This window comes from Parasutterella muris, assembly GCF_943193095.1.
Taxonomy (GTDB): domain Bacteria; phylum Pseudomonadota; class Gammaproteobacteria; order Burkholderiales; family Burkholderiaceae_F; genus Parasutterella; species Parasutterella muris.
This window is the reverse complement of sequence record NZ_CALPCV010000005.1, coordinates 1-57,671: the sequence shown is the minus strand read 5'-3', so window position 1 is coordinate 57,671 and position 57,671 is coordinate 1. Positions and strand designations below refer to the sequence as shown.

Genomic DNA, 57,671 nt, shown 5'->3' with positions numbered 1-57,671 from the left:
GAAGTTCGGGTCATGATGACCAAGGTCGCCGAGCAGTTCGTTGGAAAAACCACCTTTGAAGCGCTCAGCGGCCATCCGGTCGAAACCGATCAGTTCAATCCGTCGGTACCGCTTGCGCATATTGCACTTCGTGACGGATGCGACTTAATGGTGATCGCACCCGCGACCGCCAATATCATCGCCAAAACCGCCTGCGGCATTGCCGACGACTTGGTCAGTACGACAATTCTCGCGCGCGCCTGCCCACTTCTTATCGCGCCGGCGATGAATGTCCGGATGTGGAATAACGTCGTAACACAGAGAAATGTATGTCAGCTTCAGTGTGACGGAGTTTTTTTCAGCGGGCCGGATAGTGGAGAACTCGCCTGCGGAGAGAACGGCAGCGGCAGAATGAGCGAGCCTCAGCACCTTCTTGAAGACATTGAAGCGGTTTTTACGCCCAAAGTTCTTGAAGGCAAACGTGTTCTCATAACGGGCGGTCCGACATTTGAAGCGATTGATCCGGTGCGCGGAATTACTAACCTTTCCTCAGGCAAGCAGGCGGCCGCCATTGCTAAGGCGGCCCGCAACGCGGGTGCGGAAGTCACGCTCGTCTCCGGTGCAGTTTCCGCCCGGATACCGCACGGCGTGCGGCTCATCAGTGTGACAGGCGCTCAGGATATGAAGAGCGCCGTCCTTCAGGAAGCCGCGCATCAGCATCCGGATATTTTTATTTCGGTTGCCGCAGTATGTGATTTCCGCGTCGAAAATCCTTCTGCGAAAAAAATCAAAAAAGAGGACAGCACTGAGACGCTCACACTAACGCTCGTTAAAAATCCGGACATTCTGCAGGAAACTGCCAAAAGCGGTTTATGTCGAGTCTGCGTCGGCTTTGCCGCCGAATCCGAGGATCTCGTCGAAAACGGCATGAAAAAGCTTCAGAAAAAAGGCGCCGATCTCATTGTCGCCAATCACTCCTCAGCAATCGGACAGGACAGCAACCGGGCTTATTTCATCACCAAGGCAGGCGCCGAAGCGCTTGAAGAAATGAGCAAGGAAGAACTTGCTCAGCGCATTATTCTTGAGGCATCCAACATTCTTTCTCAAAAAACGCATGAAAGCACAAATCAAAATTCTAGATAAACGCATCAGCGGCAATATGCCCTCATACGCATCTGCGGGCTCCGCCGGCTTGGATCTCAGAGCCGCCATTGACGAGCCGCTGACGATTGAAAGCGGAAAGTGCGAGCTGATTAAAACCGGCTTTGCGCTCTTCTTAAACGATCCGTCTTACGCAGCAATGCTTCTTCCCCGCTCCGGTCTTGGCCACAAACACGGAATCGTGCTCGGCAACTTGGTCGGACTGATTGATTCGGATTATCAGGGCGAACTGATGGTTTCCTGCTGGAACCGCTCTGATAAACCGTACACCATTGAGCCGATGGAACGCATCGCGCAGCTGGTTATCGTTCCGGTGCTTCAGCCTGAATTTGAAATCGTAGAAGAATTCCAGGCGAGTGAACGCGGAAGCAGCGGCTTCGGCTCTTCAGGCCGATCCTAAGCCGCGCTTATTCGTGTTCATACACAAAGCGAATTTGATCTTTTTCATCAGCGTCAATCGTGACGCTGTTTTTTTTCTGCAGGCGTCCGAAGAGCATCTCATTGGCGAGCTCGCGCTTGATCGAGCGCTGAATATACGAAATCATCGGGCGGGCGCCGAGAAGCGGATCAAAACCGTGCGCGATAAGATGCGCTTTCAGCGCCTCGGTGTATGTCATGGAAATATTCTTTTCCGCAAGCTGACGGCTGAGTTCCTTGAGGAGTTTATCCGCCACAAGCGCGACCTGTTCTCGACCCAAACGATTAAAGTGCAGGACTTCGTCAAGTCGGTTTCTAAATTCAGGCGCAAACGCGGCACTGATGCCCCGAGCGCCGTTGACCGCGCCCTGAGTGCTGTCAAATCCGATGGTTCGCTTTTCGTAGTCAGCTGCACCCGCATTGGTCGTCATCAGCAGGAGGATATTTCTGAAATCCACGGTCTTGCCGCTTGAGTCGGTCAGCATCCCGTAGTCCATGACCTGAAGCAGAACGTTATAGATTGCCGGATGTGCCTTCTCGATTTCGTCGAGCAGGAGCACCGCATGGGGCGTGCGGCTGACTGCTTCCGTCAGCCGGCCTCCCTCCTGATAGCCCACGTAGCCGGGCGCGGAGCCAAGAAGTTTGGAAACTGAATACTCTTCCGAATATTCGCTCATATCAAAACGGATAAATTCCATCCCCATCTGCTTGGCGACCTGCTTAGCCAATTCGGTCTTACCTACGCCGGTCGGTCCGGCAAGAAGGAAGGAGCCGATCAGCTTTTCCTTATCAGCCAAACCGCTCTTTGAGAGTTTGATCGCATTCACAACCGCATCAATCGCATGGTCCTGGCCGAAGATTACTTTTTTCAGATTATCGGACAGATTACGAAGCGACTCCCCGCCGCTTTCCGAGACCTTCTGCTCAGGAATACGCGCGAGTTTAGCGATCACTCGTTCAACTTCGTCTGTCGTCACCAGCGGATCCGCGCTTTTGCTCAGATAGTGAATCGCGCCCGCCTCGTCCATGATGTCCACGGCTTTATCGGGCAGTTTTCCGTTAGAGACATACTCCGAAAGTTTGACGATCTTCGAGAGTATTTCGTCGCTGTATTTCACGTGATGGAATAATTCAAAGTATTTTCTCTTTTGGGAGAGAATTTTGAGCGAATCTTCTGCCGACAGCTCCCGCAAGTCAATTTTTTGGAAATACGATATCAGGGAAGAGATATTTTTTTCCGCTGTGCGCAGACCGCGGTGCGTAGAAGCGCCAAGCACATGAATTTTGGGGTGCGCGAGCATCATCGCGAGCAAATCAGCGAACTCGTCAGCACTGCTGCCGTTAAGAATCTTATGCATATCGTCAAGAAAGACGATAGCGCTGCTGTCTCTCGTGACTGAGTCGATAAAGTCTCGAAAACGTTTAGTTAAATCTCCATAGAAGAGGCATCCGCTCTTGAGAGCGCTGAAATTGAGCGCGCAGAACTTCATCCCTTTCAGCCTGTCGGGCATAAGATCCTGCGCGATGAGGCGCGCAATGCCCTGAGCAAGCGTCGTCTTTCCGACGCCGCGTTCGCCCACGATCAAAGCGCTGCTCTTTATTTTTCTGGAGAATGCCAGAATCAGCCGATCGATTTCCTCCTGTCGGCCGACAAGCGGATCAAATGCGTCATTGGCGGCCCAAATATCACAGCGGGCATACACGGCTCCGCCTTCATCTTCGGGCTGCTCCTGCGAGATTTCCCGATCATCGGTTTGCGTCAGCTCACTCGGTCTGATGCCGAACTGCTTCAGAAAGAAAGCCGCGTCGGAATCTTCATCTTCTTCGATCGCGACAAGAACATCCAGACAGTTAAGCGGTCTGAGCGAATTGCTTTTAACCAATGTGTCCGCAGCCCGATTAATCACTCTCTCGACACCAATCGTCGGTCTCGGATCGGTTTTTTCGCCCAGACGATTAAAGCCCGTCTGATCCCGAAGAAAACGATCGAGTCCTGCTTCAAGCCGGCGCTCTCTCAAACCCTCTTTTCTTAGTGCGTCTTTTACCTCGGGCTCCTGAATAAGCGCCCAAAGCAAATATTCGAGCGAAATAAATTCCGCCTTGTCGGCGCTTGCTCTGTCAGCTGCGGCGCCGATAGCGTGCGTCAGATCTTTTGAAAACTTAGCCATGCTTAACTGTTTTTATTTTTCCATTTTCATGCGAAGCGGATAACCATTTTCTTCAGCGAGCTCCGTCACTTCAAAGATTTTAGTTTCAGCAACGTCTTTAGAATAAGTACCGACCTGAGCCTGCCCGGTTTTATGCGCTTCATACATCAGCTCCAGCGCCTCGTCATGCTCCTTTCCGAAAATTGAGACAAGGACCTCGACAACAAAGTCCATCGGCGTGACATCATCATTCAGAATAAAAACTTTCCATAGGGAGGGCATGCGGAATTCCGGCTCCGCATAGACGACTCGGACCTGTTCTTTTTCAGTATCACTGTTCATATGATCGGCTTTTGTTTTGTGGTTATTGTGCAACGCAGAAACGATTTGATTATCCGCTTCTTTTTTACCGTCGAGAAGGGAATTGTTTTTTATTTCAATTAATCAAATAATTACTTGATTTGTTATTTTCATACAATTTCTGAAAGTTATTCTGCACGTAAAACACTAATTGACATTTTGAAACACTCCATTAACAATTTACATAGACTGCTCGTCTTGACTCACAGGGCAGTCAAATTCGTTATATGCAGGGCGCGTGAGATTTTGGGACATCGCCGTTATTTTTTGGAGAAGTTTAAATATGGCAACAGGAACCGTAAAATGGTTTAACGACGCAAAAGGATTCGGATTCATCACTCCCGATGACGGCGGCGAAGATCTTTTCGCGCATTTCTCTGCGATCAAAATGGACGGATTTAAGACTCTGAAACAGGGTCAGCGCGTCACTTTCGATCTGAAGGAAGGTGAAAAGGGCAAACAGGCTGACAACATCAAACCGGCCTCGTAATCCTCTTTCTCACTGCATCCAAGCTCGAAAAGCCCCGCAAGGCTTTTCGAGTTTTCATTATGAAAAAAACATCTATCGCTCTGCTCTCAGCGCTTTGGTTCTCCGGCCTCTGTCAGGCCGCTGACTTTGTCACGCTTCAGTTCGGCAATAAGACCATTAAGGCGGAAGTAGCCATATCGGCAGCTGAGCGTCAGAAAGGCCTGATGTTCCGTACCTCCATGGCTAAAGACCACGGAATGCTGTTCATTATGGACGGCGAAGAAAGCGCCTGCATGTGGATGAAAAACACCAAAATTCCGCTTTCTGTCGCTTTTATTGACGCCTTTGGAAAAATTATCAATATCGAGGATATGGAACCCGAAACGACCGATATCCATTGCAGTCGAGCACCCGCAAAATACGCCCTCGAAATGAACAAAGGCTGGTTCGGAGCGTTAGATCCGGCAAAACAGTATGAGGTCAAGGGGCTCCCTCTAAAGTCTGTCCTCACGTATTGATCGAATTTTCCGACGAAAACTGCCGCGCAAAAACAAAGCCGCAGCCTAGATCAGCTACGGCCTTATTTTTTAGACTTCTCTAATTAGTCAGAGAAATTTTTTGCTGCAAAGTCCCAATTTGCGAGATTTGCCAGGAAAACCTTCACATACTGCAGACGGACGTTGTAGTAATCCAGATAGTAGGCATGTTCCCAAACGTCAACCACCAGAAGCGGTGTGGCGGTACCGGTAACCGGAGTGCCGGCGTTGCTGGTATTTACGATGTCGAGCGTGCTGTCTTCTTTCTGAACAAGCCATGTCCAGCCAGAGCCAAAGTTTCCGGCCGCGCTGTTGGCAAACGCTTCAGCAAAGGCATCGAAGCTGCCCCACTTTGCGTTGATCGCGTCAGCAAGCGCACCGTCGGGCTGGCCGCCGCCGTTCGGCTTCATGCTGTTCCAGAAGAAAGTGTGGTTAAAGCACTGAGCCGCGTTATTAAAGATCGGACCGGACTGAGTGGTGCGGATGATCTCTTCAAGAGGCATCTTTTCGTATTCGGTTCCTGCGATCAGCTTGTTCAGTGTGTCGTTGTAAGCCTGATTATGTTTGCCGTAGTGGTATGAAAGTGTTTTAGCGCTCATGTACGGTTCAAGCGCGTTTTGTTCATAGGGGAGGGGCGGAACTGTAAAAGCCATCTTCTTTATCTCCTTATCAATACTCGGATATTATCGGTTGTTTACCCGAAGCGGACTCTTATGAGGCCCCAACACGAGCAACCAATTTCCCATCCTTCATTTCAATTTCTATCAAGTCTCCGAACCTGAGTTCGCTTGCGCGTTTCACCGGCTGACCGTTCTTAAAAATGTAGCCGGCACCTTCAGGCAGTCTGAGTTTCGGATCGAGTACTTTAATTAATTTATCCAGTCCCGACAAATGAGTTTTTCCGGTCGAGAGTTTTTGGCTGAGCACCATTCGCATAGACTGAGCCGCGGCATCCGCTTTCGCAGCGCTGAGATTCGGTCGGAAACTGCGTATCCAGGCATAGCTTCGTCCCACATCGTCCTTTCGGCCGTTCATCCTCTCGGTACAGCTGTTCCTCAGACTGTAAAAGGCCGTTTGAATACGATTCGTCTGCAAATCCATCGGCCACTGAAAGCCATATCGAACCGATTTAAGCGAGTGAATAAAGGGGCGAAGCAGCATTTCCGCCTTTTCAAAGGGACGGCCGCTGTAGTTCACGCTCATTGATGCGGCACGAACGGTTTCGGTAAGGCTTTGCTGCGCCTGTCGGTACGAGGACCGCGTACGAGACTTCTCCTGCTCCAAGAGCGAGGACAATCCCTGAGCCAGAACACCCAAACTTGAAGACGTCTCTTTATGCAGGCGGGCAAAATCCACACGCACTAAACGGGAAGCAAGGTTTACGTGACGGGCAAAGGGTTCAAGAAACGTCCGGCCGTTTTCAAAGCGTGCTGAAAAATGCTCCAGATCAAAATACCGCTGATCTCCGTCTTTGCGGAACGTAAGCTCGGTGCGGTCCCAGAAGGTATTGATTTCCGATCGAAGCACGTCCAGTTTCTCGGCGGCCGCTTCAGCTGCCCCGGTCGGAGTCGGAGCTCTTCGGTCCGCAGCTAAGTCCGAGATCGTCGTATCTGTCTCATGACCAATTCCGGATATGATCGGAATACGACTCTGCACAATTGCCTCGGCCACAACCCTTTCATTAAAGTTCCAAAGATCCTCGATGCTTCCTCCGCCTCGAATCAGCAGCAGTACATCATCATTGCCGTAAAGATTAGCATATCGGATCGCCCGAGCGATCTTGAGTTCATTGCGAACGCCCTGTACCGGTGTGTCATAAACAGTTATGGACGCGTACGGTGCCCGCTCTCTCAGCCGATGGATCGCATCTCTAACCGCGGCGCCCTGTCGGCTTGTGATGATGCCGATGCGGTGAGGCACTCTTGGAATCGCCTTCTTTCTGTGATGATCGAACCAGCCGAGATCTGAAAGCTCTTTTTTCAGGCGCAGAAATTTTTCATAGAGCTCGCCTTCTCCGGCGTAACTTAATTCTGAGGCAACGAATGACAGGTTGCCGCTCTTCTCCCAAACGTTAGCTGATCCCTTTAATCGGACCTTATCTCCAAGCTTAGGAGGCCTAATTCCATAACTGCGGCTTTTCCACAAAACGCAGGACAAGGCTGCGTCGCTGTCCTTAATCGTGAAATACCAATGACTAGAGCTGTATTGCTTAAAGGCAGAAACCTCACCTTCTACACAAATGAACCCTAGGTTGGCAAGCGCATTGTTCAGCAAACGAACCGCTTCATACACAGAAAGGAACTTAACCGACATCTTTGCGTTATCCATATGAAAAATCAGCCGATTTTCAGGCGATTTAATAGTTATCCCAAAAGTTACTCACAATTTTATTCACAATCCGACTCGGCTGCTGTGGAGGAAGATAATTTAATTGTCAATCTTGTTTTTGGTTTATATCTATTTGTTTTTATGTAATTTTTATAAAAAGACTCGTATCTAAAATTCGAGTAAGGCACAAAAATCATTTGTCATTTTTCCATTAGGTTATTCACTTATTCACAAAGTTATCCACAATGTGGAGGACAAGTTTAATAACTATCCTATTGACTTAAAAGTAATTGTTTTTTTGCATCTGAAGAATGAAAAATCTTGACTTTTTCAAAAATCCTCTTAGGACATTCGTCAACAAAAAGTCGACAGTACAGATACCCGCTGTTCAAAAATTGCTTTTCTCGAGTGATTATTTCAGAACGTTTAGAATTTAGAATAGAACTTTATTTTTTCTTCTTGTCTAATGAACGTACAACTAGAAACACTCCTGCATAAACAGTGGGATAAGCGCGGAATAATTTCCTGGCTCCTGCTTCCCGCTTCTGCGGTTTTTATGTGGGCTTCGAGCCGTCGGCGCAAAAACGCTAAAGTCACGAATGTCGGCGTCCCGGTTGTTGTGGTTGGGAATATTTATGTCGGCGGAACCGGCAAAACACCCGTAACCATATCTCTTGTTCGCGCTCTTCGGGAAAGAGGATGGAATCCCGGCGTCATTTCACGCGGCTACAAAGGGGCCGCCGACGCTCCTGTCGAAGTTGAGGAAAACAGTAATCCCGACATCGTCGGCGATGAACCGCTGCTCATCAAAAAATCCACCGGAGCTCCGACCTTCGTATGCAAAAAGCGTGTTGATGCCGCCAAATCCCTGTTGGCAAAATACCCGCTTGTCAACGTACTCATCAGTGACGACGGTCTGCAGCATTATGAACTTGGCAGAGATGTCGAGCTCGCTGTCATCGGCGCTCGCGGTTTAGGCAACGGCTGGGTGCTTCCTGCCGGACCGCTTCGCGAAAGACCTGCTCGGCTTGACGAAGTTGACGCCATTGTGCTTAACGCCACCGAAGATGTTGTGACTTCATCTACGCCTCGCTACGCCGCAACAAGCGGCTTTTCCGACGCGATCAATTATGCGAGCGGGGAAAAGATTACTTTGGATACGCTTGCGCGCATGCAGGCAAAAAAACAGCTGAAAGCGGACGCGATGGCGGGTATTGCCGTTCCGGACAGGTTCTTCTCAATGCTTCGCGCGCACGACCTTGAAATCAACCCGATTCCTCTGCCCGATCATTACAGCTTCACAAAAAATCCTTTTGCTGAAAGCAAGGCTGATCTCATTTTTATTACTGAGAAAGATGCTGTGAAGTGCAGAAAGCATCCGGAAATCAAAAATGATGAACGAATTTATGTCGTTCCTTTAGAAACGCAGCTGGATAAATTCCTCGTTGATTTTATTGAAAAGAAAATCACGGCTGCTTCCGAACGTTACAAAACAAATAACCACTAACCGGTAGATTCAAATGGATCCGAAAATTACAGAAATTTTGGTCTGTCCGATTTGCAAAGGACCTCTTCGCTGGAACAAAGACAAAAAAGAGTTCTACTGCAAAAGCGACTTAAAGGCGTTTCCCGTTGTCGACGACATCCCTGCGATGGTTCCGAGCGAAGCGCGCGATATGACTGAGGAAGAAGTTGAAAAACTGGAGAAGAAATGAGTTTTACCGTCATTATTCCCGCGCGCTTAAAAAGCACTCGGCTTCCGAATAAACCGCTCGCAGACCTCTGCGGCGTACCCATGATCGTGCGCGTTGCCAGACAAGCGCTCAAAAGCGGAGCTTCCCGCGTGATCTGCGCTGTGGACGATGAAAGCATCCTTCAGTGCTGTCAAAAATTCGGTGTTCAGGCAGTCCTCACACGCAAGGATCATGCCTGCGGAACCGACCGCATCTGCGAAGCCGCAGAGAAAAGCGGTATTCCGGACAATGAAATCATTGTGAACGTTCAGGGCGATGAACCGCTCATCCCGCCCAATATCATTTCTGCGGCTGCCGACCTCTTGGTTAATGACGCGCAGAGCGTCATGGGAACGGCCGCGATCCGCATCAAAAGTTCCGAGGAATTCTTTAATCCGAACGTCGTCAAGCTGATTCTCGATAAGAACAACCGGGCGATTTACTTCAGCAGAGCGCCGATTCCGTGGGCACGCGATGAATTCGCAAAAAAACAAGAAGTTCTGCCCCAAGACCTCGGTTTGAGACATGTCGGCATCTACAGTTACCGATGCGGATTCCTGAAGAGCTACCCGACACTTCCGAAGTCTCCTCTGGAGGCCTTTGAAAGTCTCGAGCAGCTTCGCGCGATTTGGAATGACTACAAGATCGCGGTGTCTGTATTCAATGATGAAATTCCTCCGGGCGTTGATACCGCTGAGGACCTCGAAAGGGTCCGAGCTTTCTGCGCCGCTAAGGAAATTAACAGCTGACACCGATTGCTTTTAACCCAAGTCTCTTGAAATCTTAAGGACATCAGTCCAAAATGGCATTTTTAGACCCAACCACACTATATATATTCGGAGGCACATATGCGTTTGATTCTTCTCGGAGCCCCGGGAGCCGGTAAAGGGACACAGGCAGCCCTCATTAAAGAACACTATGGAATTCCCCAGATTTCGACCGGGGATATGCTCCGCGCCGCGGTAAAAGCCGGTACTCCTCTTGGCCTGGCTGCTAAGAAGATTATGGACGCCGGAGAACTCGTCAGCGACGATATCATCATCGGTCTTGTCAAAGAAAGACTGCTGGAGCCCGACTGCAAGAACGGCTTCCTTTTTGACGGCTTCCCCCGCACTATTCCGCAGGCCGAAGCTCTGGTTAAAGCCGGAATTCCGATCGATTATGTTGTCGAAATCGCAGTTCCCGATGAAGTCATTCTTGAACGCATGAGCGGCAGACGCGTCCACATCGCTTCCGGCCGTACCTATCACGTTGTCTACAATCCGCCGAAAGTTCCCGGAAAAGACGACGTCACCGGTGAAGATTTAGTTCAGCGTCCTGATGACAGCGAAGAAACCGTTAAAAAACGCCTTCGCGTTTATCACAATCAGACTGAAGCGCTTGTGGGCTTCTATAAGAAAGCCGCCGAAGAAGGCAAAGACAACACCAAATATGTCCGCATTGACGGCGTCGGTGATGTCAAAGAAATCAGCCGCCGTATTTTCGACGCCCTCGATAAATAATCCTTCCTAAACCGAGAGACCACTTCGGTGGTCTTTCTCTTTTTCTGAGCATATGAGCTATATCCTAGTTACAGGCGGAACCGGCTACATCGGATCCCACATGGTCGTCAAACTGATTGAGGCGGGGTATTCGCCCGTGATTTTTGACAACTTCAGCAATTCGAAGCGTACTGTTCTCGATCGAATCGAAAAAATCACCGGCAAGCGTCCTCCGCTTGTTGTCGGAGACATTCGTGACGAGAAAGCCCTTGAAGATCTTTTCACCCAATACAAGATTGACTCCGTCATCAATTTCGCTGGGCGAAAGGCAGTCGGAGAATCTGAGAGCGACCCCCTGCTCTACTTCTCATATAACGTCGAAGGCACCATTGTTCTGCTTCGCGTCATGAAGAAGTTCAACGTGAAAGAATTCATCTTTTCTTCTTCCGCGACTGTATACGGCGATCCGGGGTACGATGAATTTGACGAATCCACGCCGCTTGCTCCGATCAACAACTACGGTCTGAGCAAATGGATGATTGAAGAAGTGCTCAGAAAGCTCTTCAGAGCAGAGCCGGATTGGTCGATCGCGATTCTTCGGTACTTCAATCCGGTAGGTGCGCACGAATCCGGTCTGATCGGAGAAGATCCGAACGGCATCCCTAACAATCTGATGCCCTTTATTTCTCAGGTCGCAGTCGGCCGCAGACCCTGTCTGAAGGTTTTCGGCAATGATTACGAGACCCGAGACGGTACCGGCGCCCGCGATTATATTCACGTGGAAGACCTTGCGGACGGTCACCTCGATGCGCTCAGAGTTCTGAATCACAAGCCTCAGCTAATTACGGTAAATCTCGGCACCGGCAGCAATACAACGGTTTTAGAGCTCGTCAAAGCGTTTGAAAAAATGAGCGGACGCAATATCCCTTATGAAATCTGTCCGAGACGCCCTGGAGACAAAGCAGCCTATTGGACGAATCCGACCTTAGCGCACGAACTTCTCGGCTGGACGGCCAAACGCGGCATTGAAAAGATGTGCGAAGACACCTGGCGCTGGCAGATGATGAATCCGAACGGTTATCCGGACGAATAATCAGCTCTCCCGTATGTAAAGCCCGCTTCTCGGCGGGCTTTCTCTTTACTGAATCCCTGAAAAACCGACCATAAATAGGCCGTATACAGTGCCCCAAACGCCCGCAAATCGGGCATTGAACATTATCTTTGTCTATTTAACCGATTATGATCATTTAATCCAAGTGGAGGGTTTCATATGCTTCCGCAGGCAATTGAGCATGTCATCAAGGTAAATATCAAGGGCAAAGACTATCTGTATCAATTTCAGAATGCATGGGAGCCGGTTAAACGTCGTTCTTTTAGCAAGCACCGAATTACCCTTGGCTGTCTGATCGACGGCAAGGTGGAATTAGGGAGGAAATTTCTTCGAGACAATCCTCAATACAAGGATATCGAACTAACTTTTGCCGATAACAAGCTCTGCCCGGTTGGCATGCCGGAAGTCAGTCTGTCGACGGCTCAAATGGTTTTAAATCGAACAAAAACACTAAACGCCGGAGCCAGCTATGTATTAGAGCAAATTGCCATACAAACTGGAATAACTCAAACCTTAAAAACCGTCTTTCCAAAGCATTGGCAGGAGCTGCTTTCCTTAGCGATATTCTTTGTTATCCACCCGGACACCTCTTTGTCTAACTACGACGTAATTGCTCAAAGCTCACTCTATCCGGCTGCCGTTATACCTTCGCAGAGAATCTCCGAATTATTTGAATCTATCAATTACCAACCCTCAGTCGAACAATACCTGCAGCTTCGTCTTGCCTCTAATAAAGAATCGGGCAAAAACAATTACTGGGTATTCGATGCCACTTCGGTATCCTCGTTCTCGCAAACAGTTCATAACGCAGCCCACGGACTCAACAACGAAGAGGCCCTGCTAAAGCTAGCGCTGCTGATCGACGAGAAGACAGCCGAGCCTCTTTACTACAAGGTGCCGGACAGTTCTATCACAGATATTGTTTTACTGAAGAACCTGTTTGCGCGCTCGGCCAAAATTGATGAGGAAGATATCAGCCTGGTGTCGGATAGAGAGTTTTGCTCTGATCAAAATTTGCAGATGATGTTCCGCAATCACGTCGGCTTTGTCTGCGGGCTTCGTTCTGACTTGAAAGTTGCTGAGCAAACCTTTGAGGCAGAAGCCGGCTCCCTCAAACTATGTTTGCCCGCAGCCTTTAAGAGCAGTGTTAACTGCTTTTGTGCAATGCGTGAAATTCTGCGGCATTCCGGTGTCGAGCAGGATAAGTTGTTTCTCCATGTCTATTACAGCAAAGAAAGAGAAGCCGACTGCGTCATGAACATGACTCAATTGATCGAAGATTTTAAGCGGCGTTTAACAGATGGAGAAGTTCCGAACTCTCCGTATTTCAGACAATTTTTCAACCCTGAGGAAGGAGCTGACGGCAAGATCAGATACGTATTTAATGTTCCAGCTTGGACTCAGTTCTGCCAGAGCTGCGGCTTCTTCTTACTTGGTTCCGACAGGATTGCGCATCCGGACAAAGCTCTAAATATTTACCGACAAAAGGGCATTGTTGAAAAATCGTTTAATAACTACAAAGACAGATGCAGCGGCAGAAGACTGGGGTATTCTGAAAGAGCTCTTGAAGGAAAAGTCTTTATCACGTATTTAGGTCTGACTCTAAGCCTGATACTGCATAAACGTCTTCAGGACGCCGACATTGATCCGGAGCGAGCACCTCGTCTGATAAGTGAACTCAATGCATTAACCATCAATAAGTTCGTCACTGAGGGACATGTCACATACCTCTGGCACAAGATACCAAAACGTTACGAGGACCTTATGAAGAAGTTGAAAATTAAAATTCCCTGCCCGATTTGTACAATCTAGGAAAGGAAAGTTGGGGTTGGGCCTCGAAGCGCACTATCTCATCGCACCTGCTGCGTTTACCCCAAAACTATGATACAAAAAACAAAGAAGAAACAGGGCGTAAGTTCAACCTCAAATAGCCTCAGGCTACTCAGCCGGCCCTAATGCCTGAACACGCGAAGCCGTAAATGTAGGAAGATCACCGAGATCGCACCGACAGAGCCAAGGTTTCGAAACGTTAAACAGAAGCTGAAAATAAAAATTCCCGCCCTGTTTTTACATGAACGGGAATTCAGATCCTTTACTGCTGTTTGCCGCTTTCTTCGAGTTTTGCGGGATCAGCGTACTTCGCCTCGAGCTTCTTCAGGAAGGTCAGAACGTCCGGATCCTCCCAGGGAAGATAGCCTCTCAGCACACCGACCATATTTCCGTCTCCGTCCAGAATGTAGTTCGTAGGTACAACTGTCAGAGGAATGACATTATCAACCGTCTTCCTCGGGTCAACCAGTGTCATGAAATCAGAAACCTTATTACGCTTTAAAAAACGCGGAAGACCGGTTACGGAATCATCCACAGAGACTCCGATGATCTTTATCTTCGAATTCTTCAGCTCCTGCTGAAGCTTTGTGATCGCGGGAATCTCTCTGATGCAGGGCGCGCACCAGCTCGCCCAAATATTCAGGATCACAACGTTGCCGCGATAGTTCCTGAGATCAACTGGCTCGCCGCTAAGCGTGTATAAATCAAGCGCCGGAATTTTGCGGGCATTTTGAAATTCGGTAAAAGGCGTCATCACCATCGGCTTTTTAAGCGCGTCTCCGGTGTTGTAGACCTTTTCCTGAAGCATCGCCTGTGACCAGGCTGCCGCGGAAACTGCCAGACAAACCGCAGCGACAAGTGCTTTTGCAATTTTCATTTGTATATCCTTTCTATTGGTGACGATCTGTCACAGGCTCCTTCTTCCGAAACTAATTCGATCGGCCAAAAATAAGGCCACCGCGCAGAGCAGCAAATATAACCCAAGATAAGCGGGGGCAATATACGTCGTTACGATACCTAACGATTCCTGATTGAGCAATCGGAAAGCACTGGCAGGATTCAAAACCATAAAGAAGTTCAGCGCCCCTTGCGTCAGAGAATCATCCGCAATCGCAAGAATCAGCAGAGCTAAATCGTAAAAAATCACAAGCGCGAGCCAGATCACCAGAAGAATGCCCAGCGCAAACGCTTTGAACGGACTGAGAATGCTGATTAAATAAGAGAGCAGAATCGAGATGACGCCAAGCATCCAGCCGCTTAATGCCAACAAGACCAAGTGCCTCAGCAGTGCGCTGAAGTCATAGGGAAGTACTCCGGCAGCCGTCAGAATCAAAAGCACAGAGAACCCCAAAAAGATGCACAAAAAAAGCGCAGCGCTGTGACCGATCAGTTTTCCAAGCAAAATAGATGTTCGACTGATCGGATAGGTTAGGAGCAAAAGCAGCGTCCCCTGCTCGGCTTCTCCGACGAAAGCGTCGTAACTGATCAGAATGGCGATCAAAGGAATCAGAAAGACCGATAGAGAGACAAGGGAATTTAAAACCGCCGTCATCGGCCTGAAAGAAAAATCTCCTCCGATCGCAGCGGTTCCGAACACAATGCCGAGCGAGAGAAGGGCAAAAAGAAGCGTTCCGGTAATCAGCCAAAGATTACGCCGACAGTCTCTAAATTCTTTTGCAGCAACCAGAAGCGCTGAACTCAGTACTTTCATAAAACCTCTTTACCGTTCTCTTTGTCCAGCACTCGGCAGTAAATATCCAAAAGCGACATTTCAGCAGTCTCTTCAGACAAGCCGCTCTGCCGGATCATTTCTCTGCACGTACCTTCAGCGGCTTTTTTACCGCCGCAAATCATTAAAGCCCGATCCATATAGGCTTGCGCGAGCAGAAGCTCATGCGTGCAGACAAGAACCGCGCATCCAGCCTCTTTAAGACGATGCAGCTCCTGATACATAAAGGCGGACGCCTGCGGATCCAACCCAACCGTCGGCTCATCCAAAAGCAGCAGACCGGGCTTGGAGAGAATCGCCTGTGCAAGGCCGAGACGCTGCTTCTGACCTTTTGAGCTTCGATTCAGTGTCTGCTTCCTGACACATTCCAGGCCTAAGACGCTGATCAGTTCCTCTACCCTGTCTCTGCCGACGCCTTTCAGTGACGCAAAATATGAGAGGTGCTCTTCAAATGTCATTCCGCTGTAAAAACTGACATTCTCAGGAAGATAGCCGACGTTGAGCGGATCAGAACCGGCTTCCTTTTCAAAAATTCGAACCGATCCAGAAGCCGGTTTTAGAAGGCCTAAAAGCAGCTTGATCAATGTCGACTTGCCGGCGCCGTTCGGGCCGATCAGCGCGACCAGCTCACCCGGCGCAATCTGCAGGGATATGCCCTTGAGCACCGATCGTTTGCCCCGGTTAAAAAATAAATCTCTGCATTCAACTGCGTTCATTTGACACCCTTTCAGCTGATACGGAATCGGGATCGACGATCAGGGGATATGAGTCTGTGACGCCTTTGTCTTTATCAAAGTCGAATTTTGCGGTCATGAACTTTAACAGCACAATCAGCGGACTTTCCATGAGAAAGCGGATTTGCGGATAGAGCCAAAAAAGGCGATCTAAAGAATCGTTCGGCTGATACGGCACATCTCCGATGCCGTCCCTATTCAAATCCCAGCCCTGATAACCGCTCCAATAATTGCCTATTTTGCCGCTGCTCCATTCCAAGCGAGACGAGCCAACATAACGCACCTGAAGCCGATTATTAATAATTCGATTTCGGGTCAGTGTATTTTCTTCTCCGCCGAGTGCGATGCCGATTCCAACGTCATTGCCTTCAAACGTGTTGTTTTCGACAATATTGGCGCCGGCTCCATATATGAATAGACCTTTGCCCTCTGTATCGAGTTCTCTCCTGCCCCGTCGGTTATGCGTTTTCACCGCCTTATTGCCCCGAACAATGCTGTCCTTGGTTTCATTAAGCAGAACTCCGAACTCTACCGCGCCCTGAGATTCGGAATTTTCCAGACGAATTCGTTCCGAACTCATCAGCGCATAGCCGCCGATCACGGCTCTTGCCTTATTGTCCTGAGCGCGGTCTCCGTGCGTAAACATATAATGAATACCGTACTGAAGCCCGGCGAAACTATTGCCGCGGCTGTCCGTATTGTCGGTATTTTCAAAATAGAAACCGTCACGGGTATAGAGAACTTTATTGCCGCTGAGAGAAGCATTTTTGACATAATTGAAATAAACGCCGTCACCTCTGTCCAGAACATGCATTTTTCTCTCCCCGCGAATCTCACAGTTTTCAACCGTGACATTCTCAGTGCGATCGGCTCTGACCCCAAAGCCGGGGCCTGTAATATTTAATTGATGAAGCCGGACATTTTTAAAGCCTTCATCGATGCGCACTCCAGCGTCTCGCTCATAAAGGTCTGAACCGAAATTTTTTATCCCCAGATCTGAGACTTCAGCATCTGAAGAGCGAATTAAAAGTGCAGTACCCTTCCCCTTAGCGTCTATAAAGGCCCCGGGGCTGCCCTTGAGTTTTATTTTTTTGGAAATAACAAAGTTTCCGGCGTATTCGCCGGGTCGCAGAACAATCCTATCTCCGTCGGCTGCGGCTGCAAGCGCCTGAGAAAGCTCCGGCGCGGAAGAAACATAAAAATCGGCCGCAGCTGCCGAGAACGACAGCATGATGACCGCAGCGCAGAGGACCAACCGCTTCATTAATGACCTTTCAGCGCCTTGATTTCCTCAAGGGTTACCTGCGTATAAGAGAGAAGTTTTCCGCCGTGTTCGCGCATAAAGGCCTGCGCCTGATCCTTCGTTTTAAAGGGGAGGATCGATTTACCCATAGCGCCGTGGACATCGGATCCTGCGACATAGAAGGCGTCTTTGGCGGAAAGCATTTTTTCATGAAGCTGTGCTTCTGTTGAATTTCCGAAGTCACTGACAAAGAAAGCCGCGGCGCGTCGTGCATTTTCCGGCTGGAGGATAAAGGTAAATCCGTCTTTTACGGAGCAGAATTTCAGAGGCTCTTTTTCGTTTTTGATAAAGATTTGAGCCTTTGCGCCAGGATAGTTAAGGATAACCATGCCGCAGATATGGCAGCGGTCATGTTTTGAAAAAGGAAGCGGTTTCAATTCCGGAGCCGGCGACTGTTTAGAGCATCCCGATAAAACTGCTGAGGTAACGGTGAGTAAGAAAAAGCGTCGGTACATATAAATCCTGTGTTCTCAGTGAATCTTAACCGCAATTGAGAATTTGAGATAGAAAAGCTTCGGGTTCCCGAAGAAACCCGAAGCAGAGTTAAAACATTAGATCGAATTGATCTGGCCTGCGTAGATGATGAACAAGCGAAGGCACATCATGCCGCAGATTGCCGCCAAACCGCTGGTGTAGAACACGGCAGCACTGTCTCGGAAATTCCGGCTTCCGAAGAAGCTGAGAACCAACGGGACGATGAAGCCGATACCCACAGCACCGATCCAGAAGACCTGTGCCCAAAGGCCGAAGCAGAATGCCGAAGCGGCAGCCTTAGCGGCCTCGTTACCGCTTACCAGAGCGATGATGATCATGAGCAGACACATTGCTTCAACAGCCATAATCGGCCATTCAGCTGCGTGGAGCGCATGAAGATCTTCACCGTGACGATCAGCACCGAAGAGCCAAGCGGCAAGCACTTTGGTCGCAGCGCAGCCGGCAGAGAAGCCGGAAGCGACGAAGAGCGCGGGCAGAACGGCGGTGTTGATCAGCGGGAAGCGGATCAGAGCGGAGATCAGGAAGCCTGTGTATGCGCAGATTGCGATCGCAAGAATCAGAACGATCCAGTCGAGCGCGACACGGAACTTAGCCAGAAAACCGATGGTCGGGTCAAGCCATTTCAGACATCCGATGGAGGTTATCTCCTGACGCAGTGAAACAAGCATCAGGACGAATACCAGCGGAATGTAAAACAGCAGAGCCATGACACCGATACTCATGACGGAAGTCGGGTTGTAGTAGACCAGAATTCGCCAGAAAAACAGCGGATTGGTAAGGTCCAGAACCAGACAGATCATGCCGAGGACGATCGTGACGAAGCCGATTAAACTCGCTGCTTTCATGATCGGGGTATCCTGATGGACACCTCGGAACAGATTCATACAGATCGCGACTGCGACGGCACCGCCTGAAATACCGGCGAGGAAAAGGTACACCGCAATCGGCCAAGGCCATGCGACACCTTCTGTCAAACCGATTGTAAAGTCCATAACTAGACTCCTTCTTTAGTTACAGGGATGTAGCGCAGACTCGGTTCGGTACCAAGATGCGGACGAATGCGGACGGTATCCTTCACTCGCAGCAGACGACTGATAATGGACTGAGGATCATTTAAGTCGCCGAAGTACAAAGCTCCGTGACGACATGCCTGAACACAGGCCGGTTCCTCACCGTTAGCCAGTTTGGTCTTAAGACAAAAGTCGCAGTTTTCCGCTGTTTTTGTCTTTTCATTGATGAAGCGAACGTTGTAAGGGCAAGCCGCAATACAGTACTTGCAGCCGACACAGCGATCCGGGTCCATCGTAACGATTCCGGTCTTGCTATCCACATGTGCGGCACCGGTCGGACAGACGCGTACGCAGGGCGCATCCTGACACTGCTGACAGGAAACACGAACGTAAACGCGTTCGCAGTCGCATCCTTCCAGTTTTCCGCACTGCGGACACGGCGTACCGGGTACGTGCGTACTCTGCCGCTCCAGCAGCAGGCGCGAGCGCCCTTTAGGCAAGTCGTTGGCTTCATTGCAAGCTGTCTTGCACAAACCGCAGCCTATGCACTTGTTCTGATCAAAGACCATCGCATAGTGCGGTCTGGCGGTTGTTCCGCCGCTGCCGGTCTTAGCGCCCGAGGCGCCGGACTTCGCAGCTTGCGGAGAACCTTTATCTTCCGGCTTGCAGCCGCCTAAGGTGAGCACGAACAACGATCCAGCAGTCGTACCGGCTAGAAATTTTCTTCTGTCGATTTGTAAGCTCACGGTTATTCTCCATGACAGATTTGAGATCTGTCGTAATTTATTTCGCCGAGCGAATCCGCTTGAAGTTAAACTTTCTCTCTCCAGGCGGAGCGGTTTCCGAACGTTAGGTTCGGATAGTGCGGTTATGATGCTTAGCCATGCGGCCAAGCCATCTTGGGATGGCCGGCAGGCATTGCTGCATCCTTATTCGCACCCGGCTTTTCAACCTTTTTCAGTGTTACATCGAAGATAAGAGCTGATTCGGGCGGAATGTCTCCGGCGCCTTCTTCACCATAGGCTAACGAGGCCGGGACGACGAACGTGTAAGTCGATCCCTCTTTCATCATTGTCAAACCTTCTTTAAGCGCGGGGATCAGCGTCATCATGACAAACTTCTCTTCTCTAACCTTCCCGTCAGGGCTGGTAAAGACTTTTCCGTCGATCAATCTGCCGGAATAATCCACCGTGACGATGTCTTCCTCTTTAGGCTGGGGTCCGGCGCCTTCCTTCTTCACTTCATACTGAAGGCCTGAAGGCGTTACTTTGACGCCCTTCCTAGACTTATTGGTTTCCAAATAGTCGCTGCTCGCTTTTCTATTTGTCTCTTTGATCTTATTCAGTTTGTCGGTAAAGAGCTTGTTGAGCTTCTCTGCGCGGGTGTTTAACGCCTGAAGCATTTCATCCTCGCTGAGTTTGCTCTTGTTCTTCATCGCGTCCTGCAGGCCGGCCATCACCTGATCCATATTGACGGAGGCTCCGAGCTCGGTCTGTTTGTAGATCTGAGAGGATAAGTAGTTTCCTACCGAGGCCCCTAAGCTGTAAGACTCTTTAGCCTCCTGGTCCATCGGTTGAGCAAAAGCCGTTCCTGCAAGAGCAAAGGCTAGGGAGACTGACAGTAATGTTTTATTTAGGGTCAACATAATCACTTCTTTCATAAATGAGTTTGATGCTTCAATGATGAGAGGCACTTACGGTTTTTCTACTTTTCGGCCGGAAAGCTTCCAGCCGTCAATGCCGTCCGGCATCTGCCGAACATCCGTATACCCAAGCTTCATCACTTCTCGGGCAGCCATTTCACTGGAAGTACAAAGTTTGTTAGCGCAATAGAAAACAATGGTTTTGTCTTTATCGGCCGGAAGGAGTTTTTTCCAATCACGAACGTTGAAAAATATCGCGCCCGGAATGAATCCCTCTGTCCAAACTTCAAGGGTATTGACGTCATAGAACGGAACTCCGGCCTGCCAGAGCATTTCTGCTTCGCGCATGGATATTTGGTTAAGGAGCTCGTCATAAACGGGTGCTTCAACCAGCTCCTCTCCCCCGCCGCAGTGAGCGGCAGGAGCGAACAGGAGCATTGCAGAGGAGAACACCAACCCAATTAACTTCAATTTCATCATTTTTACTTCGATTGGGCTATGGGCCGAAGCCCATAGCGCATTTAACACTGTGCTTAACTACTACTTAGCTGCAGAGGCCTTGACGTAACCGCCTTGGTCAATAATGGACTGAGCTTTCGTGAGGTAAGCCTGGGCGGTATCAACACGCTGTTTCGTGTAATTGAACGCATGGACACCCCAAGAACCATCTTTTTCGACCTGTTTGATAATGTCGGCAGCCTTGTCGAGAAGAAGCATGGCTTCAGTTCTCTGTTCCGGCGTCAGCTTCGTCACTTCAAGAAGCTTGTTGATACGAGTCTGAGCTTCGACATTCTTCTTATGGCCTTCCTTAATCGGGTTCTGCCACTTCATAACTTCGCCGTAAATCTCTTTCTGGTCCTGATAGATCAGGCCCTGATCGAGTTCGGACTGGAACGGGCTGTGGCAGCCTTGTCCTTCAACGACTGTGAAGTCAGCGATGGATGTACGTGCGCAGCTCCACATCAGGTCAACGTAGCCGTGACCTTCTTCGTCGCGGGCAATACGCCAGCCCTTAGAGTTGGAAGCGCGGGACTGACCCGGAGCCGGATTCATCATCTTCTTCTCAGGATCAACTTCGATCTTGAAGAGGTGAGAGCGGCGAACGGCGTCGAAACCGGCCATATCAGGACGCTGAATCGCTGTGAAGTTTTCGCAGCTCATCGTGAACGGCATATGGCAGGCGATACAGTCAACCTTGCTGTGTGTGTCGGCATTCGCAACCATTTCAGCCTGTACAGTGTGGCAGTCTTGGCAGTTCTGACGGATAGCCGGACGTGTTACGCCGGACTTCCAATCGTTGCTGGTCACTTCGTGCGGGTCGTGGCATGTCACGCAGCGCATACCTTTTTCGTAGTGCTTGGACATGAAAAGCTGAGCACCTTCTGTACCGCAGGACGGGCAGGAAGATTTTGTCTTAGCATTGAACGCGCGTTCGAGCTTGCCCTGTGCATCGGGACGATTAACTTCGTCTTCGATGAAGTTCAGGCGCTGATGGCAGCGATCGCAGTTTGTGCTCATGTTGTTGGTGTTGCCGACCAAGTGGCCGCCTTCACCGTGACATTCTTCGCAGGAGATGCCCTTGGAAATGGTGTGTTTCTGAAGTTCTTTCGGATTGCCTAAAGCGGCGAAGAATTCCTTCTTATCCTTAAAGTCGAACTTAAAGGCGTGGCAGACTTCGCAGTAGGATGTTGCCGACTGGAAGAGCAGTTTGCCTTCGTAAGTTGAACCGTAGGAAGTCATACCCCACTGATGAGAGGCAGACGGTCCGAAGTCTTTCAGTTCAACCGGGAAATCCGGAATCACGGCATGGATCTGTTTCGCTCTTTCCGGCGTCAGCCATTCAGCCCAGCCGCGAGAGAACTGGTTGCCGCCGGCGACGACCTTACCGGTTCCGTCTTTGAGCAAACCGTCTCTGACGTGATACGAACCGCGGACGAGCCATCCGTCGATGTAGCCGTATTTAGTACGCGGCGTACCGATTGTGGCGTAAATCACATCCGGTGTGATGCCGTCAGGCAGGATGGAAGCGTCAGAGCCATAAAGCTTTTTCTTCAGATCGTTGTCAACTTCGGGATGTTCTCCGGGGAAGCGGACGGTCTGAGCGTGACGGGAGCGTTTCCAACGTTCGTACTGAATCGCATGACATTCACCGCACTTTTCAGGACCGACGAATTTATTCGGGAAGTCCAGAATGCTTCGCTGGCCGAGGCGATACTGGGACGCCATGGGGCGGTTGCCCGGCTGATGCGATGAATACTTCTGTGCATTGCCTTCGCCTAAATATTCAGATCCGCGCGTTGAGATAGCGGGTGTTCCGACAACTCTGCCGTCTTTACTGTATGTGGCAAAAATCGGATGGTTCTGGAAAAGAAATTCCCACATTTCTTTTTCCTGAACGATGTAGTCCTGCAAGGTACGAATACCTTTTGTCGGTTCTGTTAAATCAGGGTTGTCCAATACTTTCTGTGTGATCGCATTGACCTTCGGAGGCGGCAGCGGGGTGCCGCCCTCTTGGGCAAAAGCTCCAGTCGCCGCAAGCGTAGCTGCAGCCGCAATCGCGGCAGCAGTAAAACTAGAGTTAAATAACATGATGTTCTCCTTTTGGAGACGCCGAACTGAATAAGGTGAAGAGGAGATCCAGCCCATTGTCTTCGATGAGGCAAAATGGGAAAGCAAACGATGATGAGACATCCACAATTCCACAGCTCCATCTTACGTTTTATGATTTTTAGGTGATACTAGTTAAATATCCCAGTCAAAAAACGGGTATTCCCCAATATTCGTGTTATTTGTTCGACATAATATTAATATTCGTTTATATTCAATTAGTTATTGATATATTTTTCAAACAATTAATATTCGCAAAAGAATTAATTATTTATTAATTAAGATGATTTCCCTATGAAATACATGGGATAACACGCTTCAACACTTGATTTTTATTATTTTCATTGTTAACAAATGAAACCTCTTCAGTTTTCGATTTATCTAATTTTCTATATATAACTATTTTATTAGATTTCAGGGTTGTATATTTTTCAATATATTAACAACACGTTGTGGTACAGGGGGTTGTCTTCAAACAGTGCATATTTAAATTAGACATATTTATTTACGTTTAGGCTTAATCCATTGAAACCGGTTTCCAGCACTTAGGTTTTCTCTGCTTCCGAGAGATGTTCAGCCTCGTTCAGCGACGAGACGGACGTCGAGGCTCTGTAAATAAGTTTTTGCCTTCGCTTTACTCTGCCTCCGTGAAAATAATGCCCTGGAGGCCTCAGGCAATCCTAAACAGTTGATGGGCTGTTTAGGACGCATTCAAAAGTTTATTCAGTACAGGACGAAGCTGTTTTCTAAACTTTCAAGACATAAAAAAACCCGCCGAAGCGGGTCTTTAAAGCTCTATTGCTTACTGCAGTTTTTCAGCGACAAACGTTTTAGTCTGAGCAAGCAGCGCGCTTAAATCGGCCGGAGCGTTTCCGCCGCCCTGTGCAAAGTCAGGACGACCACCGCCCTTACCGCCAAGTTTTTCAGCGATGAACTTAACGACATCGCCGGCCTTGACCTTGGAAACCAGGTCCTTGGTCACGCCGACCGCAATACTTGCTTTGCCGCCTTCGACCTTAACAAGCACAACCGCAGCACTCTTGAGCTGATCTTTGAGACTGTCAACAGAATCACGAAGCGCTTTGGTCTCAACACCTTTCATTTCCGTCACCAGCAGCTTGGCGCCGCCGATATCTTCAGCCTTGGCTGCAACGCTGGAAGCGCCTGCCTGTGCAAGCTGAACCTTGATGGTGTCGAGCTCTTTTTCCGCACGCTTGAGGTGGTCAACGGTTTCAACAACTTTGGAGACCACTTCGTCTGTCGGCGCTTTGAACTCTTCGGCGACTTCATGAATAATGGCTTCCTGCTTCTGTGTATAACGCAGCGCGGACATACCGGTCACAGCCTCTACACGTCTGACGCCGGCGGAAATACCGGACTCGGAAACAATCTTGAACATGCCGATGTCGCCGGTTCTCTGGACGTGAGTACCACCGCAGAGCTCACAGCTAGAACCAATGTTTAAAACACGAACGTTTTCGCCGTATTTCTCACCGAACAGCATGACCGCTTCTGTCTTCTTGGCTTCATCTAGAGGCATGACGCGTACGTGTGTCGCTGTGTTGCGCAGAATCTCTTTGTTAACGATGTCTTCGACCTCGCGAATTTGTTCTGCAGTCATCGGGCTGGTGTGAACAAAGTCAAAGCGGGTACGATCGCCGTTAACCATCGAGCCTCTCTGCTGAACGTGCTGACCGAGCACTTCACGCAGCGCCTTGTGCATCAGGTGCGTCACAGAGTGGTTTCTGGCTGTCGCTTCTCGGTTTTCTTCATCAACTTTGGCGCTGAAAAGATCACCGACTTTGACACTGCCTTCGGCGACATAGCTCATATGACCAAACACATCCGCTTTGATCTTGAAGGTGTCGTCAACTTTCAGAATAGTTGTATTGTTTTTAAAGACTCCCTTGTCGCCCATCTGACCGCCGCTTTCAGCGTAGAAAGGAGTTTTGTCAAAGACAACAACCACTTCATCTCCGGCATCTGCGTCTTTCACCGGCTCGCCGTCTTTGTAGATTGCTTCTACACGACAGGCGTGAACCGCAAGGGTTTTGTAGCCGAGGAATTCCGTCGGGCTGCCTTCATATTCAAGGCCCTGAGCCATCTTGAATTTACCGGTCGCTCTGGCTTTTTCACGCTGTTTTTCCATCGCCGCGTCAAAGCCTTCGAAGTCAACCGTCACGCCTCTTTCACGGCAGACGTCCGCAGTCAGGTCAACCGGGAAGCCATAGGTGTCGTGAAGCTTAAACGCGACATCGCCTCCGAGAACCTTGGTTCCGTCAACAAGAGCTTCGTTAAGAATATCAAGACCCTTGGCAAGCGTCTGGGAGAAGCGAACTTCTTCCTGACGCAGGACTTCTTCGATATGAGGATTACGGGTTTCAGGATACTGATCGCCCATTTCTTTGGCGACCGCTTTAACCAGCTTGCTGAAGAAGAGATCACGGGCGCCAAGTTTGAAGCCGTGACGCATACCGCGGCGAGCAATACGGCGAAGCACGTAGCTGCGGCCTTCATTGCCGGGAAGAATTCCGTCAGCAATGATAAAGGTACAAGCACGAATGTGGTCGGCAATGACTTTGACAGAAGGCGAATTCGGATCGACGTTTTCACCGCCCGCTTCTTCAACCGCCTTAACCACCGCACGCATCAGGTTCTGGAAAAGGTCAATGTCATAGTTGGAATGAACATGCTGCAGAACCGCAGAAATACGCTCAAGTCCCATGCCGGTATCAACGCTCGGACGGGGCAGCGGATGCATTTCGCCTTTTTCATCACGATTGAACTGCATGAACACGAGGTTCCAAATTTCAATGTAACGGTCGCCGTCTTCGTCGGGGCTTCCCGGAGGACCTCCGGCGACATCCTCACCGTGGTCGTAGAAAATTTCAGAGCAAGGGCCGCATGGACCTGTGTCGCCCATCATCCAGAAGTTGTCGGAAGCGTAACGAGCGCCTTTGTTGTCGCCGATACGAACGATTCGTTCAGCAGGAACGCCGACTTCCTTGTTCCAAATGTCATAGGCTTCATCGTCTTCCGCGTACACGGTGACCCAAAGCTTTTCCGGCGGAAGCATAAAGTGCTGTGTCAGCAGCTCCCATGCGTTCTTAATCGCATCGCGCTTGAAATAATCACCAAAGCTGAAATTGCCGAGCATTTCAAAGAAAGTATGGTGACGGGCGGTATAGCCGACGTTTTCCAAGTCATTATGTTTTCCGCCTGCGCGAACACACTTCTGACTGGTCGTCGCACGTTTGTAGGGACGCTTGTCAAATCCAAGGAAAACATCCTTGAACTGGTTCATACCGGCATTCGTGAAGAGCAGAGTCGGATCATCTCCGGGAACAACAGGGCTGGAGGCAACAATCGTATGCCCCTTGGACTCCATAAACTTCAGAAATGTCGATCGAATTTCTGATGCAGTGAACATTTGTAATTTCTCAAAAAAAGCTGAATTTTTCAGCAACACGATTTATATATTTTATCAGACAGCCTTCTGCATCACCGTCTTTAAGGCGACAATCTCAGAGCTCAAAATAATAAGCTGCCGCTGTAAACACGGACACATCCGATCAGAACGGCTGCTGACAATCTATAAAGAAAGACGGCTTTGCACAGAAGAATTAAAGAGAGCCGCTCGAAGCGGCTCTTTCCTGTGGTCAGCTGACCTAGACAATACGGGAGTAACGTCTGACTCGTTCATCCTCGCGCAGATAGCGGTCGAAATTCATCGCCACAGCACGGACAAGCAGTTTGCCCTTTGGAGTCACCGAGACGGCGTCTTCGGCGAGCGTTACCAATCCTTCTTTCTCAAAATGCTTGAGATTATTCAGCTCAAAATCGAAGTATTCGTTGAAATTGATGCCGAACTGCTTCTCAATGTCCGCTTTCACAACTCTGAACTGGCACATCAATTCCATGATGACTTTTGAGCGCAGTTTGTCGTCGTCATTGAGAAGATAGCCGCGTACCGTCGCAAGAGCGCCGGAACGGACTTTTTCATAGTAAGAAGGCAGCTCGCGGGGATTTGCCGCATAGCAGCCGTGAACCTTGCTGATCGAAGAAACGCCGAGCGCAACCATGTCGCACTCAGGTTTTGTGGAGTAGCCCTGGAAATTTCTCTGCAGAGTGCCCTCTTCCTGAGCTTTTGCAAGCTCATCAGTGCGTTTGGCAAAATGATCCATGCCGATATAGTGGTAGCCGGATTTGGACAGACGGGTGATCGCATCCATCATAATGCCGACTTTCTCCGGAGAAGGAGGCAGGTCCGCCGCGTTAATTCTTCTCTGCGCCTTGAAATGTTCGGGCAGGTGCGCATAGTGGTACAGCGCAATACGATCAGGGCTCAGCTCAATTACTTTGTCAAGCGTGTGCGCAAAGGTTTCTCTGCTCTGGAAGGGAAGACCGTAGATAAGGTCCATATTAATAGAGTGGAAACCGTTGGCTCTTGCCGCGTCAAAAACCGCCTTAGTCTGCTCAAACGGCTGAACACGGTTAATCGCAATCTGAACACGTTCGTTGAAATCCTGAACACCCACGCTCATGCGGTTAAAGCCGGCCTTGGCAAGCGCGGCGACTTTATCGACCGGAGTCGTTCTCGGATCGACTTCAACCGAAACTTCCGCTCCTTCGGCTAGAGGGAAACGCTCCGTAATGACGCGCATGACCTCGAGAATTTCATCGTTATTCAGGAAGGTCGGAGAGCCGCCGCCGAAATGAAGCTGCTCAACTTTTCTGCTTCCGCCGAGGACCTTCGCGACGTTGTCGCATTCCATAGCGAGCACTTCAATGTATTCCTTGGAACGGGAATGGTCTTTCGTGACTTCCTTATTGCATCCGCAGAAATAGCAGATGTTCGAGCAGAAGGGGATATGCACGTAGATGGACAGGTCTCTGCCTTCGGGACGAGCAGCCAAAACCGACTCAAAATCCTTTGCGCCGAAGTCTTTGCTGAAACGGTCCGCAGTCGGATATGACGTATAGCGCGGACCCGGAACATCGAATCGCTGCAGCAATTCCAGATCAGGAAATTCTACCGATAGGAGTGAGTTTTTTTTCATCGTTTTCCTTCGCCTCTAAAGGCTATTGAAATTAACTAAGTTCTGATATCATCACCGCATCAGTCTATTGCAGACTATCCAGCGGATTGTTTATAAATTCCGTGAGTCTAAGACAAACCTCGGCACAGCAATCATACAAGTGATGAATTTAACCGAACTTAACGAAACACCCTTCCTGCCGCCCGATTGCAGCGCCTGCAAACAAAAAACGCTCTGTCTGCCCGAAGGCCTCTCGAACGAAGAATTCGTTAACTGTTCAAACATCATCACCTTCAACAAAAAAATCAGTAAGGGCAGCCGACTCTTCCATGCCGGCGATCCGCTCCGCTTTCTGTATATCGTCAAGCTCGGTTCCGTCAAAAGCTCCATTGTCACCGACGAAGGCCGAGAGCAGGTCATCGGATTCAATATGTCCGGCGAAATGCTCGGCATTGACGGCATATACCACGGCTTTCATACATGCACCGCAACCGCGCTGGAGGACAGCGAAGTTTGCGTCATGCCCTATGAAGACCTTGAAGCCCTCTGCGGACAAAGCCCGGCGATTGATTCGCATGTGCGCCGACTCTTCAGCCGGGAAATCGTTCTGCAGCACCATAATCTGCTGATGCTCGGCTCCATGAGCTCTACTGAGCGGCTTGCCGCTTTTCTTCTCAGCCTGTCCAAGCGCTTTGAAGCCAGAGGTTTCTCACGCACAGAGTTTGTCCTGAGAATGACGCGCGCCGATATCGGCAGCTTCTTAGGTTTAAAACTGGAAACCATCAGCCGTGCTCTTTCCAAATTCACAGAACTCGGACTAATTGAAATCCATCAAAAGCACGTCCATATCGTCAACCCGAAAGGACTACGCTCCATCCTCCAAGAGCACAAGCGGATTTAAAGCTAAGTACCGCGTTTCTCCTGACGCTAAAATAGTAATTTCTTCTCCTTAAATGCGCCTGAAACACACTGCGCGCATAAGTAAATGAGCGCAGCTCCCTCCTTCTCTGATCACTAGAACGCAAAACACAAGCTGTGCGCAATGAGAAAAACTCTCGTATCCTTTCTTTTCAGCAAAAAATCAGTCACAAAAATCTGCAATAATGAGAATTTTTACCAAAATACGGAATAAAAAAGGGAAAATATACTGTTTTACCCTAGTCGCCGAGTGTCTTTTCATTAATATTTCAGATAGAGAGGTATTTTTTTCTTAGAATGTTGAGAATGCAGGCTTGTATCTGCTTTTTAACAAATCTTCCTACTAATAGGTGAGAAATGACATTTACTAGAAGAAAAATCTGCCTCATGGGCGCTGCCGCCATGGGCCCCGCTCTTATCCCGGGAATTTCCTTCGCGGACGATCCGATCCGCATCATCGTTCCTTATCCTCCCGGAGGACCGCTTGACGTGACCGCCCGAGCTGTTGCAGAAGAAGCCCGCGCCGATCTCGGAAATATTATTGTTGAAAACAAGCCGGGTGCCGGCGGCAACATCAGTGTTGACTATGTCGCCAAACAGTCTCCGGACGGCAAGACCATTGTCATGGGCGCCCTGGCCACACACGCGGTGAACCCGAATCTCTTCAGTAAGCTTCCTTACGACCCGATTAAGGACTTCACTCCGATCACTCTGATCGCTCAGACTCCGAACGTTCTTGTCATTACACCCAAGTTCTCTAAAGAAACCGGTATCAAGAACGTCAAAGACCTGATCGCTTACGCTAAAAAGAACCCGGACAAACTCAATTACGCCTCCGGCGGCAACGGCTCAGCCGGCCACATGTCGGGCGAACTGCTGAAAGCCGATTCCGGCATCAAGCTCGTCCATATTCCGTTCAAGGGCGCAGCCGCTGCGAGAATGAGTGTTCTCGCCGGTGATACCGACCTCATTTTTGACAATCTTGCCTCCGCTTCCGCGGACATCAAAGCCGGCAAACTCATTCCGCTTGCCGTCACAACAAGCTTCAGAGCGCCTGCCCTGCCGGATGTTCCGACAATGGCTGAAGCCGGAGTGCCCGGATTTGATATCTCCACTTGGTACGCTTTCTTCGCTCCCGCAGGTCTGAACCAGAAAGAGCTCGATAAGCTGAACAAAGCATTTGTCAAAGCTATCAAATCTCAGTCCATGGCCAAGCGCTTTGAAACCATGGGCGCACAGGAAAAAGCCGGAACACCGGCCGAACTTGGCAGCTTTGTCAAAGAAGAAATGGCTAAGTACAAGAAGATCGTTGCGGCAAGCGGCGCTAAAATCGACTAACCATTTTTATCTTTAACCTCAGAAGGCTGTTTTGCAGCCTTCTTCTTTATTTTGCAGTCATGATTAAAGACCAAAGAGATTTTTGGGCCGGCCTTTTATTTATGGGTTTCGGCGCATTCTTCTGTTTATATTCCATCACGCATTACGAACTCGGATCCGCCTCTCGAATGGGGCCGGGATATTTTCCGATGCTCCTCGGCGGATTTCTGTTCCTCCTTGGTCTCTTAATCACGCTGAAATCGCTTCTTTTCAAAAGCGAAGAAGATGACGGCGGAAAGTTCGGCCGATTTGACTGGTACAGTTTTATCGTCATTCTCGGCTCCGTCGCTATTTTTGCGGTACTGCTGCGGCCGGCCGGACTGATTCCGGCGACCGCGATCATGGTATTTCTGTCCTCCTTCGGCAATCTGCCTTTCCGCTGGAAGCCGACGCTGATTCTCTGCGTATTTCTCAGCGCGCTTGTCTGGCTTATTTTCGTTTTCGGGCTCAACCTTATGGTACCGATTTGGCCAGCCTTCCTGGTTCAATAATTCGAGAGGTCTGAGATGGATTTAATTAATAATCTTGCGATCGGCTTCACAACCGCCCTCTCGCTGCACAATCTTCTTTACTGTTTCATCGGCGTCACGCTCGGTACGCTGATCGGGGTTCTGCCGGGTCTTGGTCCCGTCGCAACTCTCGCGATGCTGCTCCCGATCACCTACTCTCTCGATCCGACTTCCGCGCTGATTATGCTCGCGGGCATTTATTACGGTTCTCAGTACGGCGGTTCCACAACAGCTATTCTCGTCAACCTCCCGGGAGAATCTGCTTCTGTCGTGACCTGTCTTGACGGGTATCAGATGGCGCGTCAAGGCAAGGCCGGCACCGCCCTCGGGCTCTCGGCCATCGGATCATTTATCGCAGGCTGCTTTGCTACGGTTCTCGTTGCCGCATTCGCTCCCCCGCTGATCGAACTTGCCTTTAAATTCGGCCCTGCGGAATACTTCAGTCTGATGGTGCTCGGCCTTGTCGGAGCGGTTGTTCTTGCCAACGGCTCGGTTCTCAAGGCGTTTGCCATGATCATCCTCGGTCTGCTACTCGGCATTATCGGCGCTGACGTCAACTCCGGCGCGTTCCGCTTTGACTTTGGCGTGCCCGAGCTTCAGGACGGCATCGACTTCGTCGCAATCTCCATGGGTCTCTTCGGATTCATCGAAATTATCGTGAACCTTTCCAAAGGTGAAACCCGAGAATCTTTAACAGAGAAAGTGGGCTCTATTTGGCCTTCGTTTAAGGAGCTGAAGGCAGCTGCGCCCGCCATTACACGCGGAACCCTGCTCGGTTCTTTCCTCGGCATCCTTCCCGGCGGGGGCGCTCTGCTTGCGTCTTTCGCGTCTTACACACTGGAAAAGAAAGTCGCAGGCGAGAACGCGAAACCGCCTTTCGGCCATGGCAACATTGCCGGCGTCGCGGGCCCCGAATCCGCAAACAACGCCGGAGCGCAGACCAGCTTTATTCCGATGCTGACGCTGGGCATTCCCTGCAACGCCACAATGGCGCTGATGATCGGCGCCCTGATGATTCACAACATCACACCGGGCCCGCAGGTGATGAGCTCCAACCCCTCCCTCTTCTGGGGGCTGGTTGTCTCCATGTGGATTGGCAACCTGATGCTTGTCATTTTGAATCTTCCGCTAATCGGCATCTGGGTGCAGCTGCTCAGAATTCCTTACAGTCTGCTCTACCCGATGATTCTGACTTTCTGCTGCATCGGCGTGTACTCCATCAATAACAATCCGTTTGACGTTTACATCACGATTGTCTGCGGCGCCCTCGGCTACCTCTTCTACAAACTGAAATGTGAACCGGCGCCTCTGATCTTAGGCTTCATCCTCGGACCCATGATGGAAGAAAACCTTCGCCGAGCCATGCTGCTCTCCCGCGGTGACCCGACGACCTTCCTGACACGTCCGATCTCACTTGTGCTTCTGATGTTCGCGCTCTTCCTGCTTCTTCTGATTCTGCTTCCGAGCATTAAGAAGACCAGAGAAACCGCATTCCAGGAAGATTAAGGCGATTCAGTCTTTAAAACGGTAAAATAAAAAGTCTGAATCTATTCAAACCGATTGAAAACAATGAGCGATACTACAGAAAAGACGGCATCCAGCCACATTACAAATTTTCTTCGCAATATCATTAACGAAGATCTGGAACAGGGGACAAATGAACCCCGTCACTGGAGGGGCGCTCCCGGCACCTACACCGAGCAAATGGAAGGACCGGTTGACGAAGCCAAAGCTCGTCTGCGTTTCCCGCCGGAACCCAACGGTTATCTTCACATCGGGCACGCCAAAAGTATTTGCATTAACTTCGGTTTGGCCAAAGACTATCAGGGCCGTTGCCACATGCGCTTTGACGATACGAACCCCGTCAAAGAAGATCAGGAGTATGTCGACTCCATCTTAGGCTCTGTCAATTGGCTCGGCTTTGATTGGAAAGACGATAAAGAAATCAACTACTACTTCGCGAGCGATTACTTTGATTACATGTATGAGATCGCGGAGCATTTAATCAAGATCGGCTGCGCTTATGTTGACGAACAGAGCGCAGACGAAATTCGTGAAAACCGCGGCACGCTCAAGTCTCCCGGTGTCAACTCTCCGTACCGCAACCGTTCTCCGGAAGAAAATCTTCGCATTTTCCGCGAGATGAGAGAAGGCAAACATCCTGAAGGCAGCATGGTTGTCCGCAGCAAGATCGGTATGGCTTCCCGCAATATCAATCTGCGTGACCCGGCGATCTACCGTATTCGTTTTGCCGAACATCACCGCACAGGCAATAAGTGGTGCATCTATCCGATGTATACCTTCGCGCATCCGCTCGAAGACGTTCTGGAAAATATTACGCACTCGATCTGCACGCTGGAATTCGAAGATCAGCGCGCTTTCTACAATTGGGCTACCGAACGCTCAATTCCGATCACCCGTGCTCCGCTTTTTGAAAAAGCCGCTGCTTATGTCAGTGAGCTTGCAGCCAAAGACTTTGAAGCGCAGAAGCCCTTTATGGAAGCCGCGGTCAAATTTAAGTGGAAACTCGGACAGACCGCTGATGAAAGAAAGGTCTTTGAAATTCTGACGGCGATCAAAGAAGACCCGGCGAAACTCAGCGCGGAAACCGCTAAAACAGTTCTTGATGCGGTCAGCGCAAACCCGGCCGTCTTCACTCCGCTGCTTCAGGATGTTCTGAGTCAGACGGTCAAAGCTAACTACTTCCTGCTTCCGCATCAGTACGAATTCAATCGCCTGAACTTAACTTATGTGGTCATGAGCAAGCGCAAACTGATCGCGCTCGTCAAAGAAGGTCTGGTCGACGGCTGGGATGACCCGCGCATGCCGACACTCGTCGGTCTTCGCCGCCGCGGCTACTCTCCTGAGGCGATCCGACTCTTCTGTGAAAGAATCGGCGTTTCTAAACAGACCGGTGCATGGATTGACTACTCTGTGCTGGAAGGCGCCCTCAGAGAAGTTCTTGACGCTCAGGCTGACAGAAGAATCGCCGTACAGGACCCGATCAAACTGGTCATCGACAACTATCCGGAAGATCAGACCGAAGAGGTTGAAACGCCGAATCATCCGCAGCATCCCGAAAGAGGCTCTCGCAGCCTGATGTTCTCGAAAGAACTTTGGATTGAGCGCTCCGACTTCTCGGAAAATCCTCCGAAAGGCTATCGCCGTCTTACTCTGGCAACTGCAGAGAAGCCCGCAATACCGGTCCGTCTGCGTCATGCCTACGTGGTTGAAGCCACCTCTGTGGAAAAAGATGCGGACGGCAAAGTCGTCACAGTCCACGCCAAGTACTATCCGGAAACCCGCAGCGGTTCGGCCGGCGCCAACAACGTCAAGACGAAGGCTGCAATCCATTGGCTCTCCTGCAAGGAGGCGCTGCCTGCCGAGATCAGACTGTACGACCGCTTATTCAGCGTTCCGAAACCTGACAGCGGAGAGGAAGATTTCCGCACACTCATCAATAAGGACAGCAAGACAGTCTGCAAATCCTACGTTGAACCCTCTCTGAAGCTTGCCAAACCGGAAGATCGCTTCCAGTTTGAGCGCAACGGCTACTATGTCGCCGATCAGAAGGACTTCTCCGCAGATAATCTCGTATTCAACCTTGCCGTTGCCCTTAAGGACAGCTTCGGCAAATAGTCGGTTTACTGCGGTGCGGGATGCGCCGCAGTAAATTCCGCAGTCCTCAGTCACTAAAGCCCGCAGCAAGCGGGCTTTGGTGTTTTTAGGAGAGTTTGCGGATTAATTCCAAAAGCAGTTTCGGCGCGATATTGAGCGAATAATCCAGCTCAAGTCTTTCAGTCATCTGATGCGCGTCCCTGCCCGCGGGGCCCATATTTGCGACCGGAATCTCTTCACTGAAATCAATGTCGGTCGGAAGATGGAATACTCTGCCCCAGCCGGCCATGTTTGGCGCCGCTCTCAAGGCCTGTTCGTTCAGCGTTTTGAAGCCGAGGAACGAGAGATCGGAAATTCCTCCGAATACCTCATGCATGCGCACCGCACCGTCGGAACTCATCTCTTTGGCCTGCGCCACCACTTCTTCCATCCGGCTTCTGAGCTCGCGCTCTTCTTCCGAGGCGCTGCGGTTGACCCTGGCGGGATAGTACGGAGGCAGAAGTCCCACAATGATCGCGGGACGAGGCGGATTCGCTTTGCTGATCAGCCATTCGCATTCTTTGATCGCCGCTTCCCGGGCATCGATGTCTGAAGGAACACTCTTCCAAAAACCGGCCAGTTCCTCCTCAAAACGCTCTTTGCATTTGGCTACCGCCATTTTTCTCAAAAGCTTGTACTGAAGAATATTCACCTGCGGGCAATCTGGATAATCCGCGCCTTTTGTGAGGGCAAAGAGGCGCGCTTCTTCGATTCTTCTTCTGGTCTTTGCGGCTCCGCTCGCCGCTGTCAGGCATGCCCAGCGCATAATGTCTTCAACATCTTTTCGGGCGGTTAAAACGTTGAAGTACGCCACTGCCGCTTCGGGCAGCGTGACCGAATAGCTTTCGCGTCTGACCTGCATATACAGACAGGTCGGCGGTGCAAGCAAATCAAGCCCCTCACCTTCAAAGAGTTTGATATCCGTCTCCGCTTCGGTAACGATTTCACTCAACATGAGAGCGGCATTCAAGCCTTCGAAATAATTTCCGACATGTGCGGGTTTCCCGAGTGCATAGAAAAACGGCATGAGTTTTCCGGTAGTCCCCAAATAATATGGACGAACCGCTTCGGTCATTTCCGTCTCGGAAGTCCAGAAACACGGTTCTCCGGTCAGCGCAGCAACACACTTTAAATGTTCACTGCGGCATAAATCACTGAAAGCTCTCAGACTTCCGATCATGCCCGCGCTGTTGGCTTCCTCATCCGGAACCGCCCAAAAGAGAATGTTGACTGCGAGATCTCGGTCTCTGATCCATTGCTCCATTGAGGCAAGAAAAAGAGCAAGTCCCGCCTTCATATCCATCGTTCCGCGTCCGAAGAGCCAGTTGCCGCTTTCCAGATCTTTCTTCGCTTCCTGAGAAATCGCGAAGCCTTTCAGAGATTCTGTGTAAGCGTCGGGATTAAAAGCCTGCTCGCGAAGTTCGCCGCAGACCGCTGTATCCACAACATCAAAATGGCCGGTCAGAATAATCGTCTTGTCGGTTGCCCGCGAAGCCCTCAAAAGGGCAATCACCGCATTTCGTCCCAGCGCGTCTCCCTCACAGGGAACCAATCTGACCGAGAGGCGGCCTTCGGATTCCGGGATGAGACGATTAAGAAAATCGGCAATATATTGAGCGCAGCGGTTCTCCTGTTCGGCTCGACCGGAAACAGAAGCAATTGCGCAAAGCTGCTTTAGAATTTCGAGAATGCGCGCGGAATCGGGCGTTTTCATTTTCTATATATTCACAGTAAAAACAGATAGTGCGAATCTATAATTATCCCGCTTTCTGCGTTCTCTTCACAGAACTTCGCCCATGATTTATTAACCCGCTTACTTTAATTTTTTCCTGAGCAGGACTGCGATGACAAACCAGAAGAAAATCGTTAAAAATAAAAACGCCGGAAAGAGCCACAGCATTGCAGTAGAAGCGTTCATCGCTGGTTCATATCGAATCTGCTCACCATAGCGCTCGCTTAGAAACGTAAGAATCTGCTCTTTTGATTCCCCTGCCGCTAACTTTTTATAGATAAGCCCTTTCAGCTCAGCCGCGATAGGCGCTTCCGACTCATAAAGAGACTGAGTCATTGAGGAGGGACATCTCAGCTCTTTGGATATTTCTATCGCCTGAGCGCGGATCTCAGCACTCGAGACCGCCGCAAACGACAGGGATGCGAAGCACAAGGCCAAACAGCATGTCAGAACATAGATAATTTTTTTCATGAGAGATCCTTTTCTCTTCTAAACGTCCGAGCAAAGAAAAGACCGAATATCATCAAGAGTCCGCCAAGCCAAAGCCATATCATCAACGGTTTAATATTCAGACGCATCAGATACTCTTCCGCGGAAAGCTGATTGCCCATTGAGACATATAAATCACGGAACAGGCCGTGGCTGATGCCAGCGTGCGTCATCTGCATTCCGTTGCTCTTAAACGTCTGACGCTGCGGACGAAGCTCGGTAATTTCTTTTTCATCCTTATCAAGCACGATAATGCGTCCCTCAGCCGCATAAAAAGACTTGCTGTCGACTTTATCGGTTCTGTCGTAAACAAAGATAAAGTCCCCGAGCGGTCTTCCGTAGCCCGGCCCCATTCGGACCAGCGCCTCCTGCTGAAACTGCGTATCGCCGATCACTCCGACCATTGATACCGCAATGCCTAAATGAGCGAGAAACGCAAACCAATTTTGTCCGACGTGTTTTATCAGCGTCTCTGTGATGAGACTCAGAAACAGCATTGCACAGGCAAAGACTGCGAAGGCCGTCATAATCTCTTCCTTCGGATGCAGGAAAAAAACGATCGCAGCAGATGAGGCAGCGCTTACCGCAATAACCGCTGCGACCGCGGCGGCTCTTTGTCTAAACAGCGTAAAGCCGCTGATCAGCAAAGCCGCGGCAATCGTCAGCGGCGCGAAGATAGAATTAAAGTACGGAGCACCGACAGACAGACTTCCGAGTCCGAACCCCTGATAAATAAGCGGGAACACGGTTCCAAATAAAACCACTGCCGCAGCCGCGCTAAGAATCATGACAGCCATGGATACGGCGGCATCATAAGCATTGATTTCTGAAGTATCGCCCTTAAAAAAGACCGCGTTTCGGGCAAAAAGAATCAGCGCGGGCAGTGCCATGAGCACCGTTATTGCAATCAGGAAGAGCCCCTTATTCGGATCGGAAGCGAAGGCGTGAACCGACTGGATCACGCCGGAGCGCACAATAAAGGTGCCGATGAGTGAAACGGTAAAAGCGGCAATCGGGATAAACAGCACGCCCTTGCAGAGTTTGTGACGTTTACGGGCAAGCAAAAACGCGTGAAGCTGAGCGCTTGCGAGCAGCCACGGGATAAATGAGGAGTTTTCAACCGGATCCCAGAACCACCAGCCGCCCCAGCCGAGCTCGTTATAAGCCCACCAGGAACCGAGAACATTTCCCGCCGTCAAGAAGCCCCAGGCTATGACCGAAATTTTAGTCAGTGAATTCAGAGAAGCCGGAGTCAGCTGCCTGCGAAGAAGACAGCCGATTGAGAAAGCAAACGAGAGAGAAATCCCTGCGTAGCCCAAAAATAAAAGCGGTGGATGAAAAATCATTCCGATGTCCTGGAGAATCGGATTCAGATCCTTGCCTTCGGCGGGTACCATCGGGAGCTGACGCGCAAACGGGTTCGAAGTAAAAACGAGAAAAAGAGACAGCAGACCGATAATCAGCAGCGCTGAAGCGACGGCAGGCGCTTTCACCTCTTCGGATTCCTTTGTCAGAAGCGCAAACAATGTTGTCCAGCAGGAAATCAGCCAAATCCAGAGCAGCATAGAACCTTCGTGACTGCTCCAAACCGCCGCGATTTTATAAAAAGTCTCTAAGTACGAATTTGAGTTCTCTGAGACATAAGTGACTGAGAAGTCATTGGTCAGGAAAGCGTATGCGAGCGAAAAGAGCGAAAGTGTCAGACCGGCAAACACCGTCAGAACCGCGGGACGCCAGAGGCCTGTAAACACGGGGCGGCCCTTTAGCACGCCGTAGAGTATCGTCCATGGAAAAACGAAAGCGATCACTGCCGCAAGGATTAAAAGAAAATGTCCTAACTCTGGTAACACGTGATTCTCCTCTTTGTCGCTTTCACCGGTATCCAAACGGTCTGTTATTTTTGCTCTGACTTCTGAAGCTTGGCCTGTGCGCTTCTAACCGCATTTGCTACCGCCTCTCGATTGATCCCGGCTGAACCGGATCTCAGCACTTTCTGCCACTCTTCTACAGCGGCACTGTAGTCTCCTCTTCGATAAGCGTCTTCTGCGACGAGCATCGTGCTTTCAGCTTCCGCGGGTATTAACGCCCGGGCCGCATCAATGCTCTCCCGAACATCGTCCGTGATTATTCTTCCGTTTGCGTAATAAAGCGCTCTTGCCTTTAATCCGTACAGATCAGCTCTTTGCGGGTATTGGGCAATCGCCTGCTCAAATACCTGTGCCGAATCACTAAAGCGTCCGCCCTGAAGCAGCAGTCTTCCAAGTTCGATTTTCTTATCCGCACTGTCCGGAAACCGCAGCACCTCCCTTCTTGCTTCGGTGATTTTTGCCGCAAGCCGAGGATCGATATGCGTTTCAACCTTAGCGTCCTGCCAATCACTGAAGCGGCCGAGTCCCGCATACAGGGCAGATGCGGCAATAAGGCTCACGCCCGTCAAAAGAAGTATCGAAAAGGAAATCCGCCCCGCGTTCTGCTTCTTAAAGCAATAGATAAACACTGCCGCTGTAAAGACAGATGCCGCAGCCATGAGCAGAGTTAGCGTAAACAAGCGAATTCTCCTTTGATTAACTTCTTTTTGATATTTTCGCAATCCGACTCTAAGTTTACCGATTGTTTATTCCGGGTGATTTTCTTTTTAGCTGACCTGCGATAAATATCTAATCTCAGGCAGTCAGCTTCCTTTGCCTAAATCGGGGTTTATACCAATCCATTTTTGAGGCTGAGAGTAATATTCAGAATCAAGAACACAGTAGTTCCGATTAATTAGTCATTGAGATACAGGAGGCCATATGGGCATTTTCAATACAATCATGGAAAAACTCGGTTTAGTGAAAGATAAGGCAGTTGAAGCTGTTGCCGGCACTGAAGCCGCAGCCGCGGAAGCCCCAGCCGCAGCTGAACCCGCTGCGCCCGAGGCCTCTGCTTCTGAAGCTCCCCAAACCGTTGACGTCATTGCAGTATGCGAAGAGATCGCAAGCAAGAGCGGAGCTAATCTGAACTGGAAAACTTCTATCGTTGACTTGATGAAGCTTCTCGGTATTGATTCCTCTCTAGCTAACCGCAAAACATTGGCTGAAGAGCTCGGATGCCCGAAAGATCTTATCGGCGGTGATTATGCTCAAATGAATGTATGGCTTCACAAAGCCGTAATGCGGAAACTTGCTGAAAACGGCGGTAAAGTACCGGCCGATCTGACCAAGTAAACTGATTTAACCACCAAAGCGCCGCTTTTCGCGGCGTTTTTTTATGGCATTTTTGTACTCCTTGAAATCTCCGTTTTGTGTACATCGGTCGATTGCGGTAAAGTGCTGTGTGGAGGTTATATTCAATGTTTGCGTACCCAATTCTTATTGCTTTTCTTGTCGGTTCAGGAGTTTTAATCGGCTGGATCGGATTCAGTTACTGGTGGGGCATTATCCCTGTGCTCATCGGCGGCTTCTGCGGCAGCTACTTCAGCAAGTTCGGAAGACTTCTTCTGACCCCTGATCTTTCCGCATATCAGCGTGAAAAAATTCTGCAGACTACACGTATCCTCACGATCATGTGGATCATTCTGTCTGTGATTTTCTTTGTACTTGGCTACGGTCTGACTAAAGTCACCTACTAACGAAAAAATATCAAGGTAAGCATGAAAATTCTTTCTTTAGAGGCAGTTCCCTCAGATTTTTCGAGATCTCCTTTTCATGTTGATTTCACAGTTGAAGAAAATTACTTCAGCGAAAAAAGTGCGGATGCGGAATCCGCAGCGCGCGCCCTGAGACTTGTCTTATTCGGGCCCTCCGATCAAGACGGAGACTCAGAATTTAAGTCCGTGCGGGCCGCGCTTGAATCCTCAGAAGGAATTTTCGATGCTGAATGGAACGGCTCTGAAGCCGTTTTGACGAAAAAAGACGACGCTTCGGCTAAATGGAAAATTTCACAGCTGACCAACATCTCTTCAGAAGATTTCTTCAGTGCTATTTTCTTAGACGCGAAACACTGGAACCATAAACTCTCCGCAAGTGACGGCATTTTTGCCTTCGGCTCATGCCTGAGCGCGCCAAACACAGACACTCAGCGGCTGCAGCTTGCCGCAGAAGGCATCGTGAAACAAAAAGAAGCGATGCTTCAGGCTTCAGAGAAAGTCATTGCCTCCATTCCCGCGGTTTCTCAGGAGGAAGAGCAAAACCTTAGCCAGATGCTCGTGCGAACGGAACAGGAACTTGCCGCGCTTCAGCGCGACGTTCAAAAAAATCAGTCCCAAATTGAATGGATTGGAAAAATTGCTCTACTCAAGGAGGAAATCTCTAAGCTCTCCAAACAGAAGGCCGTCGTTGATGCAGACATCGCCCGATTCCGCGTCAAGCAAACCGTCCTCGAGAAGGCCAGGAAAGCCGATAAGCTCCAGCCTGAATACGACGTCATCGTTCAGCAGAGAGAGCATGAAAAAGAAATCCAGAAGGAACTCTCGGATTTAAAGAAAGCAACTCCATTCCTGTCGGAAAAAGTTCGTTCGGCCGTCGCAGCCCTGAACGAAGCGGATAAGAACTACCAGCTCTCGTTAAATGAATTCCATGAGAAACGCGAGATTGTTGAAAGAGTGCGTACGCTTGATGAGGATATTTCTTCTTTTTCAATTGAACAGAAGAACACCAAAGACAGTTTGGTTCGCGAACAAACCGCACTGCGTCTGATTCAGGAAAACGTTAACCGACTGAAAGCTTTGCTTTCTCAAGCCAATATGCGCGAGCAGCTGCTTGCTAAAAAGATGAATGAACAGAGCAGCGACTCGCTGCTTGTCTCCGAGCTCGACGAATATGAAAGAGAGCTCCTGATCATCGAGGATGAAAACAGCAATATTGAAAAATTTCAGGAAGATCAGCGCAACCTTCAGAAAACAATCGAACTCAACCGCTCTCAGCTGACCGCAACACAAGCCGCACTGTCTCAGCAAAAAGCGAAAGAACTTTCGCTGCAGAGCGAACTCACGACAAAAAAGCGAATTCTCATTAAAACGGTCGGACATGACTCCCCCGAATCGCTTCATGCCCTACTCGCCGAGCGTGAAGCGCATCTTGCCAAGGTCAATGAAATGGTCGAACGAATTTCTCTTCTGGCCATGGATCACGAAGAACAAGTTAAGGAGAAAGAGCTGCTCGAGGGAACCAAGCATGCCCTTCGCATCTCGTCGCTCTCACTGTCCGCGGCAATCCAGACATTGCGGGATAAGCAAGCTCTGGTTGAAGCAACCTCCTCAGCCCATGCCTTCTATCTTCAGGTCCTCTCTTATGAAAAGGCTAGAAGCGAGCTCATGAACGGGAAACCATGTCCGCTTTGCGGCGCGATTCATCATCCTTATGCCTCCGGACTTCATTTCGATACCAACACCGCTGAAAAACTTGAAAAAGCAAAAGCTGAAGCGGCTGCCGCAAAACAAACCAAAGAATCTTTAGAGGCTGATCACCTCGCTTTGCTGCAGAGCTTAAACGAGCACGAAACCAGACTCAGTGATCTGACGAAAAAACTCGAAAGTGAAAAAGATTTTATTTTGAGCGAAACCGCTGAGCTCGGACTGACCGGATTAAGAGAGAAAAAGCCCATCGTATGGGGACCGCTCGTTCGCCAGAAGCAGACAGCACTTGTCAATCGGCGCGATGATCTCAAAACCCGGTTAGAAAAAATTGACGCAGGTTTAGAGCAGATAGCCGCTTTAGAAGAAGCGCTTTCCGAAACGTCAGAAGAACTTCGCAAACTTCGTCAAAGCTGCGACTCTTTGGAACTGACCATTAAAAATGATTCGGATTCACTCCAGCAGCTCTACAAAAAAGAAAAAGAATCCGAGCTTGCCCGCGTCAACACAACCCGACTTTTAGAGCGCACCTTTGCCCGCTACGGCCTTAAAGCCTCGACGCCGGCCATGCAGAAGCAGAACTTCCCGACATTGGTGAAACGGCGCGAACAGTGGCTTGCGTGGAGCAGCGAGCATAAAGAGCTCTCTGCGGCTATCGCTAAAGATGCGGAGCAGCTTCGCAGTGAGAACGAGCTTTATACCGTCCAGAAAAAGACTGTGGGAGACATCGAAACGAACCTCGAAGCAATTGCAGAGAAACTCAAAAAACTGCAGAAAGATCGTCACGAAGCCATCGCCAACCACAGCCCGGACGAATTTATCGGTGCGATAGAGTCCGAGTGCGAGAACGCGAAGCGGCTTAAAGACGAGGCTCAGACCGTCTACGAAGCCAGACAGAACGCCTTAAATGAAAACCAGGAAAAAATTGATTCACTTGAAGGTGAGCGAAACGAGATTCAGCTGAAGGTGGCTGAGCTTTCCGCTAACTTTGTGCTGAACCTGAACAAATACGGTTTCCCGAACGAAGTCACTTTCCTCTCTTCCGTGATTTCGTCTACACAGCTCAGCGAACTTGAACGTCAGAGCACTGAACTCAGCGAAAGGCTTAAAACTTACGAGACGCAGCTCGATCAAAAGAAAGAAGAGCTTGCGGGACTTGAAAAACTTGAACTGACGCATCTCACACGATCTCAGCTCGATGAAATTCTGAATCAGAAGAGCGATCAGTTCCACGTCGTAAGCGGGCAAGCCGCAGTTCTGCGGGAGAAAGTCGCCAGCAATCTTAACAACAGAAACAGAAGAAGACGCGAAGAAAAAGAATTTACTTCCCTTAGTGAACAAATTCAGGGCTGGAAGTCTCTGATCGGTACGTCCGAGCACCCTGAAAACCCGGTTGAACTGGCCCGCAAACTACTGGTTCAGTTCGCTAACGAATATCTCGGACTCTTAGAGGCCGGCTTTAAGCTTCGTTTCCAAGGCAGCAGTCTGCTCGTCAAAACCAGTTCCACATTAAACGGTCCGACGATTTCTCCGATTTCCGCACTTTCTGAACAAGAACGATCAAGGCTTGCCATGGCACTTCAGCTTGCCCGCACGCAGCTCATTGCTCCGCAGGCCATAACGGAAGGATTTGTTCTGGTGAAATCATCTTCTGAAAATAAGAGCGCTTACCGAGATATTGCGGATAAGCTTTCCGCAAACAACATTCGTCTTCTCGTCAGTTAAACAGCGTCCGGCCGCCGAAGTTCAATTCGGCGGCCGCTTTGACAGACTAGGATTCCGCTCTCTTTTCCCGCTCAAGCAGGAGAGAGCCCGCTGTGACTTCTTCGATTTTTTTGCAAAAATCATCAGCGCGGTCTCTCGGTACTTCTAAAGAGAACTCCGCATCCATCGCGAATTCTTTACTGAGGACACGCCCCTCGAAGTCTTCAAGGAGTCTTAGAAACTGGTTGATAAATCGGTGTTCAATACTGAGCGTGATTGCTTCTACCGGCACTTTTTTACGAATCGGGAGCGTTTCAAGCGCCATCCTGACGCTTGACTGATAGGCTTTAACCAAGCCGCCCGTTCCTAAAAGGATGCCGCCGAAATAACGTGTCACAACCACCGTAAGTTCTCCGATTCCGCTGTGCGTCACGATGGTCAGCATCGGACGCCCTGCGGTTCCGTGCGGTTCTCCGTCGTCGCTTGCGCCGACACGATCGGAGGAACCGGCTGCGCCAGCGCAATAGGCCCAGCAGTTATGGCGGGCGTCCGCGAATTCCGTTTTAATTTTTTCGATAAAAGCTTTGGCTGATTCCACACTGTCAGTACGGCCGACTGAAGTTATGAAACGGCTGCGCTTGATAGTCTGCTCAACCCGAAAAACCTCGCCGTCGGCGAGGTTTGGAACGTTATAACTTTCATCAGCCATTGAGTCTCTCTGTTACTTGTGAAGCTTGCCCACAATTTTAAAGAGAATTTCATTCTCCATGACCAGAGAGTCGTCCTTGGCAAAAAAGATTATGCCCACATCCGGAGAAACGGCTTGAGAAATAATTTCTCCGCTCAGCGGATCAATGATATTGGCGAGCGGCTGGCCCTTCTCCACGGAAGTGAATGAACTGACGAGCGGCACAAACAATCCGGAAGCCTGAGACTTGACGGTCAGCAGTTCTTCCTCCAAGAGTACGGTTGATTCATAACCGCCGTAAACGTTGTCCGTAATCACATTCATTCGCGCAAGGAAGCGGCAGACCGCTGATACCGCAAGCTCTGCACCCTGCGGATCGATCCGATCCGTTGAGCGGCTGTAAAGAGAAAACGCCTTTGTGTCCCAAACCTGCCAGTTAAAATTCAGCGTTGTGGTATCAAACGGTATCGGTTTGCGCAGCACCGCAAACGGAAGACCGAAGAGCTGAGCCAGACCGATATCCTGATAGTCTGTGCGCATCATGCGAACATGCGGAACAAAGTCCCCCGGCAAATAAAAAGATGAAAGCTGCACGCCGAACTTGTATCCCTGAATCTTATTAAAAAGACCCGCGGCGATACGCTGTGTCGTCTCGCCTTTGTCATAGCCCGGGAACATCCGATTAATATCGGAATTATCCATCGCCCAGAATCGTTTGCGGACATTTAAAGAGTACGGATTGCCGCAGGGAACAACCGTGAGACCGTGTTTTCTGCAGATCCTGCCTTCTTCCTCCAGCTTTCTGAATTTCTTAACCAGACAGCCGGCAATATAGAGCTGCTGGATTTCATTGCCGCGAAGGCTGCCGACGATACAAAGCGTCTTTTCTGTTCCTCCGAAATGGAAGGCCTTAATTTCGAAGTCCTCCCGATAGGCTGACTCCATTCGATAAAGAAGTTCTTCTCTCATCGCGCCGCCTCCTGAAGAATTCTTGCGATAAGCGAGCCCTCATTAACGATCGGATACTCACGCAAAGTAAACAGCAGCCCGTCAACTTCGGAGACGCATTTTTGGCGAACTTCTCCTGTCAGCGGATCCACAATTGTTCCGAATTCTTCGCCTCTTTTCACATTGTCACTGTGTCGGACACTCGGAATAAACACACCCGGGACAGAAGCGTTAACAAAACTGACCGCACGGTCCAAGGAAATAATCGGAGCGCTTACGGGGCGCACCGGACCAGTCCACATGCCCTCGTTTTTCATCAGATTCAGTATGCCGTTTGTGAGCCGCTGGCAGTAATCGACTGTAATGCGCATACCGACGCCTGCCTCTACTACCAGAGTCTTCACTCCGATCGAATTCAGACTGTGGGCCAGTGTCGACTCCAAAACGGTTGAGGCCTGATGTACCCACACAAAATCCACGTCGAGCATTTTGGCGTAACGAACCAGTGAGTCAGCCGTCGTGATATTGACTCTGACCTGAGGAATTTCTCGGAGAAAGATATTGCTTGCATGTATATCGATCGCAAAATCCGCACCGGCAAATTCATCCATCAAACGACTCGCGACCCACTCGGTCGGCGCTCCGTCAGCGCTTCCCGGGAAGATTCGGTTCATATCCAGATCGAACCCGGGGAAGCCCCGTTGAATCGTATCAATACCCATCGGATTGAGCGCAGGATAAATATCGACAATCCCATTAAGGTGCTGAGGATTTTCCTTCAGAATTCTATTGAGAAAGTAGCAGACGCACTGGCCTTCAAGCTCATCGCCGTGAGTACCCGAGACAATGCAGAGTCTCTTGAGTTTTTTAGTTCCCGCAGCTGCCGGCTGATGTCGGTTTTTGCGAATCACCAAAGACTCACCCACGGGGAGTTTGACCGTCACAACGTTTTCAATCATTTCAGATCTCTGTCAACGCGCACTTTGAAAACATGCTTTGATGGGCGCCTCCGTGGAAAATTCCTCTTTCAAGCGCACAGCAGCTAAAGTCCAATCCATGAGAGATTTTCATATATTCATCGCCGCAGACTCGGTTGTGTGTCGGGTCAATCGGAATCCAACACTCTCCGTCGAAATATTCAGCCCACGCATGCGTCGCGCCCTCACCCTTGAGAAGGCCGGCCACATATCGGCAGACAATCCCGTCAGCGCGTAAGAGCGAAAGCATGACATGCGTAAAATCCTGACAGACACCGGCGCCGATTTCCCAGCAGGCAGCCGCATTCGTCTCGGTGGTCGTCACACCCTTTTCGTAGCGAAGATCGCGTGAGAGCAGATCCATCCAGTGATAGGCCTTTTCTGTCGGGGTCCCCGAAATCTGATTCGTCAGATAATAGTCTTCCAAGCCGCCGCTCAGACGGGTTAGTGCTGTCGAGTACCGATAATACGGATAAGCGCCTTCGCGGCTTCGAAACTGCGGATTCAGCTGCACTTCTCCGGTTGAGCAGAAGGAGAACGTCGAATGTTTTTCAGCGATATAACCGAGAGAAATATTATTTCCCTGGCTGTCGGTCCCGTTGGAGAGGCGCGCGTTTGGCTGGCAAGTCAATGACGCTCGGGTAATTTCCTGAGTCACGTCGCTCACAGGGAGCGCACGAAGCACAAAAGTATGTTCGGTGACCGGCTCGGAAAAAAACAAATCCGCGCGCAGCATATAGAGGTATTTTTTCATTGTTTAGAGCAGAAGTGTTCTTATATTTTCTAAAGCAATTTCTCTTACTTCTTCATCATCGTCTGCCAACTGAGCGAAGTTGAGCAGGAGTCTGAATTTATTCGTATCGTAAAGAAGTTTCGCGCCGATAAGGCGTCTTTCCAGTTTGCCCAGCGTCACTCCGATGCTTTCCCAGCTTTCGCCAAGACGAATCTGCATATCCAAGCGCTCAAGGTAACGGCCTGCCTTGATCAGACAGCGCTCCTGGCCTGACGCGACGTATTCATCGACACTGCCCCAGAACGCGAGCAGGTAATCCATAACCTGTCGTCCGACCAGCGCGTTTGCCCGATTTCTTCTTCCTTCTTCCATGCAGTTCATCGCGAGCTGAAGATAGGAAAGGCTCGGAGACGAAATGGTGTTGCGAAGCACCAATCCATTGTCGTAAGCGCGGGACAGATTGCTGTAAAGAGAATCCGGATTCTGCGGCTCATACAGATAGCTGTCGATGAAGTCGAGGGAATCCTTGTAGATATCCGGGATATTCAGCGCAGCGCAGAACGGTTTGTATGCCTGTTCATCAATATCAAGCATCACGTCGCATAAGGCTTCGAAGCTACGAATCGTGCGGTATACACGTTCGGCATACCGGCCTAACCAGAAGAGGTTATCGCTTTGTTCTATCGAGATAAAACCCATGTGTCTTTAAAGCCTCCGCCTTGTGAAGAGTTGACGACAAAAGAATCCGCGACGCGGGAGAAGCGTGTCAAACCGCTGTGCCAAACTTTTGTTCCGTTTGCCGAGGTGATGACAAAGGCTCTCAAATCAGCCTTTCTGTCCTTCACTTCAGCGCCTTCCAATACCGGAAGGTCAATAAAATCGATAACCTCCTGCAGAATGAAGCGTCGAGATTCCGTCTGCAGACGCACTTTCCAGTCTTCAAGCTCTTCAGCAGAAAGATCTTTTCCAAAGAGCACTCCGTAGCCGCCCGCTTCTGCCACATCTTTAATAACCAGCTTTTCGAGGTTCTCGAGGCAGTACTTGCGGTCTTCCTCGTAGAAAGGCAGATAAGTCGGAGCATTTTTGAGAATCGGCTTTTCGTGGAGATAGTATTCAATCATCTTCGGCACGAAGTAATAGATGCCTTTGTCATCCGCGACGCCGTTTCCGGGCGCGTTAATGATCGCGACATTGCCGGCGCGATAAGCATTCATAATTCCCGGCACGCCGATGAGTGAGTCCGCTCGGAAAGTCAGCGGATCAAGGAAATCATCGGAGATGCGGCGGTAAACCGCGCCGACCTGCTGCACGCCGTAACGGCCCTTGAAATAGAGCTTATTGTCCTGAACGAACAAATCATTGTGCATGACAAGGGGATAACCGGTGACTTCAGCAAGATAGCTGTGTTCAAAGAAAGCGGCGTTATAGCGTCCGGGCGTCATAATGACGCATTTTCCGCCGGGATTGACGCTTTCCATTGCTTCACGAAGCAGAAGTCCGTAATTGCTGTTGCTCGAAACCGCATTGTTTTTAAAGGTTTCAGGAGAAGCCATGCGTGAAAGTCTTCGAGCGATCAGCGGATAGGAAGCCCCGGAAGGAATCCGCAGATTGTCTTCGAGGACATACCATGTTTTATCTTTTGCCTGAACCAGATCGATCCCGGAGATATGAGAGAAGATACCCGCAGGCGGGATAAACTGGTCGCAAGCCGGTAAAAAGCCTCCGGAGGAAAACACAAAGTCTTCGGGAATAACTCCGTCGGCCACAATTTGCTTTTTGCTGTAAATATCTCTGAGAAACGCGTTGAGCGCGTCAACGCGCTGAATAAGGCCATTCTCCAGTTCTGCGAACTCCTCAGCACTTATGACGCGAGGAAGTGAATCGAAAGGGAAAAGCTGTTCATGGAACTGCCCATCTTTATAAATTCCGAATTTCACTCCGTAACGTGCCAACAGCTGATTAATTGCCGCGGTATTGGACAGTAATGCATCCATATCAGCTCCTTGTGGGTAATGGACAGTTGAGGGATTTTTTATTCTTCTTTCATTATATGAAATTACAGCTTTTATTCAGTTTCTCAGGGAATTATTTATCTGCGACATAAGAAATTACAGCCCCTGTAACCCTCATCCTGAAGATAAGGTCCAGAGGCTAAACTTAAAGGGGCGAGCGCTCGAAACGACGCTCAATTATGCGGGTGAATGAAGACAGCTGCTTATGCAGCTTCTTTGCTGTCCTGCTGATATTTCTTGAGGTTGCTCATTGCGAATTCCGCACTATTGACGATGCGCACCTGACCGTCTTCGACAATAAACGTGACATTTGAACGGCGGCCGCTCTCGATACCCAGCGCTTTAAGAATGTGTTTCGGAAGAGTTACCTGGCCGTCCACCCAAACAACAGAATTAGAAGAAAAACTGTTCGACATAAAAGCCTCCTATATTCTCAACTTCTTTGACTGCGTCCGTTCTTATTTGCGTTAGCAGAACCCTGCGATCAAATCAACTTCCATGATTTGATTTTACTATTTAGTTTTGATCTTAATAAGGGATTTCCCTAATGTGAGCAACAGACCTTGAAGCTCAATCTTCGGCACAGTTTTGTATTTAAAAATACAGTCCGAAAACGACGTGAGCTCTATGATTGCTGCCATTCTGCGGCTTATTTGTAAGACCGTACCGCCAACACACTCCGGCGAGGAATCTGCTCGCTGCTCATTCGTTCTGAAGACCGTGATAACGAAAACCGCATGCCTTCCGGCAATCATGATCTGAATTCGTTTATTAAATCCAGTTATGAGAAAAGCCCGCATTAAGCGAGCTCTTAATGATTTAGAGACCTTCGAATTTTCTCATCAGTCATAGGGACGGACTCATATCCATCCCTGCCAATAACAAGCTCAGTCCCTTTTGCTGTAGTAGTAAAACCGCTTTTCACACAAAAGAGACCGAATGACTTGTTACCGTGACTTAAATAAAGACAGATCATCACTCCACTGTCCGACCAGTTCGCCGCTCACGTTGAAAAGTTTGATTTTCATGGAGTAGTCGACCATCTTTTGGCCGTCAGGTGCACGCTGCACGGTGTCTGTAATTTCAGTCTGCATAATGTAGTTGAAATTCGTTGCAGATCCGTCCAAAACTCTCACGACTCCGGAATTGAAAAGGGTTTCTTGAATTCTGTCGTGAATATCCTGGATTCGAATGTTCTCATCGTGTGTAGTATTTCTAAGTTTGCCAACCACAATCTTGGGCTTGTTTTTGGCGTTTTTAAACACCGGAGATGCAAGCATCTTGTTGGTCAGATTCTCAGAAAAAGCAATGATGTCATTCAATGCTACCTTGGTATCTAAATGAATTCTTGCAGAAGAATCCTGAATGGACACTGTTTGAGTCCGCCCAATAGGCAGGAAAGATCCGGTGTTGGAACTGTCGCTTGTTGCGCATCCGGTTAAAGCAGCAGTCGCCAACACCAACGATAAAAGTTTTAATTTCATATAAGTTAATTCCTTGAATTTTTATTGAGCGGCATTTCTGGCTGCCTGCTCCTGCTGATATCTCATCACTTCGACCGGATCAGGCTCCGGAATAAAAATTTCGACATCGGCAGGAACCTTAAACGTCAGGACAGCGCTCTGCCCTTCAGTGCCCTTTGCAAAGCTGGAAATCGGTTTCTGAGCTCTCGGATTTAACGTAACACGGGTCCAGGATGAAGCATTCGGCAGCGGAGCACCATTCACGTCGTGCCACGTTACCTGATACTCTACCGGGAAGGTCGCTTGCGTCAGGTTTTTAATAGAGCCGCTCATTCGTTTGAGGCTGCCGTCCTGATAAACCTTGCCGCCGAGAAATCCTACGGATCTGGCCAAAGGCTCTGTTCCGTAGATGATCGTTAAACCAGAAACAGAAGTATCTTCAAGAGCAACCGGCGGCTGCGGTTCCTGAGTTGCACAGGCTGAAAGGCCCAGAACTGCACTCAGGCTCAAAACCAGCGCAATTTTTCTAGAGATATTTTTCATTAGTTTTCCTGCTTACTTTTTTTCTGGAACTCGGAAACCGTTAAGTTCTTGTTGTAACTCGTGGCATAAACCACTGTCGAGTCAGTGCCTTCCAGTTTCACCGACTTAGAAGCGAGCTTTCCGCCAGCCTTGTTATAGGTAGTAATCGTCAGAGACTGCTGATTGGCCGGAACGATAAAGCGAGCAACCATGATCTGATTCGGCAGAGTCATCCAAGAACGGGTGTCCGGATGCTGAGCCGCACCGATCGTCTTACTAACCATATTTCCTGCCAGTGTTCCGAAAACACCAGCCTTCTTCTCTGCGGCTGCCTGAGCGATGCCGGCAGCGACATGACGAGCAAAGGCCGCAAAGAACATGGCCTGGCGCCAAGGCATACGATCGAGTTCATCACGATAGATCAAACTTTCCATCTTGGTTAAACTCGACATCTTCTTCGTCTGTCCGCCAACGGAAACGCTTGCGGAACCAAAGTTTGTCGGCTGAGATTCAAGATCGGCGTAATGAATTTCGCCTGCATAAGTGCCGACCTTGAACTTAGCCGTCTTTTCCTCTCTTACCGGTGAGAAGCCGTCAGACAAGATAACCTGAACGATTTTCTTTCCTTCCGGAACTCCCTTCTCTACATTGTTTACACCTTCTTTTGCCGCGCCGCAGGAAGGATTATTTTCCAGAGCTTTTTTATAAGCTGTCTTCGCGCTGCCAAGATCGGCCGCCTGCTGTCCGATTGCGTCTAATTCAAGAATAAGCGCGTCCATGTAGTCGCCAAACGGATTGACGTACGCGGATTTAACAAGTTTCGCTTTCTTGACGTCTGCGGAGCTCATAGTGCTGTTAGCGTCCTTAAGAATCTCTTTCTTGTATTTACCCAGTTCTTTGGTGACATCTGTTCCAGATTCTTTAGCCTCTTCTCCTTTTTCTTTGAGAGCGGCTAATTCTTTTTCAAACTTCTCATGCTCTTCCTGCTGTACGTCAATAGCGCGTCGAGCTACGTTATATGCTTTTTCCGTATCTCCGGTAAGCAGGTAGGTGAGCGACTTGTAGTTAAGAAGCATGACTTTTTCATAGCCTCTTAATTCATAATTGCGCATCTCTTCTGCGCCGGTCAGGACTGCCGCGCCGCTCTTGCCGAACGAACTTAACGCTCCTGTTACGCCGCTGCTTTCTGTTTTAGCCTGCTTCTCTTCTGCAACATCAAAGAAGAAACGGGCACGTTCAGGACTTCCTGCATTCAAAGCCAAAAGAGCTCTTTCCAAAATAGCAAGCTCTCCTGCTGTTTCAAGAAGCTTTTCTTTCATTTCTTCATTTGTCAGAACTTTGCCGTCAGCAGTCTTATCATTTTCCAGCATCTTGGCTCTCAGGTCCTCAACCTTCCCGGAGTTCAGCATTTCTCGTGCCGGCTGGTATGCCTGAGCATAAGTTTGCGTACTTTCAGCCTCTCCGGTCATTCCGATGCGGTCGCTGTGCGTCGCACAACCGGACATCGCAGCAACGGAAACCAAAATTGCTGTTATAAGAAGTTTTCTTTTTAATTTCATGGGATTCCCCTGGACTTTATAGGTTTAAAAAACATCTAGCGCAGAGGTGACTGCCGATTTCTTAGAAACGGCATCTCTGCTCTTTTGTGATTCACTCGATTCGGAATTCTTTTCAACGGCTGAGGAGGCGACTCTCTTGTTTTGGTTAGCTTTTAATCCGGCTGCAGCGCTGATGCTGTCCATGCTGAAAGCTAAAACCACACCGACGACAATTTGGCCGTCTTCAGGATCTTCATACTGCCAATCGACAATATTTCTGGCTCCGGAGAGATTAGCGCTGGCTTTAAGACGAGATTTTTCATCAACAATAGATTCGACCGCAGCTTCTACAACACTCGGATCAATCATGCCAGTCTTTCCATCTTTCACTGCGTATTCTTCTGTTTTAGTTCCGCGTGAAGCGTTCTCTTCAGAAGAGAAGGACAATGACAAGAATTGTGCAAGGTTCGCTCTTGCAATTGCGGAAGCCTGTTTCTGAGCGGCTTCGATATGACGGCTTTGAATTGTAGGATTATTGGACTTCTTAACAGACCAGAATCCGAAAGACACAACTGCAGGGCCGTTTTCATCTACCAACAGACGCGATCCGTAGAGTTCGGACAGTTTCTCGTCGTCGTTCACCGGCAGCTGCTCTTCAAGGGGAGCCCCTACTGCCTTAAGATTCGGCGGAACTCTGTTCTTTAAGCAAAGAGCAAGATCCTGCGTGACTGGAGACCGCATGAGAACCACGGCTACCGCGGCCTTGCCGTCTTCATTAACAGTAATGAAGTTATCCAGAATTGTGATGCCGCTCATCTGAATACTCGTCGCTGATTTTGTCCTAGCAATAAGCACGTCATTTAAGAGACGAATTTTTTCATCTTTAGGTCTTGACGAGTACTGCGACGGATCCACGCCCGCTTTTTGCAAAGCTTGGTCGAGGTGAGCTTCAGATAGAGCTAGTATTTTTTCTCCGATCGCCTGAATCTTAGATACGCCCTCTGCTTTTTCATTCTTAAATGCACCGGCGTTCGAGCTGTCATCATTGAAAAATTCCGAAGAAATTTCCGAGGATGTCTTATTCACCAGGAAATTAGAGAAATCTTTCAGGGCACTTAAGTATGCTTTTTCATAGGCCAATTCAACCTGGCGGAAAAAATCAGATGAGGCTTTATTCCCGTCAACATCAATAACCTTATAAAAGATGACCTTACCGCGGGCATTTGTTGTTCCGCCAGCGCGAAGATTCTTTTCCTTGAGATAAGCCTTGACCTGTTTCTCCAGCTCAAAATGCGGGTTTTTAGAAACCTTGTACGCACGTTTTACTTTATTGTCCGCTGACTCGTTAACGTCTTTAACGTCGGCGGCCACAATTGCCGTTGCACCATGAGAAACAGCAGCGGCAGCGGCTGAAGAGCTGACGTTGACGTCAGCCGCCTGTTGGGAGATTGCCACCGAAGCAGATAAACCGGCTGCAAGCAAGACGGCCGCGCATAACGCTATTTTTTTAAAGTTATTCATTGGAAATTACCACTTAGGTTGCTGGGTTTTAACAACTTTCTTCTTTGTCTGTTGAGCTTCTTCCCGGGGCAGCGCTCTGAGGATGTATTCACGAGGCACCAGACCGACCAGATCTACGTTCGACTTAATGACAGAAGCATGAGAAATTTTCGGAGAAGCGTCACTGATACGGACCTGCCCGACTTTAATTTCATCTCGAGCCAAAGGTTCTCCCGTATAGGGATCCTCCAGAACCTTGCCGTATTTAACCAAGTTGTATACGTCTCCTACCTTAACTGTGTCTCCGCCTTGAGATAAAGTCAGAGTACCGTTGTTGTAGGCAAGCGCCATAATCGGATAGATGATGTTTGAAAGTTTCGCTCCGATGGCATAGCCATCCTCAGCACCTTGTTCATACACATCTTCAGGCTTTTTAAGTTTTACGATCTTATCTTCTGTGCCGGATGCTGCAATCTGACCTGTGGCCGCTTCAATCAACCTCCAGCTCAAACTCACATGTCCCTCGATAACCTTACTGATTTCTTTGGTATACGGGTCCTGCTTGTTGTTCTGCTTCAGTACAAAGTTGTTAATTTGACCGACAAGGACATAGTCAGAGCCCAAGCTGTTTCCAATCCTCGCCCTTTCCTCGGGTTTGACATCGGGATTTAAAAGTCCGGCCAGTTCTCCAAGTCGATCGCCTTGGAAATCTCTGTCCAGAACTGCAAAATGTCTAGTTCCGGTTAAATAATCTACCAGACTCTGTCTCAGACGCTGATCAAAGTCCTCAACAAGTTTTGTGTTTCCTCTGTAATAAAAAGGAATAACAGCGATTCGTCTTCTAGTGGACTGTGAATCGTCTTTATAAACACTGATATCCGCATCAACCACAGCCTTAAACAAGCCATTCGGCTCCTCAGTGACATCCACTACAGAGAATGATTTCACATGACCTTTAGTCTTTGTTTCTGTCGAGCTCGCTAGGGCATCGCTGACAGACGACCTGGACTCTTCTGATCTTCCTTTGGAATCCTCTTCAATGGTCGCAGCCGAAGCCGCGGCACTGACCGATGCGGTCTGCGCCTTCAGAGAAATACCGGAAACTTGAGAAACCGCTTCAGTCAATGCGGCCTGGACCGCAACCGGTCGAGTTGACCCAGTACCAACAGCTTGAACCGTTTTCGTGATTACTCCCGCTGCCAGTACCTCAGCGCTAAAAGCGGCGCTGACCAACAGGGAAAGTGTCAGACGTTTAAATTTCTTCAGATTCATTTCGATTTCTTACTTCTTTTTATTGTTTGCTACCGGCCGACGGAGAATGAATCCCTCAGCAAACGAGGCAGGATCACCGCTGGTGACATCAACAACGCTAAACTTAGGGTTGATTCTGGAGACCGTGCATTCACCGACCTCTGTTTCAGCAGAACCAAGACTTTCACCGGTCTGCGGATCCACTAATTCTTCGCCCGGTTCAAAAATGATGAATTTCTCTCCGACTTTTAAACCGCTGTCATTGCCGCGATTTATGAAAAGTTTTTTGCCCTGAACTCGAAGCACTGTGATGGGAAAAACCGTATCGGACAATTGGTTGGCCAATTGACCGGCGACACCCTCAAGTGTTTTATCCAAAACGGCTCTGGAAGGGCTACCGACTCCATTTGCGATAAAGGAACCGCCGGAGTTGGATGCTTTAATCGGGAATGAAGCGACGACAGTGCCTTTGCTCGTGTCAATAATCTGAACGGACAATTCGATACGAGCTCCGTCCTGAACTTTGTATTTATTGCTGATGTTCGGAACTTTACTGGCAGATCGGCCGAAATTGAAATCTAAAACTTCAATCTGTACTAAGGACTGAGCGTTTGAAAACTCACCTTTATGAGCCGCATCGCCGGCAGCAAGATCCGACTGAGCGAACTCCTGTTCTTTTCGAATCGCCTGCAGATGAGCAGCTCGTCGGGTAAGCAGTTCAAACTTTCTTCCGTTACGAATCGCGTTTTCGACATCTGAAATTAAAGATGATTTTCGGACAATTTCCTGCTGTTTTGCAGGAATTGCTTCACTGACAATCAAATCTGAAACTGCGACTCTGTACTTAGCATCCTGTGCCAAGGCAGAAAACGAGACAAAAGACAACGAGAGCAGGACTGATACGATATTTTTTAACATAGTAATAGCTTGGGATACATTGCCTCGGATACTACTATTTCTCAGGGGGGGGGGATGGAATTAGGTAAAACCCTTCACCTTTTTGAGTGGTTGTAATTTTTCTCTAGGCTGGAATAAAGAAAATTCCTGATTATTAAATCAGCTATCTATATATCTACATATTATCTATTTGAAAATAAACGATATTTATTTAAATATATTCTCGGCTGTATGTTTTAATGATTTGAACAAAAATGAAGTGCTTTCGGGATGCTCTTCGCAGGAATATGCAATCTCTCTCGTGTCATTAAGATCTCGAAGCAATATTCTTTCGCTCTTCTTTCATAGAAATACACCTGTAAAACGTATAAACATAAGATCTGGTCGATTGAACTATTTGATTTTGTATAAGTTTTTTAAATTATTTATCCAATATACCAACTCTAAAAATTCACTCTTAGCTAGGAGGCCTGTGAAGAAAAAGAAGGCATGGAAGAAGAATTTTGAGGCTCTTCGTTTATGGGAGCGTACTGCCGGCTGCTTTGTTATCCGCAGCGATTGGCTCGAAGACCCGATCGAGGCATTGAAAATCTACCGGCGGAGAAATATTGTTGAAATCGCTTTTAGACAATTTAAAGTCCTCAATGACGGAGATCGGCTGCAGGCAGCTCGAACTTCCTATATGGGAGAGCTAATGGTCCACATAATTGCCCAATCCCTCAGGATGGCCATAAACGTACAAGCCAAAAGAAGAGAAACCTCGGAATCAGGTTCGACGCACGATATTAATAAAAAATCTGAATAATATCTGCGAAAATTTCTGATAATTGCATGAATTTATTAGGAAAAGTGCTTGCCTTTTATCGTGATGAATAATATAATATTAGAGATCAACATAAGGTGATTGCTATGTCAAGACCAAGATCTGATAACCCAAAAGAGCACACTTCTATCATTCGTGCGAAACGAAAAGACGGTTGGACTTATGTTCAAAGAGTCGTCAGCGTTTACGATCCAAAGATTAAAAACAGCAGAAGAATTTCAACGGAGACTTTGGGAAAACTTCCGCCCGGTGAAACTGATTTGGAGAAATTGGTTACTCTGGAACCGCGCAGAAGAAAAGGTTCACTTCAAGCGGCTAAGATTGCCGCACCTGCCCAAGAAGTGATTGATCCCAGAGATCCCGGACGGATCATTTACCCATTGGATATTGTCTTTTGCGTCATTCTTCTTGCTGCGATGCAAGGCAAAACTTCCTGCACGGAAATTGCAGAGTTCTGGCATCAATGCCGACCCTTGCTGAGCAAGACCTTCCC

At 49.2% G+C, this 57,671-nt stretch carries 53 protein-coding genes (1 of these 53 running past the window's edge); 20 read left to right on the top strand and 33 right to left on the bottom strand.

Features of this window, described 5'->3' with window-relative positions:
• Positions 1–1,122, top strand: the 3' portion of a protein-coding gene (gene coaBC, locus NFR90_RS03150; protein ID WP_251450653.1) for a bifunctional phosphopantothenoylcysteine decarboxylase/phosphopantothenate--cysteine ligase CoaBC. The gene continues 102 nt to the left of window position 1, outside the view; 1,122 of the gene's 1,224 nt are visible here — the last part of the coding sequence; its start codon lies off the left edge, out of view; its stop codon occupies positions 1,120–1,122.
• Positions 1,094–1,540 (top strand): dUTP diphosphatase, encoded by a 447-nt coding sequence (gene dut / locus NFR90_RS03145; protein WP_160334959.1) that lies wholly within the window; start codon positions 1,094–1,096, stop codon positions 1,538–1,540. The genes coaBC and dut overlap by 29 nt, the downstream gene beginning before the upstream one ends.
• A gap of 7 nt (positions 1,541–1,547) precedes the next feature.
• Here the strand turns inward: dut and NFR90_RS03140 are convergent, their stop codons facing one another.
• Together NFR90_RS03140 and NFR90_RS03135 are read right to left on the bottom strand one after the other, a co-directional pair.
• Positions 1,548–3,725, bottom strand: coding sequence for an AAA family ATPase (locus tag NFR90_RS03140; RefSeq protein WP_251450651.1), 2,178 nt, complete (start codon positions 3,723–3,725; stop codon positions 1,548–1,550).
• A 12-nt stretch (positions 3,726–3,737) separates the two neighbouring features.
• Positions 3,738–4,046, bottom strand: coding sequence for an ATP-dependent Clp protease adaptor ClpS (locus NFR90_RS03135; RefSeq protein ID WP_160334957.1), 309 nt, complete (start codon positions 4,044–4,046; stop codon positions 3,738–3,740).
• A 301-nt stretch (positions 4,047–4,347) separates the two neighbouring features.
• Between NFR90_RS03135 and NFR90_RS03130 the strand changes: the two genes are divergently transcribed.
• On the top strand, positions 4,348–4,554 hold the full coding sequence (locus tag NFR90_RS03130) for a cold-shock protein (RefSeq protein ID WP_160334956.1): 207 nt from the start codon (positions 4,348–4,350) through the stop codon (positions 4,552–4,554).
• A gap of 59 nt (positions 4,555–4,613) precedes the next feature.
• Positions 4,614–5,051, top strand: coding sequence for a DUF192 domain-containing protein (locus NFR90_RS03125; RefSeq protein WP_160334955.1), 438 nt, complete (start codon positions 4,614–4,616; stop codon positions 5,049–5,051).
• Positions 5,052–5,134: 83 nt separating this feature from the next.
• On the opposite strand, the gene NFR90_RS03120 is transcribed toward NFR90_RS03125, so the two are convergent.
• Together NFR90_RS03120 and xseA are read right to left on the bottom strand one after the other, a co-directional pair.
• Positions 5,135–5,722 carry a superoxide dismutase gene (locus NFR90_RS03120; protein ID WP_160334954.1) on the bottom strand — a complete coding sequence of 196 codons (588 nt, stop codon included), beginning with the start codon at positions 5,720–5,722 and terminating at the stop codon, positions 5,135–5,137.
• Between the two features lie 58 nt (positions 5,723–5,780).
• Complete coding sequence (gene xseA, locus NFR90_RS03115; RefSeq protein WP_251450649.1) at positions 5,781–7,397, bottom strand: exodeoxyribonuclease VII large subunit; 1,617 nt, start codon at positions 7,395–7,397, stop codon at positions 5,781–5,783.
• A 466-nt stretch (positions 7,398–7,863) separates the two neighbouring features.
• Between xseA and lpxK the strand changes: the two genes are divergently transcribed.
• The 6 genes from lpxK (at position 7,864) to NFR90_RS03085 (ending at position 13,534) form a co-directional block, all read left to right on the top strand.
• On the top strand, positions 7,864–8,904 hold the full coding sequence (gene lpxK / locus NFR90_RS03110) for a tetraacyldisaccharide 4'-kinase (protein WP_251450646.1): 1,041 nt from the start codon (positions 7,864–7,866) through the stop codon (positions 8,902–8,904).
• 13 nt (positions 8,905–8,917) lie between these two features.
• A complete protein-coding gene (locus tag NFR90_RS03105) occupies positions 8,918–9,112 on the top strand; it encodes a Trm112 family protein (protein WP_202074548.1) in 195 nt (64 codons plus the stop codon).
• The gene (gene kdsB / locus NFR90_RS03100; RefSeq protein ID WP_251450644.1) at positions 9,109–9,879 is read left to right on the top strand and encodes a 3-deoxy-manno-octulosonate cytidylyltransferase; all 771 of its coding nucleotides are present in this window, start codon (positions 9,109–9,111) and stop codon (positions 9,877–9,879) included. The genes NFR90_RS03105 and kdsB overlap by 4 nt, the downstream gene beginning before the upstream one ends.
• Before the next feature lie 99 nt (positions 9,880–9,978).
• Entirely contained in the window at positions 9,979–10,632 is a 654-nt protein-coding gene (gene adk / locus NFR90_RS03095) for an adenylate kinase (RefSeq protein ID WP_251450642.1), read from the top strand.
• A 52-nt stretch (positions 10,633–10,684) separates the two neighbouring features.
• The gene (gene galE / locus NFR90_RS03090) at positions 10,685–11,704 is read left to right on the top strand and encodes a UDP-glucose 4-epimerase GalE (RefSeq protein WP_160334949.1); all 1,020 of its coding nucleotides are present in this window, start codon (positions 10,685–10,687) and stop codon (positions 11,702–11,704) included.
• A gap of 177 nt (positions 11,705–11,881) precedes the next feature.
• Complete coding sequence (locus NFR90_RS03085; protein WP_251450640.1) at positions 11,882–13,534, top strand: IS1634 family transposase; 1,653 nt, start codon at positions 11,882–11,884, stop codon at positions 13,532–13,534.
• A 280-nt stretch (positions 13,535–13,814) separates the two neighbouring features.
• Here NFR90_RS03085 and NFR90_RS03080 read toward each other — a convergent pair whose 3' ends face one another.
• The 12 genes from NFR90_RS03080 to hemN form a co-directional block, all read right to left on the bottom strand.
• Positions 13,815–14,429: a TlpA family protein disulfide reductase gene (locus NFR90_RS03080; RefSeq protein WP_251450638.1), complete on the bottom strand. Its 615-nt coding sequence runs from the start codon at positions 14,427–14,429 to the stop codon at positions 13,815–13,817.
• 30 nt (positions 14,430–14,459) lie between these two features.
• Positions 14,460–15,263 (bottom strand): ABC transporter permease subunit, encoded by an 804-nt coding sequence (locus NFR90_RS03075; protein WP_251450636.1) that lies wholly within the window; start codon positions 15,261–15,263, stop codon positions 14,460–14,462.
• A complete protein-coding gene (locus tag NFR90_RS03070) occupies positions 15,260–15,997 on the bottom strand; it encodes an ABC transporter ATP-binding protein (protein ID WP_160334945.1) in 738 nt (245 codons plus the stop codon). Before NFR90_RS03070 ends, NFR90_RS03075 begins: the two co-directional genes overlap by 4 nt.
• Positions 15,984–17,279: a nitrous oxide reductase family maturation protein NosD gene (gene nosD, locus NFR90_RS03065; protein WP_251450634.1), complete on the bottom strand. Its 1,296-nt coding sequence runs from the start codon at positions 17,277–17,279 to the stop codon at positions 15,984–15,986. Before nosD ends, NFR90_RS03070 begins: the two co-directional genes overlap by 14 nt.
• A complete protein-coding gene (locus NFR90_RS03060; RefSeq protein WP_251450632.1) occupies positions 17,279–17,695 on the bottom strand; it encodes a nitrous oxide reductase accessory protein NosL in 417 nt (138 codons plus the stop codon). The genes nosD and NFR90_RS03060 overlap by 1 nt, the downstream gene beginning before the upstream one ends.
• A gap of 174 nt (positions 17,696–17,869) precedes the next feature.
• Positions 17,870–18,805, bottom strand: coding sequence for an NrfD/PsrC family molybdoenzyme membrane anchor subunit (nrfD, locus tag NFR90_RS03055; RefSeq protein ID WP_160334942.1), 936 nt, complete (start codon positions 18,803–18,805; stop codon positions 17,870–17,872).
• A gap of 2 nt (positions 18,806–18,807) precedes the next feature.
• Positions 18,808–19,569 (bottom strand): 4Fe-4S dicluster domain-containing protein, encoded by a 762-nt coding sequence (locus NFR90_RS03050; protein WP_251450630.1) that lies wholly within the window; start codon positions 19,567–19,569, stop codon positions 18,808–18,810.
• Between the two features lie 131 nt (positions 19,570–19,700).
• On the bottom strand, positions 19,701–20,483 hold the full coding sequence (locus tag NFR90_RS03045; RefSeq protein WP_251450628.1) for an FKBP-type peptidyl-prolyl cis-trans isomerase N-terminal domain-containing protein: 783 nt from the start codon (positions 20,481–20,483) through the stop codon (positions 19,701–19,703).
• 33 nt (positions 20,484–20,516) lie between these two features.
• Positions 20,517–20,942, bottom strand: a complete 426-nt coding sequence (locus NFR90_RS03040; protein WP_251450626.1) for a rhodanese-like domain-containing protein — start codon at positions 20,940–20,942, stop codon at positions 20,517–20,519.
• 63 nt (positions 20,943–21,005) lie between these two features.
• A complete protein-coding gene (locus NFR90_RS03035; RefSeq protein WP_251450624.1) occupies positions 21,006–23,054 on the bottom strand; it encodes a cytochrome c3 family protein in 2,049 nt (682 codons plus the stop codon).
• A gap of 820 nt (positions 23,055–23,874) precedes the next feature.
• Entirely contained in the window at positions 23,875–26,502 is a 2,628-nt protein-coding gene (gene alaS, locus NFR90_RS03030; protein WP_251450622.1) for an alanine--tRNA ligase, read from the bottom strand.
• Between the two features lie 238 nt (positions 26,503–26,740).
• Positions 26,741–28,132, bottom strand: a complete 1,392-nt coding sequence (hemN, locus tag NFR90_RS03025) for an oxygen-independent coproporphyrinogen III oxidase (RefSeq protein ID WP_251450620.1) — start codon at positions 28,130–28,132, stop codon at positions 26,741–26,743.
• Positions 28,133–28,274: 142 nt separating this feature from the next.
• On the opposite strand from hemN, the gene NFR90_RS03020 reads away from it, so the two are divergent.
• The 5 genes from NFR90_RS03020 to NFR90_RS03000 all read left to right on the top strand — a co-directional run bounded on the left by NFR90_RS03020 (position 28,275) and on the right by NFR90_RS03000 (position 34,554).
• Entirely contained in the window at positions 28,275–29,012 is a 738-nt protein-coding gene (locus tag NFR90_RS03020) for a cyclic nucleotide-binding domain-containing protein (protein WP_251450618.1), read from the top strand.
• 374 nt (positions 29,013–29,386) lie between these two features.
• On the top strand, positions 29,387–30,367 hold the full coding sequence (locus tag NFR90_RS03015; RefSeq protein WP_251450616.1) for a Bug family tripartite tricarboxylate transporter substrate binding protein: 981 nt from the start codon (positions 29,387–29,389) through the stop codon (positions 30,365–30,367).
• Positions 30,368–30,426: 59 nt separating this feature from the next.
• Positions 30,427–30,897, top strand: coding sequence for a tripartite tricarboxylate transporter TctB family protein (locus NFR90_RS03010; protein WP_160334933.1), 471 nt, complete (start codon positions 30,427–30,429; stop codon positions 30,895–30,897).
• 15 nt (positions 30,898–30,912) lie between these two features.
• Positions 30,913–32,421, top strand: a complete 1,509-nt coding sequence (locus NFR90_RS03005) for a tripartite tricarboxylate transporter permease (protein ID WP_251450585.1) — start codon at positions 30,913–30,915, stop codon at positions 32,419–32,421.
• A gap of 63 nt (positions 32,422–32,484) precedes the next feature.
• Complete coding sequence (locus NFR90_RS03000; protein ID WP_251450582.1) at positions 32,485–34,554, top strand: glutamine--tRNA ligase; 2,070 nt, start codon at positions 32,485–32,487, stop codon at positions 34,552–34,554.
• A gap of 85 nt (positions 34,555–34,639) precedes the next feature.
• Here NFR90_RS03000 and NFR90_RS02995 read toward each other — a convergent pair whose 3' ends face one another.
• The 4 genes from NFR90_RS02995 to NFR90_RS02980 form a co-directional block, all read right to left on the bottom strand.
• Positions 34,640–36,286: a M20/M25/M40 family metallo-hydrolase gene (locus NFR90_RS02995; RefSeq protein ID WP_251450580.1), complete on the bottom strand. Its 1,647-nt coding sequence runs from the start codon at positions 36,284–36,286 to the stop codon at positions 34,640–34,642.
• 99 nt (positions 36,287–36,385) lie between these two features.
• Positions 36,386–36,775 (bottom strand): cytochrome c-type biogenesis protein, encoded by a 390-nt coding sequence (locus tag NFR90_RS02990; RefSeq protein ID WP_251450578.1) that lies wholly within the window; start codon positions 36,773–36,775, stop codon positions 36,386–36,388.
• The gene (locus NFR90_RS02985) at positions 36,772–38,643 is read right to left on the bottom strand and encodes a heme lyase CcmF/NrfE family subunit (RefSeq protein ID WP_251450576.1); all 1,872 of its coding nucleotides are present in this window, start codon (positions 38,641–38,643) and stop codon (positions 36,772–36,774) included. Before NFR90_RS02985 ends, NFR90_RS02990 begins: the two co-directional genes overlap by 4 nt.
• A 44-nt stretch (positions 38,644–38,687) precedes the next feature.
• Entirely contained in the window at positions 38,688–39,341 is a 654-nt protein-coding gene (locus NFR90_RS02980; protein WP_251450574.1) for a tetratricopeptide repeat protein, read from the bottom strand.
• 241 nt (positions 39,342–39,582) lie between these two features.
• On the opposite strand from NFR90_RS02980, the gene NFR90_RS02975 reads away from it, so the two are divergent.
• The 3 genes from NFR90_RS02975 to NFR90_RS02965 all read left to right on the top strand — a co-directional run bounded on the left by NFR90_RS02975 (position 39,583) and on the right by NFR90_RS02965 (position 43,847).
• Positions 39,583–39,996, top strand: a complete 414-nt coding sequence (locus NFR90_RS02975) for a DUF3597 domain-containing protein (RefSeq protein ID WP_251450572.1) — start codon at positions 39,583–39,585, stop codon at positions 39,994–39,996.
• Between the two features lie 125 nt (positions 39,997–40,121).
• Positions 40,122–40,400, top strand: coding sequence for a lysine transporter (locus NFR90_RS02970; protein WP_251450570.1), 279 nt, complete (start codon positions 40,122–40,124; stop codon positions 40,398–40,400).
• 21 nt (positions 40,401–40,421) lie between these two features.
• Positions 40,422–43,847: a coiled-coil domain-containing protein gene (locus NFR90_RS02965; protein WP_251450568.1), complete on the top strand. Its 3,426-nt coding sequence runs from the start codon at positions 40,422–40,424 to the stop codon at positions 43,845–43,847.
• Positions 43,848–43,893: 46 nt separating this feature from the next.
• Here the strand turns inward: NFR90_RS02965 and NFR90_RS02960 are convergent, their stop codons facing one another.
• From NFR90_RS02960 to NFR90_RS02900, 13 genes are all read right to left on the bottom strand, one after another.
• The gene (locus NFR90_RS02960) at positions 43,894–44,535 is read right to left on the bottom strand and encodes a YigZ family protein (protein ID WP_251450566.1); all 642 of its coding nucleotides are present in this window, start codon (positions 44,533–44,535) and stop codon (positions 43,894–43,896) included.
• Positions 44,536–44,547: 12 nt separating this feature from the next.
• On the bottom strand, positions 44,548–45,483 hold the full coding sequence (locus NFR90_RS02955) for a M14 family metallopeptidase (RefSeq protein ID WP_251450564.1): 936 nt from the start codon (positions 45,481–45,483) through the stop codon (positions 44,548–44,550).
• Positions 45,480–46,421 (bottom strand): M14 family metallopeptidase, encoded by a 942-nt coding sequence (locus tag NFR90_RS02950; protein WP_251450562.1) that lies wholly within the window; start codon positions 46,419–46,421, stop codon positions 45,480–45,482. Before NFR90_RS02950 ends, NFR90_RS02955 begins: the two co-directional genes overlap by 4 nt.
• 1 nt (position 46,422) lies before the next feature.
• Positions 46,423–47,193 carry a transglutaminase family protein gene (locus NFR90_RS02945; protein ID WP_251450560.1) on the bottom strand — a complete coding sequence of 257 codons (771 nt, stop codon included), beginning with the start codon at positions 47,191–47,193 and terminating at the stop codon, positions 46,423–46,425.
• A gap of 3 nt (positions 47,194–47,196) precedes the next feature.
• Entirely contained in the window at positions 47,197–47,871 is a 675-nt protein-coding gene (locus NFR90_RS02940) for an alpha-E domain-containing protein (RefSeq protein WP_160334919.1), read from the bottom strand.
• Positions 47,853–49,166, bottom strand: a complete 1,314-nt coding sequence (locus NFR90_RS02935) for a circularly permuted type 2 ATP-grasp protein (protein ID WP_160334918.1) — start codon at positions 49,164–49,166, stop codon at positions 47,853–47,855. The genes NFR90_RS02940 and NFR90_RS02935 overlap by 19 nt, the downstream gene beginning before the upstream one ends.
• Before the next feature lie 221 nt (positions 49,167–49,387).
• Positions 49,388–49,600 carry an AbrB/MazE/SpoVT family DNA-binding domain-containing protein gene (locus tag NFR90_RS02930; protein ID WP_160334917.1) on the bottom strand — a complete coding sequence of 71 codons (213 nt, stop codon included), beginning with the start codon at positions 49,598–49,600 and terminating at the stop codon, positions 49,388–49,390.
• Positions 49,601–50,131: 531 nt separating this feature from the next.
• Positions 50,132–50,668, bottom strand: a complete 537-nt coding sequence (locus NFR90_RS02925) for an LpoB-related protein (RefSeq protein WP_160334916.1) — start codon at positions 50,666–50,668, stop codon at positions 50,132–50,134.
• A gap of 21 nt (positions 50,669–50,689) precedes the next feature.
• Positions 50,690–51,190: a DUF1425 domain-containing protein gene (locus NFR90_RS02920; RefSeq protein WP_160334915.1), complete on the bottom strand. Its 501-nt coding sequence runs from the start codon at positions 51,188–51,190 to the stop codon at positions 50,690–50,692.
• The gene (locus NFR90_RS02915) at positions 51,190–52,728 is read right to left on the bottom strand and encodes a COG3014 family protein (RefSeq protein WP_160334914.1); all 1,539 of its coding nucleotides are present in this window, start codon (positions 52,726–52,728) and stop codon (positions 51,190–51,192) included. The genes NFR90_RS02920 and NFR90_RS02915 overlap by 1 nt, the downstream gene beginning before the upstream one ends.
• A gap of 24 nt (positions 52,729–52,752) precedes the next feature.
• A complete protein-coding gene (locus NFR90_RS02910; protein ID WP_251450558.1) occupies positions 52,753–54,228 on the bottom strand; it encodes a DUF6844 domain-containing protein in 1,476 nt (491 codons plus the stop codon).
• 6 nt (positions 54,229–54,234) lie between these two features.
• On the bottom strand, positions 54,235–55,479 hold the full coding sequence (locus NFR90_RS02905) for a CsgG/HfaB family protein (RefSeq protein ID WP_160336374.1): 1,245 nt from the start codon (positions 55,477–55,479) through the stop codon (positions 54,235–54,237).
• Between the two features lie 9 nt (positions 55,480–55,488).
• A complete protein-coding gene (locus NFR90_RS02900; protein ID WP_160336373.1) occupies positions 55,489–56,376 on the bottom strand; it encodes a hypothetical protein in 888 nt (295 codons plus the stop codon).
• A 451-nt stretch (positions 56,377–56,827) separates the two neighbouring features.
• Between NFR90_RS02900 and NFR90_RS02895 the strand changes: the two genes are divergently transcribed.
• Together NFR90_RS02895 and NFR90_RS02890 are read left to right on the top strand one after the other, a co-directional pair.
• Complete coding sequence (locus tag NFR90_RS02895) at positions 56,828–57,160, top strand: hypothetical protein (protein ID WP_160336372.1); 333 nt, start codon at positions 56,828–56,830, stop codon at positions 57,158–57,160.
• Between the two features lie 104 nt (positions 57,161–57,264).
• Positions 57,265–57,671, top strand: a 407-nt coding sequence (locus NFR90_RS02890) for a transposase family protein (protein WP_251450556.1), incomplete at its 3' end; no start/stop codon positions are given.

Excerpts from the sequence above, each read along its gene's own strand:
- dut (WP_160334959.1), top strand. The coding sequence starts at position 1,094 with ATGAAAGCACAAATCAAAATTCTAGATAAACGCATCAGCGGCAATATG.
- NFR90_RS03140 (WP_251450651.1), bottom strand. The coding sequence starts at position 3,725 with ATGGCTAAGTTTTCAAAAGATCTGACGCACGCTATCGGCGCCGCAGCT.
- NFR90_RS03135 (WP_160334957.1), bottom strand. The coding sequence starts at position 4,046 with ATGAACAGTGATACTGAAAAAGAACAGGTCCGAGTCGTCTATGCGGAG.
- NFR90_RS03130 (WP_160334956.1), top strand. The coding sequence starts at position 4,348 with ATGGCAACAGGAACCGTAAAATGGTTTAACGACGCAAAAGGATTCGGA.
- NFR90_RS03125 (WP_160334955.1), top strand. The coding sequence starts at position 4,614 with ATGAAAAAAACATCTATCGCTCTGCTCTCAGCGCTTTGGTTCTCCGGC.
- NFR90_RS03120 (WP_160334954.1), bottom strand. The coding sequence starts at position 5,722 with ATGGCTTTTACAGTTCCGCCCCTCCCCTATGAACAAAACGCGCTTGAA.
- xseA (WP_251450649.1), bottom strand. The coding sequence starts at position 7,397 with ATGGATAACGCAAAGATGTCGGTTAAGTTCCTTTCTGTGTATGAAGCG.
- lpxK (WP_251450646.1), top strand. The coding sequence starts at position 7,864 with ATGAACGTACAACTAGAAACACTCCTGCATAAACAGTGGGATAAGCGC.
- NFR90_RS03105 (WP_202074548.1), top strand. The coding sequence starts at position 8,918 with ATGGATCCGAAAATTACAGAAATTTTGGTCTGTCCGATTTGCAAAGGA.
- kdsB (WP_251450644.1), top strand. The coding sequence starts at position 9,109 with ATGAGTTTTACCGTCATTATTCCCGCGCGCTTAAAAAGCACTCGGCTT.
- adk (WP_251450642.1), top strand. The coding sequence starts at position 9,979 with ATGCGTTTGATTCTTCTCGGAGCCCCGGGAGCCGGTAAAGGGACACAG.
- galE (WP_160334949.1), top strand. The coding sequence starts at position 10,685 with ATGAGCTATATCCTAGTTACAGGCGGAACCGGCTACATCGGATCCCAC.
- NFR90_RS03085 (WP_251450640.1), top strand. The coding sequence starts at position 11,882 with ATGCTTCCGCAGGCAATTGAGCATGTCATCAAGGTAAATATCAAGGGC.
- NFR90_RS03080 (WP_251450638.1), bottom strand. The coding sequence starts at position 14,429 with ATGAAAATTGCAAAAGCACTTGTCGCTGCGGTTTGTCTGGCAGTTTCC.
- NFR90_RS03075 (WP_251450636.1), bottom strand. The coding sequence starts at position 15,263 with ATGAAAGTACTGAGTTCAGCGCTTCTGGTTGCTGCAAAAGAATTTAGA.
- NFR90_RS03070 (WP_160334945.1), bottom strand. The coding sequence starts at position 15,997 with ATGAACGCAGTTGAATGCAGAGATTTATTTTTTAACCGGGGCAAACGA.
- nosD (WP_251450634.1), bottom strand. The coding sequence starts at position 17,279 with ATGAAGCGGTTGGTCCTCTGCGCTGCGGTCATCATGCTGTCGTTCTCG.
- nrfD (WP_160334942.1), bottom strand. The coding sequence starts at position 18,805 with ATGGACTTTACAATCGGTTTGACAGAAGGTGTCGCATGGCCTTGGCCG.
- NFR90_RS03045 (WP_251450628.1), bottom strand. The coding sequence starts at position 20,483 with ATGAAAGAAGTGATTATGTTGACCCTAAATAAAACATTACTGTCAGTC.
- NFR90_RS03040 (WP_251450626.1), bottom strand. The coding sequence starts at position 20,942 with ATGAAATTGAAGTTAATTGGGTTGGTGTTCTCCTCTGCAATGCTCCTG.
- NFR90_RS03035 (WP_251450624.1), bottom strand. The coding sequence starts at position 23,054 with ATGTTATTTAACTCTAGTTTTACTGCTGCCGCGATTGCGGCTGCAGCT.
- alaS (WP_251450622.1), bottom strand. The coding sequence starts at position 26,502 with ATGTTCACTGCATCAGAAATTCGATCGACATTTCTGAAGTTTATGGAG.
- hemN (WP_251450620.1), bottom strand. The coding sequence starts at position 28,132 with ATGAAAAAAAACTCACTCCTATCGGTAGAATTTCCTGATCTGGAATTG.
- NFR90_RS03020 (WP_251450618.1), top strand. The coding sequence starts at position 28,275 with ATGAATTTAACCGAACTTAACGAAACACCCTTCCTGCCGCCCGATTGC.
- NFR90_RS03015 (WP_251450616.1), top strand. The coding sequence starts at position 29,387 with ATGACATTTACTAGAAGAAAAATCTGCCTCATGGGCGCTGCCGCCATG.
- NFR90_RS03010 (WP_160334933.1), top strand. The coding sequence starts at position 30,427 with ATGATTAAAGACCAAAGAGATTTTTGGGCCGGCCTTTTATTTATGGGT.
- NFR90_RS03005 (WP_251450585.1), top strand. The coding sequence starts at position 30,913 with ATGGATTTAATTAATAATCTTGCGATCGGCTTCACAACCGCCCTCTCG.
- NFR90_RS03000 (WP_251450582.1), top strand. The coding sequence starts at position 32,485 with ATGAGCGATACTACAGAAAAGACGGCATCCAGCCACATTACAAATTTT.
- NFR90_RS02995 (WP_251450580.1), bottom strand. The coding sequence starts at position 36,286 with ATGAAAACGCCCGATTCCGCGCGCATTCTCGAAATTCTAAAGCAGCTT.
- NFR90_RS02990 (WP_251450578.1), bottom strand. The coding sequence starts at position 36,775 with ATGAAAAAAATTATCTATGTTCTGACATGCTGTTTGGCCTTGTGCTTC.
- NFR90_RS02975 (WP_251450572.1), top strand. The coding sequence starts at position 39,583 with ATGGGCATTTTCAATACAATCATGGAAAAACTCGGTTTAGTGAAAGAT.
- NFR90_RS02970 (WP_251450570.1), top strand. The coding sequence starts at position 40,122 with ATGTTTGCGTACCCAATTCTTATTGCTTTTCTTGTCGGTTCAGGAGTT.
- NFR90_RS02965 (WP_251450568.1), top strand. The coding sequence starts at position 40,422 with ATGAAAATTCTTTCTTTAGAGGCAGTTCCCTCAGATTTTTCGAGATCT.
- NFR90_RS02960 (WP_251450566.1), bottom strand. The coding sequence starts at position 44,535 with ATGGCTGATGAAAGTTATAACGTTCCAAACCTCGCCGACGGCGAGGTT.
- NFR90_RS02955 (WP_251450564.1), bottom strand. The coding sequence starts at position 45,483 with ATGAGAGAAGAACTTCTTTATCGAATGGAGTCAGCCTATCGGGAGGAC.
- NFR90_RS02950 (WP_251450562.1), bottom strand. The coding sequence starts at position 46,421 with ATGATTGAAAACGTTGTGACGGTCAAACTCCCCGTGGGTGAGTCTTTG.
- NFR90_RS02945 (WP_251450560.1), bottom strand. The coding sequence starts at position 47,193 with ATGAAAAAATACCTCTATATGCTGCGCGCGGATTTGTTTTTTTCCGAG.
- NFR90_RS02940 (WP_160334919.1), bottom strand. The coding sequence starts at position 47,871 with ATGGGTTTTATCTCGATAGAACAAAGCGATAACCTCTTCTGGTTAGGC.
- NFR90_RS02935 (WP_160334918.1), bottom strand. The coding sequence starts at position 49,166 with ATGGATGCATTACTGTCCAATACCGCGGCAATTAATCAGCTGTTGGCA.
- NFR90_RS02930 (WP_160334917.1), bottom strand. The coding sequence starts at position 49,600 with ATGTCGAACAGTTTTTCTTCTAATTCTGTTGTTTGGGTGGACGGCCAG.
- NFR90_RS02925 (WP_160334916.1), bottom strand. The coding sequence starts at position 50,668 with ATGAAATTAAAACTTTTATCGTTGGTGTTGGCGACTGCTGCTTTAACC.
- NFR90_RS02920 (WP_160334915.1), bottom strand. The coding sequence starts at position 51,190 with ATGAAAAATATCTCTAGAAAAATTGCGCTGGTTTTGAGCCTGAGTGCA.
- NFR90_RS02915 (WP_160334914.1), bottom strand. The coding sequence starts at position 52,728 with ATGAAATTAAAAAGAAAACTTCTTATAACAGCAATTTTGGTTTCCGTT.
- NFR90_RS02910 (WP_251450558.1), bottom strand. The coding sequence starts at position 54,228 with ATGAATAACTTTAAAAAAATAGCGTTATGCGCGGCCGTCTTGCTTGCA.
- NFR90_RS02905 (WP_160336374.1), bottom strand. The coding sequence starts at position 55,479 with ATGAATCTGAAGAAATTTAAACGTCTGACACTTTCCCTGTTGGTCAGC.
- NFR90_RS02900 (WP_160336373.1), bottom strand. The coding sequence starts at position 56,376 with ATGTTAAAAAATATCGTATCAGTCCTGCTCTCGTTGTCTTTTGTCTCG.